We start from the raw sequence: 57,671 nt of genomic DNA, 5'->3' as shown, positions 1-57,671 counted from the left end.
ATCGATGCGTCACGCCACAAGCGACTGCTTCTGGCGGCCAGCACCATCGTGCTCATTCTCGCCACGATGGTGTTGTGGACGGTGCCTTCGTTCGGCATTGCTGTCGGTTCGCAAATCGTCACGGCCGTCGCTGGTGCGTTGATGGGTACCGCCGTCATGGGCATGACCCTGGGCATCGTCGGCCAGAAAGATATGCCCCGGCAGTTGGGCATCAACGAGGCCTGGAACCATGCCGGTAATGTGGCCGCGGCAGCAGTGGCCGGGCTCGCAGGCTACCGCTGGGGGCTCTGGGCCGTGCTCGTGCTGATGGTGCTGATGGCGTGCGCGGCACTCGCCTGCCTGGGGAAGATTCGACCGCAGGATATCGACCACGAACTGGCCCGCGGCGGTGAGTCCGGTCCAATCTCCTCTGCGCGAGACCACGTTCCGCCCCCCTCTTCGCTACGGGCCCTGCTGGATTCGCGCGACTTGCGCCTGCTTGCAGTGACGATGCTGTTGTTCCACTTGGGCAATGCTGCGATGCTGCCTTTGTTCGCGCAAGCGGCCGTCGCTCGCGGACTGGCCGACCCGAGCGTCTTTACGGCAACGACCATCGTCGTGGCCCAACTGGTCATGATTCCCGTGGCGCTATTGGCTGGGCGGTATGCCAACCGCCACGGATATTGGTCGCTGATCATGGCCGCTATGCTGGCTCTGCCGCTGCGCGGCCTGATTGCCGCAGGCTGGGAATCACCCTGGGCACTGATTCCAGTGCAAGTCCTCGATGGGATCGGGGCAGGCCTGCTGGGCGTCGCGTTGCCAGGACTCGTGGCTCGTATCCTGCAATGCACTGGGCACGTCAATGCAGGCCTTGGCGCCGTGATGACGATCCAGGGGGTGGGCGCAGCAATGAGTCCCGCGCTCGCGGGTTGGGTCGCGCATCATTTTGGCTATAGCGCTGCTTTTGTCGCTCTGAGCATCATCGCTGCCATTGGACTCGTCGTTTACCGCTTCAGCATGTCATCGCGGCTGTGCCGAAATGGTCTCGGGATCGTGCACTGAGCACGTGTCCGATTGGACGATGGCTTCCAGCTCCGAAACGATCAAGCTGGACGTGGATCAGGTTGAGGCACGGCAAGCTACAACGACCAAGCACGTGCAAGAGCGCTTCGCGAAGCCTCAACGACAGAATCCTCACGGCGACTGTGCAAGCAAATGAATGTGAGTACACAGTCGAGTTTCGCTTGATCGGCAACGACTAGTCCGTGCGCCTGTTGTTCACGCATGGCAATCGAGTCACGCATGAGTGACAACCCGATACCGGACTTGACCAAGTCAATCATGGACGCCTCCTGATCGACCATGGCGACCCGCGCAGGCTCTACGCCGGTCATGGAGCCCGGGCCGAAGACCGAGGCGAGCAAGCGATGATGGACTGATTGTGGCGGCGTCTTCAGCCACGGAAGGCCAGCTAGTCCGCGCCAGTCCTGGCCATGTATCTTGGCTGCCCAGTTACGCGGTCCTACGACGAGATAGGAAAACTGCAACAAGGGCTGCTGCCAGACATGGCTACAGCTAGCCGTTCCTTGGACCTCACTCGGGCTGGTCAAGTGGAATCCCACATCCAGGTCGCCGCGTTCGACTTGATCAAGTACCGACCCGCTTATTCCATGCCTGAGCTCCACGGCCACATGTGGCGCTGCTTCAGCAAAATGACGGAGAAAGCTACCGAGCCGGATGAACTCCGGATCCAGGATGGTGCCGATGCGCAGGGACCCGCGTAGAGAATTGTTGAGCCGTTGCGTCGCTTGATTCAGCTCAGCCAGGCTCGAGAGAACACGCTCTACCTGGGGCAGCAGCGCCAAACCGTCAAGGGTCAGCTCCAGACCGTGCGCCTTGCGCGCAAATAGACGAAGGCCAGTCTGCTCTGCCATCGCCTTGAGCTGAAGGCTGACAGCAGGCTGAGACAGGTGCATCTGCTCTGCGGCTCGCGACACACTTCCGCTTCGCGCAACCGCCGCGAAAGCCCGAAGCATCTGAAGGTCCGATAGGGGGCGCATATTTGCGGAAATTATATCTCACTTCATTAGAAATCATTGGCCTTTGCTGCATCGGACGGCGACACTTCGAGCACGGACACACCTGGCGGAACAGCGGAAGAGAATACCGCGGCAGCTTTCGGATTGCTTGTTGTTCATGGGTCCGGTTGCTCCATATTGCTCGCCGGGGCGGCAAATATGTGGCCCATTAGCCTCAAAGGCGATATGAGGAGATATAAGAATGAGCGAACTTACATTTGACTACATCGTCATCGGAGGCGGTACTGCCGGGGCCCTGATGGCGAACCGCCTGAGTGCGGATGCTCAAAAACGCGTACTACTCATTGAGGCAGGAACAAAGGATAACTACCCGTGGATCCACATTCCCGTTGGCTATCTCTATTGCATCGGTAATCCCCGCACCGATTGGCAGTTCCAGACCGAACCCGACGCCGGGCTGAACGGACGCACCTTGCGTTATCCGCGTGGCAAAACCCTGGGCGGTTGCTCCAGCATCAATGGGATGATCTACATGCGCGGTCAATCCCGAGACTACGACCAATGGGCTGCGCTCACCTCGGATGACGCATGGAAATGGGAGCACGTCCTCCCTGCATTCAAAAAGCACGAGGATCACTTTGCAGGCCACAGCGAAATGCATGGAGCTGGCGGGGAGTGGCGCGTTGAAAAGCAACGCCTGCGTTGGGATATTCTCGACGCCTTTGCTGATGCAGCCCAACAGGCAGGGATCCCACATAGCAGCGACTTCAATGGCGGCAACAATGAGGGGGTCGGCTACTTCCAGGTGAACCAGAAGAACGGCTGGCGCTGGAACACGGCAAAAGCCTTCTTGAGGCCAGCATGCTCAGCCCGGAAGAATCTTGTCCAATGGACGAGTGCTCAAGCCACCAAGCTAGAGTTCAAACGCGAGGCAGACGGAACACAGCGGTGTATCGGCGTGACTGTCGCCAGAGGCCAAGAGCTGGTGAAGGTGTGGGCGAATAGTGAGGTTGTTCTCTGCGCCGGTAGCATCGGATCACCGCATCTCTTGCAGCTATCAGGTATCGGCGAGCCCGGCCTGCTGCGCGAGCATGGAATCCAAGTCTTGGTCGATCTTCCCGGGGTTGGTGAAAACCTGCAAGACCACCTGCAAATCCGAACCGTTTATAAAATCGAAGGCGCCAAGACGCTGAATCGCCTGACTTCCAGTCTTTGGGGCAAAGCGAAGATCGGGCTGGAATATATGGCGCGGCGTAGTGGCCCCATGAGCATGGCACCTTCACAGCTGGGCGTATTCACCACCAGCTCGCCAGACCAAATCTGGCCCAACATTCAATTCCACGTACAGCCGCTCTCCCTGGAAGCATTCGGTGAACCGCTGCATGCGTTCCCTGCGTTCACAGCAAGTGTTTGCAATCTCAATCCGACAAGCCGGGGAACGGTGAAGCTCAAGAGCCCCGACTTCAAGGTGGCACCGGCGATTTCGCCAAACTATCTCGCGACAGAGACGGACAGGAAGGTTGCAGCTGACTCCATCAGGGTCGCCAGGAACATCGCCTCTCAGGACGCACTGCGGCGGTACTCCCCTATAGAGTGGAAACCTGGAATCCAATTCCAGACGGACGACGACCTCGCCCGCCTGGCCGGCGACATAGCAACGACGATCTTCCATCCCGTCGGAACGACCAAGATGGGCGATGACAAGGACCGGATGGCGGTTCTCGATTCACGGATGCGAGTCCGCGGAGTGGAAGGCCTAAGAGTCGTGGATGCTGGCGCAATGCCAACGATCACCAGCGGCAATACCAATAGCCCAACGTTGATGATGGCAGAAAGAGCTGCTGGATGGATTCGTGATGCAGCCTAGCGCCTAAAACGGTTTCCCCGTTGTCGATTTGCATCCAAACCTGACCGACGCCACCGTACTGCAGATTGGCCACGCGTATGACCAGGCCGGCGGCTTCTCGCGTGTGCGCAGCACGTGGCTGGGAAAGGCGCGGGACGCCGCCCCTGGCGCTCGCCTGAATTGAACCGTATTTCCGAACCGTAGGCAGGGAGTTGATCCAACGATGAAAAAAATTTCTCTGAAGCCCCTTTTTGTAGGCACCGGCCTGACGGTGATGCTGGCCACGGCGCCGGTCGCGGCGCAGGCGCAGTCCTATCCCGACCGTCCGATCAAGCTGGTCGTGCCGTTTGCCGCCGGCGGCGCCACGGACGTGCTGGGCCGACTGCTTGCGGCGGGCCTGTCCCAAAAGCTTGGCCAGGCCGTCGTGGTCGAGAACAAGCCCGGTGCCAGCACGGCGATCGGCGCCACGCAGGTGGCTAAGGCTGCGCCAGACGGCTATACGCTGCTGCTTGGCTCGAGCACCACGCTCACACTGAACCCGACGATCCGTCAAAACCTGGGCTACGACCCGGTCAAGAGCTTCACGCCGCTTGGGATGATCGCCGACTTGAGCCTGGTGCTGGTGGCCAACGCCGAGATTCCGGTGAACTCGCTCAAGGACTTGGTGATCCAGGCCAAGGCTCAGCCTGACAAGTTCTACTATGGCTCGTTCGGTACCGGCTCCTCGGTGCATTTCGGCGGCGAGATGCTCAAGTCAGCCACCGGCGCTCATATGGTTCACGTACCGTTTAACGGAAGCGCGCAAAGCCTGACCGCGCTGGCCGGCGGTCAGGTTCAGGTTGCGGTCGATAGCGTGGTCGCCAGCCTGCCACTGATCAAGGGTCACAAGATCAAGCCGGTAGCGGTGTTGTCAGCGCAGCGGCAACCCGCGCTGCCACAGGTACCCACAGTGGCCGAGAGCGGCTATCCGGGCTTCCAGATGGGATCGTGGTTCGCGCTGCTGGCGCCCGCCGGACTAGCGGCACCGGTGCAGGAGAAGCTAGAGAAGGCCCTGGCGGAAGTTGCGACGGCGCCCGCGATCAAGAGCCGGATGCTTGAACTCGGCCTGACGCCCGCCTACGGCAACGGCGTGGCGGTCAAGGCGCGCGCCGAGAACGAACTTCCCGAGATGCGGGCGCTGGCGGCACGGGCCAATATTCGCGCCGAGTAAGGGGGGAGCCGCAGCGGGATTTTATCGCGCAGCGGATAGGCGAGCCCGCGCCGACGCCTGCGAAGCGTTCGGCAGGGGCACGTCCGACGATCAAGGCGTCAAGGCGCACAGGGGGCGCATCCGGCCACGCGAATGAAAATGAAAATGACAGCAGGGTCTACCGCTATCCCCCCGAAGCACCGAAATGCACGCGAAGAGCCAGGTAGCCAGCGGATATCGCCAGGGTCACGAGTGTGACCGGGACACCCACTGTCGCATGGCGACGCCAATCGATTTGGATGTTGCGCCTGGCCGCGGCATCCACGACGATGATGTTCGCGATGCTACCGACAATGAACAGGTTGCCGGACAGCGAACTGACCAAGGCAAGGAGCGGTCCGGCCATCTCGTGATGCGCCAGCGGCAGTAGCAGCATCACGGCCGGCACATTCGATACGAGGTTCGACAGAACGAAGGTGGCCCCGAATAGCGGCGCAAGCTGGTCGAGGTGAAGACCGGCAGCGGCGAGGTCGGCGATGACGGCGGCGGTGACGCCGGATTGCTGTAGCGCATGATTGACGACGAAAAGCGCCATGAACAGGATCAGGAGTTCCCAGTCGACGAGGCCGAGCGTCCGCGCGGAATGCATTTTGCGGCTCATCAACAACACGCCCGCGCCGATGAGCGCCACGTGCTCGCGCGGCCAGGGCCCGACAAGGAAGGCTACAAGCAGCACTGCCGCAACGGCGAGGCCCTTGGTGGTCTGCCAGCGGTCCAGCGGCACTTCGTCGGTACGCCGTGCCGCCTCATCGACCGTGCCCGCAACGCTTGCGGGAGCCGACCAGCGACCCTTTACCTGCCAGGTAATCAATGCCCATGTTGCCAACAGACCAAAGGTGACTGGCACCATCGCCTCGCCAACGTAGGCGAAAAACGGCATGCGCAACGTCTGGCCGATCAGCATGTTCTGTGGGTTCCCGATCAATGTGGCGGCGGAGCCAATATTGGAGGCACAGGCAAGCGCCAGCAGATAGGGCATTGGATCGAGGCGCCGCCGTTGGCAGGCATCGATCAACACTGGGGCGACGGCCAGGCAGACGATGTCGTTGCTGAAGATGGCCGACAGCGCCGCGACGCCAAAGATAAGCGCCCCGAGCAGGCCGGCCGGGCTGAATGACAATGAGACGAACCGGTGCGTCACCCAGTCGTAGAAGCCACCCAGCCGCATCTGCGCTGACACCACCATGAAGGAGAACAGCAGGATCACGGTCGGCAGATGGATGGAGCCCGCTGCCCCTTCCAGACTCACGGCATCGACGCTGATCAAGGCAATCGCACCAAGCAGTGCCACGCCCGTCCGGTCCAGCTGCAGGAATGGGAGCCCACCGAGAATCATCCCCAGGTAGACGACGAGAAAGATGGTGACGATGGTGGCGGTCATTTGCTTGTGCGGGTCAGCCCCGTTGAAGTGGGTCCAGTGCTCGATGTTGGCTTAGGCGCCGGCGCGCGCGGACTACTTTTTTTGCCGGGGCCTGGCCTTGGCCTTGGCCTTGGCCTTGGCCTTGGCCTTGGCCTTGGCCTTGGCCTTGGCCTCTGGCTTTGGCTTGTCCTTGGGTTGCGTTGACCAGGCCTGGCTGTCGAGCAGCCGGTCGAACAAGCGGTCGCGCTCCTCTGGCGCAAGCGGGCAGAGCCCCAGCATCTTTGCGAGCACCATCCCCTGGGCAGCCTGCCAGCGCAGGAGCGCCAGATCGGGATCCTCCGCCTCCTCCTTGATGCGCACCACCTTCTCGGCCGTCTTCTGCCTGACCGCAGACAGCAGCTCGGGATTCTCGGCAATGGAGCCGAGGATGGCAAAGACCAGCGACTGTGGATGGGAGACGGATTCGCGAAACGCCAGGATCTGCTCCGACAGCTGGGCCTCGGGATTCCCGGCGCCAGCATTGGCCAGGTAGTCCTTCGCGAACTTGTCGAAGTACTCGATCTGCTGGTCCAGCAGCGCCTCCACCACGGCCGCTTTTGTGCGGAACTGGTGCATCACCCGCCCCTTGCTGATCCCGCCCTCTTGCGCGATGGCATCGATTGTGAGCCGGCCAGGGCCCTCGCGCGCGAGGATGGCGATTGCCGCGTCAAGGATGATCTGGCGGGACCGCTCCGACCGTACCGTGTTCTCCATTGTCTATCTCCACGGCGGGGGCAACCCCGCCTAACCAACTGTCCAACATAACCGGAATCCCGGCCAAAAACAATATTTATATACTGTTAGTCAATCACCGCAACTAAGAGCGGGAAGCAGCTGAACGTAGGATGGTCAAGTTGGCTATTGCGACACCCAAGTAGTAATCTTCAGTACTGGCCGCTGCATATGGGACAAGGGCAAATGCCCGACTGCTCGATGGCGGCTTGCATTGCGATGGCGGAATATCCAAATGAAGCCCCCCTTCATCGCGAGGTACGCCCCATGCCGGCAGCGTCTAATCAGTCCGGCCACGCATCTTCGCGGCATCTTCGCGGCATACTCGCGAGTTGGGGGCGATACGATCAGCCGACGATACGACTTGAGGAACCGGGCCAATGGGAAGCACCAACGCAGTTGCGGTGGCGGCAGTCGCCTTCGTGGGCAGCCACTTTCTCTTGTCCCATCCGCTGCGCAGGGGGTTGGTCCGCGCGCTTGGCGAAGCGGGGTTCCAGGGGGTCTATTCGCTGGTTGCGGTCTTGACGCTCGGCTGGCTGATCCTGGCATACCGAAAGGCGCCCCTGACGGCACCACTATGGCCGGTGGGGAACGGCCTCTGGGCGGTGATGACCGCGCTCATGCTGATCGCGTCGGTCCTGCTGATGGGTTCCCTGATCCGCAACCCGGCGCTTCCCACCGGCGGTCGGCTCGGCGCGTTCCCGGAAGCGGCGCGCGGCGTGTTCGCGGTGACGCGCCACCCCATGATGTGGTCGTTCGCCCTTTGGGGGCTGTGCCACATCGCGGTGTTCCCGGTGGCCAAGAACATCATAGTCGCCGCGGCCATGGTCATCCTCGCGCTCGTCGGCGCCGCGCTGCAGGACCGGAAGAAGGAGCAGCTCCAGCCCGATCTCTGGCCCGCATGGGAGTCGAAGACGAGTTATCTGCCGTTCGCGGCGATCGCCGCTGGCCGTGCGCGGCTCGGCGGGTTCGGCTTGCATGCGCTGTTGGGCGGCCTCGTCGTCTGGCTCGCAGCCACCTGGGCTCATCTCCCCCTCGCCGGTTGGGCCGCGGGCATCTGGCGCTGGCTGTAGCCGCAGCGCCAAGCAACCGGGCCATGATCCATCCGAACGGATCCACACCATGGCCGCGGCGCGCTCGATGCATGGCCAATATCGGCTTCATGAAACACAAGCCGCCGCCGGATAGGCTTTCCATTTCGGCACCCTGCGCGTCACCGAGTCCGCCATCGCGGCGGATCCACCAGTTCTGGTAGTTACAGGATTCCCCCGCCCATAGTTCAATCTAGCCCTGCTCTGGCAAAGGGAGAACATGTGGAAATCGTCGTGGGAAATGCGCAGGAATTGACGCCGGCGGTGATGCAACGCATCGCGCGCTACCGGCACAAGGTATTCGTGGAATCGCTCGGCTGGCAACTGCGCTGCGACGATGGCATGGAACTCGATCAGTTCGACCGCCCGGATACGGTCTACGTGGCTGCGCAGATGCGCGGCGAAGTGGTCGGGACCGCCAGGCTGCTGCCTACCACGCGCCCTTACCTTCTCGGGGACGTCTTTCCCCAACTCCTGAATGGCGCGGTCCCGCCGGCTTCGGCCGAGGTATGGGAACTGTCCCGCTTCGCCGCCACGCCCGACGCTGCGGTAACGGGCGGCGCGCTCGGGCACCTGTCCTCGCCCCTGGCCGTCAACGTGCTCAGCGCCTCCCTGGCGTGCGCGCGCGCCCGCGGCGCCAGCCATCTGATCACCGTCTCTCCGCTGGGCGTGGAACGCCTGCTGCGTAATGCCGGCTTTCGCGCGCGGCGCGCAGGTGTGCCGATCGTGGCACAAGGACAGCACATCGTCGCCTGCCTGATCGATACGGCCAGCGGCCCGGGCACCGAAGCGCAAGACATCGAAGAGCTTGCGCTGGCCTAGCCGGCATCCCTGCGGCCCCTCGCTTTTGAGTCCCCCGCGCCGTCGCGCCCGGGTGTCTCCACGCGCGCGCGCCGTCCCCGAACCTCATCCACGACCTCATCCACGACCCTCAACAGCATGCTGACCGAAACCGTGACAGACAGCGCCTTGCCGCAACAATTGACGGAGCGGACCTTCCTGGATGCGATCAGACGCAACGCCGGCGAACAGCCCGAGGGGCTGGCCTACCGTTTCCTGCGCGCCGAGGACGGTGCCGACGAGCTGGTCTCGCACCAGCAACTGGCCGAACTGGTGGGCCGCTATGCGCATGCGCTTGGCGCACTGCGGCGCGCCGATACCGCGCGCCAGGACCCGGTCGTCATCGTACTGCCGCAAGGCAGGGACTTCGTGGCCGCATTCTACGGCTGCATTGCCGCCGGCGCCGTGGCCGTGCCAACCTTTCCGCCCGGCACCGCGCTGCAGGCCGAGCGCATCCGGCACATCCTGATGGACCTGCGCGACTGCATCGTGCTGGCCGAACGGGATTGCCTCGACACCACGCTGTCCCACTTGCGCCACGATCCCGCGCTGGCCGCCATCCGCTGGTGCGCGGTGTCGGACCTGCAGACCGAGCGCCGCACCAGCCTGGCGCCGTTCGCGCCCGACGCCAGCGCGATCGCCATGCTGCAATACACCTCGGGCTCCACCGGCAAGCCCAAGGGCGTCATGGTCAGCAACCGGAACCTGGTGGAGAACTCCCAGCTGATCCAGGACTGCTTCCACCACCGCCGCGAGACCAGCCGCTCGGTGATCTGGCTGCCGCCCTACCATGACATGGGCCTGGTCGGCGGCGTGCTGCAGCCCACGCACGTGGGCTTTCCCGCCCTGCTGATGCCGACCAGCATGCTGGTGCGCAACCCCTACCGCTGGCTGGCCGCGGTCAGCGAGTTCCGGGGCACCAGCAGCGGCGGGCCGAATTTTGCGTTCCAGCTCTGCGTGAACAATATCCGCGAGCGCGATCTCGGCAAGCTCGATCTCGGCAGCTGGAACATTGCCTTCTGCGGCGCCGAGCCGATCAGCCACCGCACCATGACGGAGTTCTCCGCGCGCTTCGCCCCGGCTGGGTTCCGGCCCGAAGCGATCTATCCCTGCTACGGCATGGCGGAAACAACCCTGATGGTCACCGGCAAGCCGCACGCCGAGCGCTACCGCTCGATGAGCGTGGATGCGCGCGCGCTGGCCAGGGGCCTGGTGCGCACGCAGGAGCACGGCACGCCCGGCGCCCAGGCGGTGGTGAGTTGCGGCAGGACGCACCCCAGCCTCGACCTGCGCATCGTCGATCCCGAGCTTGCCCGGGAACGGGTTGAGCGCGAGATCGGCGAGATCTGGATCAGCGGTCCCAGCGTTGCCCAGGGCTACCTCGGTGACCCCGACGGCTCGGAGAAAACCTTCATGCAGGCCATCTCCGGCAACCCCCGCCGCTATTTGCGCACCGGCGACCTGGGCTTCGTCGACAAGGGCGAGGTCTATGTCACCGGCCGCATGAAAGAGCTGCTGATCATCCGCGGCGCCAACTATTACCCCCAGGATATCGAGCAGGCCGCCGCGCAGGCGTGCCCGGAGTTCGTCAACTGCCGCTTCGCCGCGTTCCCCTTGTCGGTCGACGGCGCGGAGGTCATCGCCATCGCCGCGGAATGCCCGCGCACACTGGCGAACTACGATGAGGCCGCCCGTCGTATCAATGCGCGCGTGATCGAGAACTACGGCATCAAGGCGCAGGTCATCCTGTTCGTGCCGCGCAAGACCATCAAGGTCACCTCCTCGGGCAAGCTGCAGCGCATGGCGATTCGCCATGCCTTCCTGGCCGGCGACCTGGCGGTCTACCACCGCTGCGACGACCTGCGCGAACCGGCCCCGCCGGCCGCGCCGGCCGGCGAGCTTGCCGCCTGGACCATCAAGGACATCCGCGGCTGGATCGTCGCCAGGATCGGCATGATCACCCGCGCCGATCCATCGAAGATCCGCCCTGACGACAGCTTCGCCGAACTGGCGCTCGACTCGGTTTCCTCGCTGGAAATCCTCTCCGAGCTGGACCAGGCGCACGGCATCGGCGTGGCGCCCGATTCCCTCTACAAACACAACACGCCAGAGCTGCTCGCTCGCGAGATCCATCGGCTCTGGCACCTCAAGCAATCCTCGGCGGGAGTTTGCCATGGCATCGCGTAACAACATCTCCAGCATTTCCAGTCTTTCCGGCATGTCCACAATGCTGATCGAATTCATCAGCGACAGCTTTCTCGGCGACGGCACCCGGATCGCCGCCGACACCGCGCTGCTGGAACTGAACATCCTGGATTCGGCCGCGCTCTTCGACGTGGTCGATTTCATCCACCGCCAGTTCGCCATCGGCATTCCCGTCAGCGAAGTGCATCCGGACAACTTCGCCAGCGTTTCGTCCCTGACGCAACTGATCGGGCGCCTGCAGTCCGCGCCACAACCCGTCGAGGTATCCCCATGATTCCCAATCAGTGGTACGCCATCCTGCGCAGCGAAGATGTACGGAAAAAGCCGGTCGGCATCACCCGCTTCTCGAAAAAGCTGGTGCTCTACCGTGACACCGCGGGCCGCGCGGTCTGCCTGGACGATCGCTGCCCGCACAAAGGCATCCCGCTCAGCAACGGCAAGCAGCATGGCGACCATATCGCCTGCCCGTATCACGGCTTCCAGTTCAACCAGGCGGGCAAGTGCGTGCACATGCCCGTGCTGGGCCGCAACGGCACCATCCCCAAGGCCATGTGCGTGCGCTCCTACACGCTGCGGGAGGAGCACGGGCTGATCTGGTTCTGGACCGGCGCGGGACAGGCGGACACGCTGCCGCCGGTGCCGATGTTCGAGAATTTCAGCCAGTACAAGGGCTTTACCTCGCGCTACGGCTGGAACGCGCCGGTGCATTACACCCGCTACGTGGAGAGCGTCTGCGAGGTCTATCACGTGCCCTTCGTGCACAAGGGCTCCGCGCTCAATATCTGGGACCCCAAGGGCGGCCGCGTCGACGATTTCAAATGCGAGGTCAATGGCACCCTGATCAGCAGCAATTTCATCCTGCGCGCCGACGACGAGCGCACCGCCGAGGAAACGCTGCACGCCATGCTGCCATGGAAGCGCGGCTGGCGCATCGGCGTGGATGTGCAGATGCCGAACATGGTGCAGATCCGCAACGACGTGTTCGACGTCTACGTGATCGCCACGCCCATCGACGACGACAACTGCTGGGTTTGCGTGTGCTACCAGGAGCCCAAGCGGGACCTGCTGCTGCCGATGATCAAGCCGCTGCCGATCCCGGTCTGGCGCAGGGTGCGGCCCTGGATGATGTGCCGCATGGAACGCTATATCCAGCAGGCCAAGGATATGGAGGCCATCCGGGGACAGGAGCCGCGCATCTCCCACCTGAAGGCCAACAAGCTGATCGCCCTGGACAAGGTCAACGCCTACTACCTCAAGCTGCGCGAGGCCCTGTCCCGCGCAGCGCTGGAAAACCAGCCGGCGGAAGCTGCCATCAAGGCGGCCACACAGCCGGATCCTGTAACGCCGCACGAGATGGCCGCCGACTAAGCCGGCCGGTCCTACCTTATTACCTGCCCCTAGGGAGTTCCATGAACGAAGCCGAATTGATAGACCATGCACGGAAGTTCGCCGCCGTGCGCGACGTGGTGATGACGCACTCCCAGTACGCCGAAGCCGAGCTCGATACCGACGCGCTGCTGCAGGAGGAACTCGGCATCGACTCCATCATGCTGGCCGCCATCGTCGCCGACCTGCAGCAGGTCTTCCAGGGCGCGGAGCGCGTCAGCGCGGATCAGTTCGACACCCTGGGCGCCCTGATACAGGGCTTCGCCAGGTTCGAGCTCAAACCCGCGGCCTGCGCTGGCACGGCGGCAGGCGTGGCGGAAGCTGGCGAACAGCGCGGGCAGCGGGGACAGCAGGAACAGCGGGAAGAGGCCGGGCCGCAAGGCGCGCGCATCACCATGCGTGACTTCGTTGGCAGCGGTGAGTCCGACCTGTTCGCCAAGGCGCGGCGCTTCTCCCGCTTCCTGCAGGAACAGGAGACGCACGGAGAGTTCTGGTACGGCATGGCATCGAACGGCCTGTGCACCAACCGCGCGCGCATCTTCGACAAATACGAAGGCCGCGAGCGCGAGTTCCTGCTGTTCGCCTCCAACAACTATCTCGGCCTGGCCAACGAGCCGCGCGTCATCGAAGCCATGGTCGCCGCCGTGCGCGAATATGGCGCCACCAATACGGGCAGCCGCCTGATCGGCGGCACCACCCGCCTGCATCTCGAGCTCGAGCAACGTCTGGCCAGGTTCAAGGGCCGCGAAGACTGCATCGTGTTCCCGTCGGGCTACTCGGCCAACCTTGGCACTATCTCCGCCCTGCTTGGCGCCAACGACCTGGTCATCACCGACGTCTACAACCACATGAGCATCCAGGACGGCTGCAAGCTGTCCGGCGCGGCGAAGAAGATCTATGCGCACAACGACATGGCCTCGCTGGAAGACGTGCTGCGCCGCGCCGACGGCAAGCCGGGCGGACGGCTGATCGTGGCCGACGGCGTCTTCAGCATGCACGGCGACGTGGTCGACCTGCCCGGACTGACGCGCCTGGCCCGCAAATACGGCGCCAAGGTACTGATCGACGATGCGCATTCCACCGGCGTGCTCGGCGCCACCGGCTCCGGCACCACCGAGCATTTCGGCATGAAGGGCGCCGCCGACCTGGAGGTGGGCACCATGAGCAAGGCGCTCGGCGGTCAGGGCGGCTTCGTGGTGGGCGACCAGGAGGTCATCGATTACCTGCGCTTCTACGCCAACGCCTATGTGTTCGCCGCCACCATTCCGGCGGCGGTGGCTGCCGGCCTGATCGCTTCGCTCGACATCCTCGAAGCCGAACCGCAGCGGCTGCAACGGCTGTGGGACAACATCCGCTATCTCAGGTCCGCGCTGGACGACTGCGGATTCGATACCGGGCAATCGGCGAGCGCCATCATCCCCATCGTCATCGGCGACGAAGGGCGCGCGATGGCCATGGGGCGCTCGGTACGCCGGCGCGGCCTGTTCTGCCAGACCGTGGTCTTTCCGGGTGTGGCGGTGGGCGATGCGCGGCTGCGCATCAGCGTGCTGGAATCCCACACCAGGGAAGACCTCGACCAGGCCGTACGGATCCTGCTCGAGTCGGCGCACGAGAACCATCTCCTGGCGCTATGAGCCGGCCCCCCCAATGCTCTGGAGAACACCGGCCATGAATACACCCGATAAGCACGCGCTGGTTCACCTCGCCCTGCTGCGCCATGCGAGTGAACGGCCGACGGCGCCCTTCCTGCTGGCCGGCGCCGGCGCAACCTACCGCGAAGCGGCCTGCTGGGTGGGGCGGCTTGCGCGCAGCGGCCTGCTGCCCCCGCCGGGCTCGACCACGGCCATCTGGATGGGCAAGGGCAACACCTACGCACTCGGCATCCTGGCCGCGCTGTTCGCGGGCAACCGCTACTTGCCGCTGGATGGCGCGCAACCCGTGGAGCGCGCCAACACCATCGTCAACGACGCGCAGGCCAGGGTACTGATCGTGGACCGGGCGCACGCGGCCCTGTGGCTGCGGCAGGCGCTGCCCAGCGTGCTCGACCGGCTCATCGTCATCGACGAACCGGAACACGACGAAGCGCTTGCGCTGCCTCCTTCCAGGCAGGCCGCCGTGGTCAGGCTGAGCACCGACCTGCGCGAGCTGGCCGGGATGGTCGAGATAGCCGAGACGGCACCCGCTGCGGCGGAGCCGGCCGGCGCGGGGAACGGCCCCCGCGAAGCCTGGCCACCGGTGCTGCCGTGCGCGCCGGACGATGTGGCCGCCGTGCTCTACACCTCTGGCTCCACGGGCCAGCCCAAGGGCGTTCAGCTAAGCCATCGCAACCTGGGCAATTTCGTGCGCTGGAGCGTGGATGAGCTGGCGCTGCGGCCCGAAGACCGGCTGCTGAACCTGGCCAGCTTCAATTTCGACCTGAGCACCTTCGACCTGTTCGCCAGCCTGCGTGCCGGCGCGGCGCTGTACGTCGGCAGCGAGACCGAGACCCGGCAGGTGGCCCAGGTGGCGAACATCATCGAGCAACAGGCCATTACCGTGCTCTACACCGTGCCGTCGATGCTCGCCCTGCTCAACCGGGCCGATGCCTGGGCCCGGATGGCGCCTTGCGCGCTGCGCCGGGTGGCGTTCGCCGGCGAGGTCATGCCCAAACCGCAGCTGCGCGCGATGGCGCAGCTGCTGGCTCCGGATTGCCGCTTCTACAATTTCTACGGGCCCACCGAGACCAATGTCTGCCTCTACCACCGTGTCAGCGAGGCCGACCTGGCCAGCGATGCGCCCCTGCCCATCGGCACGCCGGTCACCGCGACCGAGGTCTGGCTGCAGGACGAGGCGGGACAACCCATCGTGCAGCCCGGGCAACTGGGCGAGATCTGGGTACGCGGCGATTGCGTGACACCCGGCTACTGGCAGCGCGAGGCCGACCCCAATACCCCCAATCACCGCCTCGGCATGCACGCGACCGGCGACTACGGCGAGCTGGTGGACGGCCTGCTGGTCTATCGCGGCCGCAAGGACCGCATGCTCAAGCTCAATGGCTACCGCATCGAGCTTGGCGAGATCGAGGCGGCGCTGGCGCGCCATCCGGCCATTCACGAGGTGGCCGTGCTGGCCCACCCCGGCCACGGCTCGGCCTCGCCGCGCGTCCATGCGTGGTATGTGACGCGCGCCGCCGGCCAGCCGCTGGCGGCGCTGGACCTCAAGCGCTTCTGCGCGGACTTCCTGCCGAGCTACATGATCCCGCACGGCATCACGCAGCATGCCGCTTTGCCGAGAACGCCGAACGGCAAGATCGACTATCGCCAGTTGGGCCAGCAGCTGGAGCAGGGAGCGCGCGCATGAGCGGGCAAGACAGCACCCACGCCGGCATGGCGATCACCGGCATGGCCTGCCGGTATCCGCGGGCGGGCGGACTCGATGCCTTGTGGCAACGCCTGTGCGATCCGGCCGAGGACGCAGCGCAGGCGCGGCATCTCGGCCCACCGCGGGCCGGCTACGCCGAATTCGGCATTCCGCCGATCTACCGGAACTCGATCAACCAGGTGCAGCTGGACCTGCTGGACCTGGCGCGCGAAGCCCTCGGGCAAGCCGGCCTCGACGAGGACGCGATCGACCGCGAGCGCACCGACGTGATCTTCTGCAGCGCGCTCGGCATGAACCGCCAGTACGAGAACCATGCCCGCATTGCCGCCGTCGCGTGGGCCGAAGCGTGCTGGCCGCTGGCCGGCACCGGCATCGCCGCCAGCCGCCAGGCCTGGAAGCGCAAGCTTGATACGGTCTTGCGCGCCACCTCCCATGACAAGGTCGGCGAGATGGCAAGCACCATGCCGGCCCGCGTGGCCGCGCACTTCCGGCTGCGCGGCCGGGCGCTGGCGCTGGAGTCGCAGGAGCTGGGCGGGGTCGAAGCGCTGCTGGCGGCCATGGACGCCATTGAGCTGGGCCAGGCGCATACCGTGCTGCTGCTGGGCGCGCAGTGCCTGGCGTCGCCGCTGGCCGAAGCGGTGCTGCGCGAGCGCCTGCCCGCCGGCCTGATGGCGGCACTGAGCGAAGGCGCCTGCGCGCTGGTGCTGCAGGACAGCCGCGGCGCCAGCGGGCGCGCCATCGCGCGGATAGAGCGCGTCGAGCTGGAACCCATGGCGGACCCGCGCCAGCAGCCGGCAGCAGAGGCGGCGCACGATACGGAGCGGCGCTTCTACGTGCTCGACGGCATCGGTGACAACAACGACAACAACGACAGCGACAACGGCGAGAGTGGGCACATCGGCAGCATCCCGCCCCGCGCCAGCCTGCAGGCGCACAAGGCATGCGGCTACGGCTACGCCATGCAGGCGCTCAGCGCGCTCATCCAGGCCGCGCTGCTCCAGCAGCGCGGCTGCCCGCCGGCCGCCGGCACACCCGGCACCGTGCGAACCACCGTGCTCGGCGCCGGCCTGGATGGCGCGCGCTATCGCATCTGCCTGGCCGAGGCCGGCTCGCACGCCGGCGCTGGCCGCGCCGTCCAGGCCGCCGCGCCGATCGCCGTGCTGGGCCTGGGCGCGTGCTTCGGCAATGGCCGCAACAGCAAGGACTACTGGGAAGCCTTGCGCGCGCCCGGACATCGCTTCCGGGCGCTGCCGCACGAGCGCTTTGGCCGCGCGGCCTACCACGATCCGGACCCGCAGGCGCCGATCAGCTACTACGCCGGACAGGCATCCTTCAGCGAGCTTGCCCAGGGCGACGCCGCCTTGCCACTGCGGGCACCGGCCTTCGACCTCGCGCACTCAGCCGCATGCGAAGCGTTTTCCATGCTGCCCGACGATATCGCGGACCTGGCGGACCTGGCGGACCTGGCTGGCCCGCTGCTGGTGGTAACGGCCTCCAACCTGACGCTGGCGCCGGAAAAGCAGCTTGCCGCGCGCTACCTGCTGCCACGGATAGTCGCCGCGCTGGAGGAACTGGCGCGGGAACTGGGCCTGCCGGACGCTGCCGTCCAGCGCGCGGCGGCGCAGCTGCGGGCGCGGGCCTTGCAGGAGCCGGCACCCTGCATCGACGGGCAAACCTGGCACCAGCTCTGCGCCAGCGGCATCAGCCGGGAGCTGGCGTGCGCGCTGGGCGCCGAGGCTCGCCACGTGGCCGTGGAAGCCGCCTGCGCGGGTTCGCTGGCCGCGCTCGAGCTGGCCATCAACAGCCTGCGCAGCGGCCGCTGCCGGCTGGCCGTGGTGGCGGGCGTCGAAGCCCCGGTCAACATTGCGGACCTCGTGCTGTGCGCCTCGCAGCGCATGCTGGCGCCCGGCCTGATCGCCAGCTTCACGCGGGATGCCACGGGCTTCACGCCGGGAGACGGCGCCGGGGTAGTGGTGCTGTGCGCGAAAGCCGATGCCGAGCGATGGGGCCTGCCCGCCATGGCCGTGATCCGCGCCATCGCCGCGAGCACGCAGAGCAAGTCCATCGTCGCGCCCAATCCGCCCGGGCAGATCGCGTCGATGCAGCGCGCGTTCGCGCAGGTCGAGTTCGCGCCCGGCGCCGTGGATTTTGTCGAGACGCACGGCACCGGCACCGCGATTGGCGACGAGGTGGAAATCGCATCGCTGGCGGCGGTCTATGCCGGCCAGGCGCGCACCCTGCGCCTCGGCGCGCTGAAGTCGCGCTTCGGCCACTGCTTCGCCGCGGCGGGCATGGCCAGCCTGATCAAGACCATCCTGGCGCTGCAAAAGCAGGAGTTGCCCGCCAATCATTTCGCCGCCCCCGTCAAGCCCGAACTGGCACTGGCCGGGCACAACTTCGATCCGCTCGAGCATGCCAGCCCATGGCCTGCCGGCGGGCCGCGCATCCGGCGCGCCGCCGTCAACGCCTTCGGCACCGGCGGCATCAACTACCACCTCCTTCTTGAAGAAAGCGGGGATTGAGCACATGGATTTCTCCACCAGCCCACGTCACCGGGATATCGCCCGGCGCATGGCAGCCCTCGGGCGCGACCTGCAGGACCCCGGCCTTGCCGAACGCGACCGCCAGGGGCACTTTTCCCGGGAGCTTTGGTCGACGCTTGCCCGCCAGCGGGTACACGCGCTGACGGTGACGCCCGAGCATGGCGGCGAGGGTTTCGGCGCGCTGGACCTGGTCTTTGCCCTGGAAGCCTTGGCGGAGCACTGCGAGGACACCGGCCTGCTGTTCGCGCTGGCCGCCCACCTGTGCGCCTGCCTGCACCCGCTTGCCCGCTTCGGCGCCCCGGCGCTACAGCAACGCTGGCTGCCGGCCATCGTGCAGGAAGGCCAGATCGGGGCGCACGCCATCACCGAGGCCGATGCCGGCTCCGACATCAACGCCATGCGCTGCACCGCCACGCGCGACGGCGATGGCTACCGCCTGCATGGCGAGAAGCGCTACATCACCAACGCACCGGTATGCGATTTCATCGTCGTGCACGCCCGTACCGGCGAAGGCAAGGGCTTTTTCGACTACAGCGCCTTTGTCCTCGACAGCCGCACCCCGGGCGTGCAGGTCAGCCACAAGCCGCATGAGAAGGTTGGCCTGCGTACCACGGCCATGGGCGATATCCGCTTCGATGGCGCCTGGGTCCACGGCTCGCAGCGCCTGGGCGCCGAAGGCAATGGCGGCCCGATCTTCCAGGCCAGCATGGCGTGGGAGCGCAGCTGCCTGTTCGCCATCTACCTGGGCGCGATGCGCCGCCAGTTGCGCCGGACCTGCGGGCACGCCGAGACGCGCGTGCAGTTTGGCCAGCCGCTGATCGCGCACCAGGCCATCGCCCATCGCATCGCTGACATGCACGTGCGCCTGGAGAGCGCGCGCCTAGCCTGCCTCAAGGCCGCCTGGGCGCTGGACCACGAGCAGCCCGGCCAGGACGCACCGGCCGTGGCCAAGCTGCTGGTCTCCGAGGCGAGCATCCGCAACGGCCTGGATGCCTTGCATATCCACGGCGCCAGCGGCGTGCTCGAAGGCGATATCGAGCGGCAATTGCGCAACGCCCTCCCCTCCACGCTGTTCTCGGGAGGCAATGAAGTCCTCAAGGACCAGCTGCTGCGGCAACTTCGCCGCGAACTCAGGCACGGAACAGGCCAGGCACGATGAAAATACAGAACAGCGTAGGACAAGCCACCCTCGGCAAGGAAGACCTGCTCGCCGCGGCGGGCGTGTTCGTCGAGTACACCCGCGCCCAGGGGGACCACCTCTTCATGCTCGGCGAGGATGGCCAGGAGGTACCGGTGCTCGATCTCGTCGGCGGCTTCGGCGCCTCCCTGCTCGGGCACTATCACCCGGAAGTCACCCAGGTGATGCAGCATTGCCTGGACCAGCGGCGGCCCTTCCTGGCCCAGGGCTCGTGCCGCCAGCGCGCGGCGGACCTGAAGGACAGCCTGGCCGACTACCTGTTGCGGCACACCGGCACCGCCTTCAGCATCGCCCTGCTCAGCACCGGCACCGAGGCGGTCGAGGCGGCGCTCAAGCATGCCCGCTATGCCTACACCAAGCGCATCGAGCAGCTGGCCAACGCCTGCGCCGCTAATGTGCGCGAGCTGCTTACCCGCCTGGAGCGCGGCGAGGCGCGGATCGAGCCGGCGCTGCTGCAAGCCTGCGAGCGCCTGCTTGGCCAGGAGCCGCTGGCGTCGCTGGACGACCTGCTGGCCGCGCTGAGCACGGCCAACCAGCGTGCCTTCAACCAGCAGGCGGTGATCGCGGCCTTTCCGCGCGCCTTTCACGGCAAGACCATGGGCTCGCTCGCCCATACGTGGAACCGCGACGCCCGGCTGCCGTTCATCCGCAACCACAGCGGCGCGTGCTTTATCGAACAGCCGCAGGACTTCCTGGACGACGTGGCGCGGCGCAGCCTCGCCTACTTTACGTTCGAGTTCAGCCCGCTGCGGCTGGTGCGGCGCACCGCGCCCACGCTGGCAGCGGTGATCTACGAGCCAATCCGCGGCGAGGGCGGCGTGCTCGAACTCGGCCCCGCCGAGAAGACCCTGCTGCGCGAGCTGCGTGCGCAATACCCGGAAGTCGCGCTGATCGCCGACGAGATCCAGTGCGGCCTCGGCCGCACCGGCCACCCCGTCGAGAGCCACGCCAGCGAGCTGCCGGCGGACTACCTCACCTTCGCCAAGTCGCTGGGCGGCGGCCTGGCGAAGGTCTCCGCCCTGGCCGTGCGCAAGGACCTCTATCACCCCGAATTCGGCATGCTGCACAGCTCCACCTTCGCCGAGGACGACCTGTCCTCCTCCATCGCCAGGCGCAGCCTGGAGATCATTGAGCGCGACGACCTCGCCGGGCGCAGCGCCAGGCTTGGCCAGGCACTGCTGCGCGAGCTGCGCGGCCTGCAGAAGCGCTGGCCCGGGGTCATCCGCGATGTGCGTGGACGCGGTTGCATGCTGGGCGTGGAGCTGGAGGACTTCTCCGAGCACCCGTCCGCGGTGCTGGCCAGCCTGTCCCAACAGCAGATGCTCGGCATGCTGTGCGCGGGCTATCTGCTGCACAGCCACCGCGTGCGCGTGCTGCCCTCGCTCGGGCGCCGCCGCGTGCTGCGCATCCAGCCTTCGGCCTATCTCGGCGCCGAGGATATCCGCCAGGCCTGCCATGCGCTGGAGGCGTTGTGCATCCTGCTTGACGCCGGCGACGCTGCCGCCTTGCTGCAACATGTGTCCGGCCCGGCCTGGCCGGCGCAGGCGGACGCTCCCCGCACCACCACGGCGCGCGTGGCACCGGCCGTGCAGGCCGGCCCGGAGGAACCTTGCGAGCGCGTTGGCTTCATTGCCCACCTGATCGATATCGAAAGCGTGCGCGAGTGGGACCCGGCCGTGGCCGCGCTCTCCGACGACCAGCTGGGCGAGCTGCGCGTGCACATGCAGCGCGCGCTGGAGCCGCAGCTGGTGGCGCGCCGCCGCGTGCGTTCCCCGCTGGGACGAGAGGTGGAGCTGGCCTTGTACGCCATCCTGATGGACGCCGAGGCCATCGAGGTGGACATGCGCTTCAACAAGTCCGAGCAGATCCGCGGCCAGGTCCACCATGCCTACCGCCAGGCCAGGGAGGACGGCTGCTGCCTGGTGGGCTTCGGCGGCTATACCTCGATCGTCACCGCCAACTGCACCGACTTCGACCACGACCATCCCGCCGTCACCACCGGCAATGCGCTGACGGTGGCCACCAGCATGGCGGCCGTGCGCGAGGCGGCGCGCGAGCAGCACATCCGCATGGCCGACGCCTGCGTGGCCGTGGTGGGCGCCGCCGGCAACATCGGCCAGGTGCACGCCACCCTGCTGGCGCAGGAGTGCGGCAGCCTGCTGCTGCTGGGGCGGGCCGGATCCCAGGCGCGCCTGCAGGCCGTGGTGGCGGCGATCGCCGCCGAACTCCTCGACACGCTGCGCCACAGCGGGCAGGCCCGCGCCGCGGCCGATGCGCCCGAGGGCCGGCTGATGGCGCAGGTACGTCTGCGCTTCGGCGCGGGCACCCCGCCGGATGCGGACGAACTGGCCAGGTACCTGCTGGGCGAGTCGCTGGTGCGACTGGCCGATACGCCGGCGCATTGCCGCCAGGCGGACATCGTGATCAGCGCGTCCAATAGCGCGCGCACCTTCCTCGATGCCTCCTGCTTCGCGACCGACCGCGCCGTGCTGGTGTGCGACGTGGCCGTGCCGGGTGACGTGGATGCCGCCTCGCTGACGGCGCGCGCCAATGTGCGCCTGATTCGCGGCGGCATCGTCAACCTGCCGCTGGCGCCGGATTTCAACCTGCCGGGCATGCGCTTGCCGCGCGGCAAGGTCTACGCCTGCGCGGGGGAAACCTTGCTGCTTGGCCTGGCCGGCATCCGGCGCGATTTCAGCAAGGCCGCCATCAGCACCGCGCAAGTCAGGGAGATCGGCGCGCTGGCCCGCCTGCATGGCTTCGAACTGGTGCAGAAGACGTGAGCCGGGAGCGCAGCGCGACGTGCCCGCCGGGCGGGCTGGAGGCGATACGGCAACTGCTGGCACTGGCGGCGCTGGCGCCGTCTTCGCACAACTGCCAGCCCTGGCATGTGAGCCTGCTGGACGCGCACGGCCACCCGCATGCGGATCCCGGCGCGGCGCCGCATGCGCTGGTGGTCGGCATCGACCGGCGCAGGGCGCTGAACGCCTTGCCGGCCATGCAGGGCGAGATGCACATCAGCGCCGGCGGCTTCGCGGCCATCCTGCTCAACCTGCTGCGGCTGTCGGGCTGGCAGGCGCGCGCCAGCCTGCTGCCCGGCGCGCACACCAGCCAGGACGATGCCCTTGACCTTGACCTTGAGCCACTGGCGAGGATCGAGCTGGGCGCGTTCGACGCGGGCCGGCGTTCGGCTGGCCTGACGGCGCTGACGGACGCCCTGCGCCGGCGCCGCACCGACCGGGGCCTCTATCGCGGCGGCTTCGCCCTGCACGACGCGATGCGCCAGGACGTGCTGCCGCACAGCCTGGCGGACGCGCCGGCCAGCGAGCCATGGCACTGGCATGCCGTGCAGCCCGGCCTGCGCTACGAGCAGCTCGGTGCCTTCTACCGGCAGCACGCCATGCGCGATTTTGTCCATGGCCCGGCCTGGCGGGAAACGTATCGGCACCTGGTGTTCAGCGGTGCCGCTCAACCGCGGGACGGCGTCGGCATCAATATCCAGAGCCTGTTCGGCCCCATGCCGGCGTGGCGCCGCTGCCTGCACCGCGTAGTGCTGCATCCGCTGCTGCTCGGGGCGCTGGGGCCGTTCGGCGCATCGGCGCGCGCCGGCGCGCAGATCGAACGCCTGATCCACAGCAGCCCGGCCGTGGTCTACCTGAGCAGCGCCGCCTCGCACGCACAGGCGCCCTGCCGCTACGTGCTGGCGGGCGAGGCCATCGCGCGGCTCTGGCTGGGGGCCAGCGTGTCCGGGCTGAGCCTGCACCCGCTCAGCGTCGCCCTGCAGCATCCGGACCTGCGCGCGCGGCTGGGCCATCTGCTGGGCTGCGACGAGGAGCTGCTGTTCATTGCCCGCGCCGGCGTTCCCCGGCGCCCGGCCAACCCGGCGCTGCGCTATCGCTGCGACCCGTCCGCCTTCTGCTCGCCACCGCTCGCCGCCGGCACTGCGGCGGCGCATCACCGTACACAGGAGTAAGCCCATGCCTATGCCCAACCATCTTTTCCGAAGCCTCAAACTGCTGGCCGCCTGCGCGGCCTGCGCCATGCTGACGTCCGGCCCGGCCCGGGCCGCTACAGCGGTCGACAACGGCACGCTTGCCGAATGGATCTACGGCGCCGAGCACATCCTGCGCGGCAAGACCTCGGCCGCGGTCATGAGCATGAAGATCAAGAAGACCAGCTTCGAGCGCGAATACGACCTGCTGGTGATGACCGACGACCGCGCGCCCGCGGCCAAGGTGCTGCTGCGCATGCTAGGCCCGGCGCTGTGGCGGGACAACGCCACCCTCAAGGTCGGCGAAAAGATCAGCTTCTACGATCCGCGCACCAACCGCATCACCGTGATGGGCAACTCCATGCTGGGCGACAACTGGATGGGCAGCCACTTCACCAACGACGACCTGATGCGCGAGACCGACCTCGCCAAGCACTACAGCTATGTGCTGGCCGGCAGCACGCCGGGCAAGGATGGCGGTGGCCAGGCGGTGGAGGACTACACCATCGCGCTGACGCCGCTGCCCACCGCGCCGGTGTCGTGGGGCAAGGTGATCTACCGCCTCTACGTCGGTGCCGACAAGCAGGCGTATCCGGTGCGCGTGGAGTACTTCCGCCGCGCGAACGACGACAAGCCCGTGCGGGCGCTGGTCTACGAGGATGTGCGTGCGATGGACGGCAAGACCGTGCCGACCCGGCTGACCATGAACGTGCTGGACCAGCCCGGTGAATACACGCGCATCGAATACAAGCGCATCCGCTTCGGCCTGGACCTCAAGGCCGACGAATTCACCGAACGCGCCTTCCGCTGAGCCCCGACAATCATGAGCACCACATTGAAGATGGCGTGGCGCAACTTGCGCCGCAACCGCAAGCGCAGCCTGGTCGCCGGCTCGGGCATCGCCCTGGCGATGTCGCTTTGCATGGCCACCCTGGGCATCATGGACGGCCTCAGCCTGGACCTGATCAAGGGCACCGTCGACGGCGAGGTCGGGCATATCCAGGTGCACCACCCGGACTATCTCGCCACCCGGCAAGTGCTGAAGTCCGTGCCGGCCGACGCGCCCGACATGGCGCTCCTGCGGCAACCGGAGCAGATCGGCCAGGTCACCCGGCGCCTCTATGCCTGGGGCTACCTGAGCCGGGGACAACGCTCCAGCGGCGTACAGCTGATGGGCATCGACCCCGGCCCCGAGAGCCAGGTCACCACCATCCACCGCACCCTCGCGCAGGGGCAGTTCGTCTCCAGCCAGCCGACGCCGTGGAAGGCAGCCCGCCCGCTCACCACGGACCAGTCCGCGCTCGACAAGCGGCTTACCGAGGCGGCCATCGACGACGCCTTCGCCAAGCTGGAAGACACGCCACGCGCGCCGGACGCCGTGGCCTCGGCCAGGCGCGCCGAGCAGACCGCGGAGATCGCCGAGCGGCTCGCGCCCGGGCCCGAGCGGCCACCTGGCGTAGTGCTGGGCAGCAAGCTGGCGAGCAACCTGGGCGCGCAGGTGGGCGATCACGTCAGCCTGCTCTACGAGAACACCCTCGGCGCGCAGAGCACCATCGACATGCGGGTGATCGGCATCTCGCGGGCGGGACTCGACACCACCGACCGCAGCCGCATGCTGATCCATGTGGAAGACCTGCAGAAAATGCTGCTGCTGGACGGGCAGGCGCATGAGCTCGCCATCCGCATCCACGATCCGCGCGAGGCCGTGGCCGTGGCCAGCGAGTTGGCGGCGGCCCTGAACGCGACACCGGCCGGGCGCCAGGTGCCGCGCATCGTCCAAGCCTGGTCGCAGCTGCGGCCCGACATCATGGCGCTGATTGCCTCCAACCGGGCGCTGATGGGCACGCTGGTGTTCATCGTGTTCCTGGTCGCCGGCATCGGCGTGCTCAACACCATGCTGGTCAGCGTGCTCGAGCGCCAGCAGGAAATCAGCCTGCTCAAGGCGCTCGGGCAGGCGCCGCGCCGCATCATGGGCCTGATCATGCTGGAGACGTTCTGGCTGACCGCGCTGGCCTGCCTGCTGGGCCTTGCCCTGGGCTACCTCGGCCAGCTTTATCTGCATTTCCACGGCCTGGACGTGTCCGCCTTCGGCGGCTTCTCGATGTCGGGCGTGAGCGTGGCACCGGTGCTGCGCGCCAGCCTGGCGCCCATCAACGCCCTGATCCCTCTGCTGTGCCTGTTCTTCATCAACCTGCTGGCCGCGCTGGTGCCGGCGGCAGTGGCAACGCGCATTCCCGCCGCGCAAGGACTGACGATCAAATGACCCTGGAACACAGACTCGCGATGCGCAACCTGTTGCGCAACCGGCGGCGCAGCGCGCTGACGGCCCTGATCATCGTCGCCACGGTGGCCTTGATGACGGTGTTCCAGGGGCTGTCCGACGGCGGCCACAGGGCCATGATCGATGTCGGGGTACGGATGGGCCTCGGCCACCTGATCGTTTCCCAGCGCGGCTATGCCGACAACCCCGGCCTCGACCGGCTGATCGGCAAGGGCGAGGCCCTCTCTGGCCAGTTGCAGGCCGCCTTGCCGGCGGCAAGCCACGTGGTGCCGCGGCTGCGGCTCAATGCCATGGCACAGGCCGGCGGCAACACCGTGGCGGTCACGGCGTCAGGCGTAGTGCCGCGGCTGGAATCGCAGGTATCCGGCATCGCCGACCGCAAGGCCATCCTGATGGGCGAGCCGCTTGCGCACGGCGACGCCGGCGCGCAAGGCAGCAAACTGCCGCCGATCGTGATCGGCTCGCGGCTGGCGCGGGCACTCGCGGTGGGGCTGGACGACCGCCTGACCCTGACGGTGAAGCCCGCCACCGGCTCCGACTTCGCGCGGGCGGCCTTCCGCGTTGCCGGCATCTTCCATACCGGCATGCTCGAGCTGGATGCATTCTGGGTCGAGCTGCCCCTGGCCGAGGCGCAGCGGCTGGCGCGCACGGGCGACGAGGTCAGCGAAATCGCGATCTACCTGCACGACGAATCCACGCTGGACGCGGCGGCCACCGCCCTGCGCCACGTGCTGCGGGACCAGCCGCTGCAGGTGCGCCGCTGGAGCGAGGCGGCGCCGGAGCTGTACTCGGCGGTGATGCTGGATGCCGCCGGCATGTACCTGCTGATGGTGATTGTCTTCATCATGGTGGCGGCGGGCATCCTCAACACCATCGTGATGTCGGTGATGAAGCGCGCGCGCGAGTTCAGCGTGATGCTTGCGCTCGGCGCCCAGCCCGCGCTCGTGACCCGCGTGGTGCTACGCGAGGCGCTCTACCTGGCGGTGATCAGCGTGGCCCTGGGCCTGGCCATCGGCTACGCCGCCCACCTGCATTTCGCCACCGAGGGGCTGAATTTCCGGGAGATCTTCGGCACCAGCCTGGAAGCAGGCGGGGTGCTGCTGCCGGACCGCTTCTACTCGTCCCTGCAGCTGGAAAAGCTGCTGTTCGGCGCGGGCTTCGTATTCCTGCTGACCGTGGTCGTCACGGTCTACCCGGCCATCAAGGCTGGCCGTCTTTCCCCACTACAAGCGAGTCAACATGGCTGAGCAAGACACCTTCGCGCCCATCCTCCAGCTTCACGGCATCAGCAAGGTGTTTCGGCAGAAGCACCAGTCGGTCAACGCCCTCAACGGCATCGACCTGACCATCCGCCGCGGCGACTTCGCCGTCATCGCGGGCCCTTCGGGCTCGGGCAAGACCACGCTGCTGAACATTGTCGGCCTGCTGGACACCGCCACCTCGGGCCGGTTGTCCTTCTGCAACCGCGCGTTGGCGCATGCCTCGCTCGCGGAGCTGGCCCGCATCCGGCGCGACGAGATCGGATTCGTGTTCCAGGCCTATAACCTGATGCCGGTGCTGAGCGCCGCCGAGAACACCGAGATGGTCATGGAGTTCCAGGGCAGGCCGGCGGCCGAGCGCCGCAAGATCTCGCAAGAAGTGCTCGCGCAGCTGGGCCTGAAGGAACTGATGCACCGCTTTCCCGACCAGCTCAGCGGCGGGCAGCAACAGCGCGTCGCCGTGGCGCGCGCCATCGCCAGCCGGCCCAAGCTGGTGATCGCCGACGAGCCCACCGCGAACCTGGACTCCAAGTCGGCCCGCAACCTGATGGACCTGATGGTGCGGCTCAATGAGGAAGAGGGCATCACCTTTGTCTTCAGCTCGCACGATCCGCAGGTCATCGGCCGCGGCAAGCGCGTCATCTCCCTGCACGACGGCATGATCGTTACCGACAACGCGGCCGAGCAGGTCCATGCCTTTGCGTAGGTTGCGCGGCCGGCGCTTCGGCCAGGGCTGCGCAGTGCTTCTGCTGGCGCTGCTGACCAACCCGCGGGCTGCCTCGCAGGAGCTCGACGTGCTCGACCAGCTGGAGGACCCGGGCCGGGCCGCGCCAGCGGCGGCCCTGGGCGCCGTCTTCCAGTTTCGCGGCATCGCCAGCAAGCCGGAGGGACAGGAGCGTACCGCCTACGCCAGCACGTCGACGCTGCGCCTCACCTACGAGGCGACCTACGGCGCCATCCGCTGGGTGGCCCACCTCAATCTGGAAGACTTGCGCGCATCGCATGCGGCCGCGCTGCAATCCCTGGTGGACGGCCAGGCCCATGCCGACCGGCTGCGCAGCCTGGCGCTGCGCGAGCGCGGCGATCATTCGCAGCAGACCGCCGGCATGGACTGGATGTATGCGCAGGGCAACTTCGCCAGCGGGCGCTATACCGTGGGACGGCAGCCCATCAGCCTGTCGCTGACGCGGCTGTGGGCGCCCGCCGATACCTATGCGCCGTTCCTGCCCGGCGATGTCGAGCGCCTCTACAAACCCGGGGTGGATGCCGCGCGCCTCGACTACTACCTGAGCGACCGGCTCAGCAGCGTGAGCATCGTCAGCCTGGACCAGGACGCGAAGGCCGGCACCCAGGCCAAGTGGCTGCAGCAGGTGCAATTCAACGGGGAGGCCACCAAGTCCTTCGCCTACGTCGGCCAGCGCCGCAACTGCGACCTGCTGGCGGCGGGGCATCTGGTCACCGGCCTGGCGGGGGCCGACTGGTATGGCGAGACGCTGGTGTACCGGCGCAACGGCGATGCGACCAGGGGCTGCACCAACCCGGACGGCGACACCACCAGGAACTGGGGCCACCGCGCCGTGCTGGGCAGCAGCGTGAAGCTGGCGGCCAATACCGTGGGCACCGTCGAGTACCTGCACCAGACGCCCGTCAGCCGCTTTGCCGACCTGCCGTGGATGGGCACGGGCAGGCAATACCTTGGCACATCCGTTTCCTACCAGGCACATCCCCTGGTGCATCTCGACGCGCTGTGGTTTGCCAATCTCAGCGATCACGGCCAGCAGCTGACGCTCGCGGCCAGATACACCCCGCAGCGCAATGTGGTGCTGCGCGCCAACCTGGCCGGTCCGCTCACCGGCACTAGCCGGCGCCATGGCGTGGCCAGCGAGTACTGGCGGATGGGCCGGGTCTTCCAGCTCGGCCTGGACTGGTACTTCTGACGCGCCATGCCGCGCCTCTTTCCGACCAACCTGTTTCATCGCTTCCGGCATGGCCAGCATCTCTCACCTCAGGCGGACCCACACACCATGAACCTCGCGACCTTGCGAAAACTGATCCTGGAAAAAAACCTCCTGGCCCTGCTGCGCCTCGGCAGCCAGGCCAATCACGTCTACCGCTGCGCTTTCGCGGCGGCGGCGGGGTCCAGCGGCTTGCTGAACCTGCTGTCGCGCCAGCCCAGCAAGCTTGACGAGATCGCCAGGCACCTGCAGCTGGGCAACGGCCAGCTGGCTGCGGTGCAAGCGTGGCTGGAGTGCGGCGTCAAGGCCGGCGAGCTGGCGCTCAAGGATGAGCGGTACCGCCTGAAAGGCCGGCTGTCCAGGCTGCTCGCGCCGTCCGGCAATGCCGTGCTCGGCTCGCTGTTCGAGGAAGTCACCCGCTATCACTACGAAGCCATCCTGCAGGCGCCACAACGCCTGCGGGACGCCCGCCGCTACACGCTGGCGGACCAGGACGGCGAGCTGATCGCGCGCTCGTCGCGCATTCTGGAGCCGCTGGTCGAAGAGGCCATCGACTGGGCGATCGCCCGCATGCCCGGCCGCGCGCAGGATGCCTCCGTGCTGGAGATAGGCTGCGGCGCAGGCCATTACCTTTGCTACATGCGCGCCCGCCATCCCGGGCTGCGGCTGCTCGCCATGGACTTCCAGGCGGAGGTGGCCGATGCCGCCCGGCGGAACCTGGCCGCCAGCGGCATCGGCGGCGCAGTACGGATCGAGCATGCCGACATCCTTCAGTTCGACAGCGCCGAGCGCTTCGACCTGATCACTCTGCACAACAACATCTACTACTTCAGCGGCGAGCGCCGCGACGCGCTGTTGCGCAAGGTGCGCGCGCTGCTCAAGCCCGCCGGGCGGCTGCTGCTGACCACCAGCTGCCAGGGCGGCAGCGCCGCCGTGGCGGCACTGCACCTGTGGTGGGCCCTGTCGGACCAGGACAGCGGCCTGCCGCGGCGGGAGGATCTGAAGCGGCAGTTGCAAGACCATGGCTTCGCACGGGTGGACGACAAGCGGATGCTGCCCGGAGAGAGCTACTTCGCCTTCCTGGCCACCACCAGTTGATACCAACAGATACCAACTCATACCAACTCATACCCACTGATACCGGTATCCCTTTGTCCTGCTCCCGATCCGCCCGTACCACGCACCCGACTGCCCCCAGTTCCAGCCCTTGATCACATCCAATTCACTACATCGCATCCCGGGAGTCTCCATGGACACGCTTACTTCCAGTGCCGCCGCGAATGGCTTGGCCACCGCCTATCTGCCCCTTGGCCAACCCTTGCCCGACACCGCGCCCGGGGGCGGCGCGCAAGCCGGCGGCCGGCCACGGAACCACGACGCCGCGCAGCGCTGGGCGCTGAGCTTCGACGCCGCCGCCGCCGCCGGGCTTGGCCCGGACAAGCTCGGTGGCAAGGGATGGAGCCTGGTCAAGATGCACGCGCACCGCTTGCCGGTGCCGGCCGGCTTCTGCCTGCCCGTCGCCAGCTTCCAGCGCTTCCTGCATGGCAACGGCATTCATCTCGATGCCGCCTGGGCCCGGGACAGCGAGGCGGAAATCGCCGGCATCGCCGCGCGCATCCGCTGTGGCGCCTTTCCCGCCGACGCGCGCGACGACATCCTCCAGGCCTATGCGGCGCTCGGCTCGGGCCCGGTCGCGGTGCGCTCGTCGGCAACCGGCGAAGACTCAGGCGAACACTCCTTCGCCGGCCAGCACGACAGCTACCTGTGCGTCGAAGGGCCCGAGCGCCTGCTGGATCATGTCCGGGACTGCTGGGCGTCGCTGCTGAACCGGGAAGCACTGGCCTATCGCCGCAGCCTGCGCATCGATGGCGGCGCGGCCGGCGCATGCGTCCCGGCCATGGCCGTCGTGGTGCAAACCATGGTGCCGGCGGAGCGCGCGGGCGTGGCTTTCGCGCACAATCCGCTCAACAAGCGCAGCGACCAGATCCTGATCGAAGCTTGCTATGGCCTGGGCGAGGGCCTGGTGTCGGGGCGCGTCGCCTCCGACCTGTACATCCTCGAAGCCGCGGCGCTGTCGCCGCTTGGCGCTCAGGTGCAGGCCAAGAGTTCGGCCATGCACTGGAGCGCCGAAGCGCACAAGATCGAGGAACAAGCGCTGGCGCCCCAATGGCGCGAGACGGCGGTGCTGGACGGCCAGAAGACGCACGCCATCGGCCGCCTGCTGCAACAGTGCAACGCCTTGTTCGGGAGCCCCCAGGACATCGAATGGGCCGATCACCGGGACAGCATCTGGCTGCTGCAAAGCCGGCCCATCACCCCAATGGCCGCGAGCCTGCCCGAATCGAAGTCGCCGCATCAGGGCCGGCCTTCGCCGGAGGTGGCGCGGCACGCCCTGTGGTCGCGCATGGATATCGGCGAGATCTTCACCGGCCGCATGACGCCGCTCGGGCTGTCCTTTTCCCGGCACTACCAATACAAGGTACACCGGGCCTGCGGCACCGGCATCGGCTTGCTGGACCTGGGTGAGCCCGATGAGTACATGGGCTACTTCAAGGGCCACGTCTACCTGAACGTGGCCTACACCGCCTACCTCCTCTCGCAGACGCCGGCCGGGTTCGACCAGCGCCCCTTCCTGCAGCGCTTCGCGAGCGAGGACGTGGATCTCTCGGACTATCGCAACCCCTACGGCGAGCAGCACCGCGGTTCGCGCTGGCGCTCCAGCGCGTACTGGCTCTGGAAGACCATGGCCGAACTGGCCGGCGCGAAATCCCGCGCCAGCCGCATGGTGGCATCGCGCTATCGCGAATTCGACCGTGCCACCGGCCTGGACCTGGCGGGCATGGAACTGAACCAGTTGCGCGAGGAACTCACGCATGCGCTGGACTACTTCCGCGCCATGCACATCGGCTACCTGCCGTTCTATATCAACGCCTTCGGCACATACGGCTTGCTGGAGCAGCTTTGCCAGTCCTGGCTGCCCGGCGAGGGCGCGCAATTGCAGAACCGCCTGAAAGGCGATATGTCGAACCTGCGCACCATCCGGTCCGCGCGCGATATCTGGGACCTGGCCCGATCCGTGGCGCGCTACCCCAAGGTCGAAACCCTGTTCCGGGCGCTCCCGGCAAAGCAGTTGCTGGCGCGGCTCAAAGAAGACGCCGAAGGCATTGCCTTCCTGGACGAGCAGGTTGCGCCCTTCATGCGCGAGAACGGCGTGCGCGCCCGGCAGGAAATGGAGCTGAGCTATCCGCGCTGGATCGACGATCCGACCTACGTCTTCCAGATCATGAAGATCTACCTGGCGCGCGGCAATACGGTCGAGCAGCGTCTGGCCAGCGCCGACGACACCCCGCACGACGATACCGAGGCCCTGCTGCGCAAGCTGCCCGTGCTCAAGCGGGCCGCGCTGCGGCGTGTCATCCGCCTCTACTGCGCCTGCAGCCGCCTGCGGGAGGAAACCCGGATGAGCATGATCACCTCGATCTGGCTGGTGCGGCGCGTCTTGTGCGAACTGGCGCGGCGCCTGCGCCAGCAGGGCCTGCTGCTCGACGAGAGCGAACTTGCCTACCTGGACTTCGAGGATCTCATGACCTACGCGAACGGCTACGCCAGCGCGGCCGAGTGCTTTCCCCGTAAAAAGATCGACGCGGCACGCCGCCAGCACCTCGCCCACGAGAACAGCGAAGAGCCGCCGCTGACCTTTTTCGGCCAAGCCGGACACGCGGACGCCAGCAGGCAGGGCGAGCCAGCCGGCAGCCTCAAAGGCCTGGGCACTTCGCGGGGCCGCGTACGCGCGAAGGCGCGCGTCATCCACGAGCTGACCGAGCAGGCCGGCGAACTGCAGAAGGGCGAGATCATCGTCACGCGCTTTACCGATGCCTCATGGACCCCGTTGTTCGCGCTGGCCGGCGGCATCGTGACGGATGTGGGCTCCATGCTGTCCCACAGCTCCATCGTCGCGCGCGAGTTCGGCGTGCCGTGCATCGTCAATACCAGGACCGCAACGGCACGCTTCAAGACCGGAGACTGGCTGACGCTGGACGGCGAGGCCGGTCTCGTCCACCTGGAAACCAAACTGGAAACCAAACTGGAAACCCAACTCGAAACCTGCGAGGCAAACTGAACATGCTCACCATCATCGACCATATCCGTCTCAAACACCCGGACCACCGCGCCGCCTTCGTGAAGTGGGTCAGGGAGGTGGACTACGCCGCCTGCCGCGACCTGCCCAGCGTGGTGCGCTTCGAGATGCACGAAGCCGCCGGCAACGCGGAGTTCGACTTCTTCGAGATCATCCTGGTCAGCTCCCGGGAGGCGTTCGAGCGCGATATGAAGTTGCCGCTGTTCCACAGCCTGCAGGCGCGCTTCTCCGAAATGGCCAGCGTGGTACGCCAGATCGCCGGCGCCCCTGTTCCCCCGGGCTATGTGCGCCGTGCTTGAACCGCCAGCCAGCCTGAAGCCCTGCTTTGCCACGCCGCATGCGGCAGGCATCCGCTGCTGGCGCATCGACCTGGAGGCCCTGGCCGCGCAGTGTCCGGGGCACGCCTGTGCCGGCTGGCCGGCCAGCGCGTGGCTCCATGCCGAGGAACTGTCGCGGCTCCAGGCCTTCCCAATGCGCAAGCGCCGGATCGAATGGCTCGGCGGCCGCCTGGCCGGCAAACAGGCGCTGCGCGTCCTGCAGGCGCACCGGCGCTCCCCGGGCACCGAAGCCGCGCGCGAATGGCACATCCGCAACGGCGAGGACGGACGCCCGGTCTTTGCCGGCAAGGCCGTGCATCTCTCGATCAGCCACGGCAGGCGCATTGCCATGGCCGCTGTCGGCGAGGTGCCGGTGGGCATCGACGTCGAAGGCTTCGACGCCTTGCGGGCGCGCAGCCTGGACACACTGCTGTGGCCATCGGAGGTGCGGGTGATGCGCCGCGCCCTGGGCGCCTTGCCCACGGAAGCGCGCGCCTTTCTCTGGTGCCTGAAAGAGGCGCTTTTCAAGGCGTTTGGACAGAATGGCTTCGCCCGCTTCGCGTGCGCCTTGCGCCTGCGCGACTGGCATGGGCCCGACCGCCCGGTATGGCAAGCCATGGCGCCCTGGCCGGCGCTCGATGACGCCGGCCAGGATACCGGCGCGCTCGCGCGGCAAGCCAATGGTTGGCGCGCGCTTTGCCACCAGGACGCCGGCGCCGCCCATGTATTGGTGACGCCCGCCTTGCCCGGCCTCGCGCCGCCGGCATGTCCGCCACGCTGACGCCGCCACGCCATGCGGCCGGGTGCGGGCCCGGCGGTGCTCCGCCAGGCCTGCGCCCCTTTTCCTTTCCCCAATTCCATGCCAAGGAGACATCATGGACCAACAAGCCATCCAGTTCGGGGAAGCCCTAGAAGCCGCGCTGGGCGACCCCGCGCAGGCGAATTCGGCCATCAGCTTCCATGCTTCGCTAGAACTCGACGAGCAGGAGACCTTCCCGCAAGCCCACCTGGATCGCCTGCGGGAGCTCGGCTGCTTCGAACAGCTGATCCCCCAGACGCTGGGCGGAGGACTGGCCGAACTGGAGCACGCCATGCTGATGTCGCGCCTGATCTCGCGGCGCGATCTCACCACCGCCATCGCCTTCGGCCAGACCATGCTGGGCAGCATACCGGTCTGGCTGGCCGGCAATCCCGAGCAGCAGCAGCAAGCGGCGGACCTGCTGCGCCAGGGCGGCCTGGCCTGCCTGGCGCTCACCGAGAAGGAACACGGCAGCGACATCCTATCCACCGAGTTCCGGGTACGGCGGCAAGACGCCGTCCTGCTGGCCAGCGGCGACAAGTGGCTGATCAACAACGCCCGGCGCGGCGCCAGCCTGACGGTGCTGTGCCGCGTCGAGCGCGCCGACGGCGGATCCGCGCTGGGGTTGCTGTGGCTGCGCCGGCCCCAGGGATCCGACAGCGCCGCCGTCGCGGCCACCTGGCGCTCCCACCCCAAGATCCGGACGCTGGGCATCCGCGGCGCGGACATCAGCGGCTTCCAGCTGCACGATCACCCCTGCGACGCCGACGCCCTTATCTGCGGCCCGGAAGCCGCCCTCTTCACGGTACTCAAGACGCTGCAGATCTCGCGCGTGCTGTGCGCGGGCTTCTCCCTTGGCGCCATCGACACCATGTTCCGCCTGACCTTCAGGTTCGCGCACGGGCGCCGGCTCTATGGAAAGCTGGCCTCCGACATTCCCATGGTCAAGGCCAAGCTTGCGCGCAGCTATGCCGGCATCCTGGTGGCCGACCTGGTGGCCCAGATAGCCTGCCGCGCCATCGTTGCCAACCCCGCCGAGCTCAGCCTGCTCTCCGCGGTGGCGAAATGCCATGTGCCCGGCCAATGCGAGGAAATTGCCCGGGAACTGGCGCTGGCGCTGGGCGCGCGCCATTACGTGCGCAGCGAGTATCCCTGGGGCGTATTCCAGAAGCTGATGCGCGACAGCCAGGTGGTGAGCCTGTTCGACGGCAGCACGCAGGTCAACCTGAGCCTGGTCGCCACGCAGTTGCGCGCGCTCGGCGCGGGCCTGCGCCGCAAGCTGGAGGCCGGGATGGGCACGAACCACCTCGAGAAGGTCAGGCCGCTGCTGTGGCGCGACGAAAGCAGCAAAGGCTGGCCCGCGCAAAGCCAGTTGTGCCTGAGCGCCAATGGGGAAGACAGCCTGCTTGCGGCCTTTTTCGAAATGCGCGCCGTGCAGCGTGGCGTAACGCTGCCGCCGGCGCTGGAACATGCGCTGGCCGCACTGGAGACGCGCCTGCGGCTCTGGCTGGCGGCCTGCCACGCGGCGCTGGACCAGGAATCCCTCGGCCAGGACACGGTACAGGTGATGCAACTGGCCGGGCAATACGTCGGATTGCACGCAGCGGCGTGCGCCGCGCTCGCCTGGCATCTCCACCGCGGCGCGCTGCCGGGATACCGGCTCGACGATGCCGTCCTGCTCGAATACCTGGCCGGCGCACTGCCGCAGGCCTGCATCGCGGTCACGGATGCGCAGCGTCAGGCGCTGGTCGACGCGGCCGCCGGACTGATCGAGCAGCAGCGCCTGATTTCGCTCAGCGATGTGCGCATCAGCGACGGGCCGTGAGTGCTGCCCTGCCCCGCAGCGGCGGGGCGGGCCGCGATCCGCCCCCCCTATTGCTATGGCTGCGGGGACCGGGCCGTGCCCGCCACCGCCACGCCCTCGCCGGGCGCCGAAAGCAGGCGGTTCACCTTCGCCACCAGGCGCCAGTGCGCCACCCAGCACAGCAGCGCGACACCGCCGGCCAGTTCCCCGACGGCATTGGGCAGAAGCGACACGATCTGCGCCGCGCACCAGCCGAAGCCGGAGACGAAGCCGAAGCCCGTCACGCCAGCCAGGCGGGCATTGGTGGCGGCTTCCGCGCGTATCGAACGGCTGACATTGCCGACGATGAAGAAGTCCTCGACGAAGTTGTATGGCAGCAGGAACATCAGCCAGACCGATGCCGGCCTGGCCGCGCGCGCAGCCGGGCCGACCAGCTCCAGGCAGCGCTGCAGCGAACGGCAATACAAGCCGACTGCCGCGAGAAAAGCGAGCACCACGGCGGATACCGACAGCCACCCGGTCTGCCAGACCGAAGCCAGCACGCCGGAACGGGCATCCGGATCCGCGAACGGATAAAGCAGCCCTACCGCAACCAGCAGGGTCACGCACAGTTTGAAGCTCATCAATCCCATGTTTCTGGTCGACACAGCAGGCTCCGAAGCCAGGAGGACCCCGCCTGGCAAAGCGCAATTAGGGTGGCAGGCTAGTGCAGCAGGCCGAGCATGGCCGCCCGTACCACGGCGCCGGTCTTGTTGGTGGCGTTCAACTTGCGCACTGCGTTCTTGATATGGAAGTTGACCGTATCCACCGATACCAGAAGAATGCTGGCAATGTCGCATGCGGTCTTGCCATCTGCCGCCCATTTCAGGATCTCGACTTCGCGACCGGTTAACTTGTGCGTCGGCGCCGCGGGAAACTCCGCGCATATGGCACGTGAGAGCGCGGCGTGCGCCACGCAAACCAGCGATCGCATCTTGAGTTCGCTGCTTTCCAGTTCGATGCGGGAAAGCGGAGACGACGAGCGCGCCATGGAAAGCATTCCGCCCACGCCGTTAGCGCCGAAGCAGGATTGGCACCACCCCACCCTCAAGCCAGCCGCCCGCGCCTCTTCCCACAGTGCCGGGGTGCCAGCAAACACGTCATCGGCCCACACCAGCGGCACCGCCGTACGCCGGCCATGCGCCACCGTGGGATCTATGCTCACGTAATTGGCTTCGTGATAGCGCGCCTGCCATGCCGGCGGGAAGTTGCTGAAGATGATCGTCTTTGGCTTGGACAAGGGAAGTGGCATGCGCATGCCATATCCACACATGTCGAATCCAAGCGCACGCGCCGCTTGCTCTACTCGCTTGAAGACTTCGCGCGCGCCCGACACTTCATCGATTTCCATCAGAAGATCCTTTTGCCACAAACTCGTGTCCATCTCACCACCACCTCGCCTTCCATCAAACACCCCTCAATTTAAAGACTCACGGGGTTCAATACTGCGCCATCACAGCGCGCCGCATTCAATATGCACCCCATAAAATCCGTAAATTATTAATATTCGACAAATATATTATTGATTCATACCAACCATAAACATACTGGAAAAACAGAAAGGAGATATTATTGACAACGCCTCATCCGAAACAGAGTAAAGTGCGTGCCGGATTGCGGGCCGCGCACGTCGCACTCACCTCGATGGTTGAATGGCGCAGCTGGCTGCTGTCCCGGAGCGAAGTCTGTCATGCCGATCGATATTTTTCAACTGAAATTGATTTGCATGCACTCTTGTCTTTACTAACAAACAATCGCAGATTTCATACCAAATGGTATATTCATGGCGACGGAAGTAATATTAATTTAAACCAGAAATAAATTTATCTTCTTCTGGCCATCCAGATTTGGCTTGACGAACCGATAGCCCGGGTCAGAAGGTACAAGAAGTGCGACGCAATCGCGGAGGTCAAGGCACTTGGCGCGGACGTGCCAAGGAGAGGGCCGCGCGGGGAGGACGAGCGATGGGGCATGATCCTCCTGCGCGCTCTATTTACTGCAGCTCGATCTTCGCGATTGCCGCCAGCCGCTTCCAGCGCGCGATTTCGTCCTTCTGGTAGTCGCGAAGTTCTGCCGGCGTGGACAGGATCAGCGAGGTGGACTGGCGCTGGTAATACTCCTTGACGTCGTCGGCGGCGCCGGCCTGGGCAAACAGTTCGCCAAGGCGTTGTGCGATGGGCGCAGGTGTCTTGGCGGAGACCGCCGCCGCTACCCAGTTGTAAGCCAGGAAGTCCGGCACGCCGGCCTCGGCCGCGCTCGGCACGCCCGGCAGCAGCGGCGAGCGCTGAGGCGCGGTGTAGGCCAGCGCGCGCACCTTGCCGCCCTTGACCAGCTCAATCGCGCCGCTGGCATCCACCACGGCGAAGTCCACGTTGGCGGCCATCACGCCGTTGATCGCGTCGCCCGCGCCCTTGTAAGGCACGGCGGTGGTCTTCATGTGGCTTTGCTCGTTCAGCCATTCGCTGTAAAGCGTGTACGACACCGAGCCGGTGCCGTAGTTGAGCGCGCCGGGCCGCTTGCGCGCGTCCTCCACCAGCGCCTTGAGCGTGTGGTACGGCGAACTGGCGGGCACGATGATCAGGCATGGCCCACGCGACAGCAGCGTGATGGGCGTGAAGTCGGTCAGTGGATCGTAAGGCAGCTTGCGGAAGGTGGCGGCATTGGTGGACAGCGTGGAGTTGCTGCCGATAAACACCGTGTATCCGTCGGCCGGCGCGCTGAGCAGCGTCTGCACGCCGATAAAGCCATTGCCGCCCGGCTTGTTCTCCACCACCACGCCCTGCCCTGTCAGCTCGCCGATCTTCTTGGCGAACATGCGGGCAGTCATGTCGGTACCGCTGCCGGATGGGAACGGCACGATAAAGCGGATCGGCCGGGTGGGAAATGCCTGCGGCTGCGCCAGCGCGGCGAACGGCGCGCCTGCCAGGCTAGCTGCGAGGGCGGTGCCGGCCAGGATAGCGAAGCGGCGCCGGGAACAGTTCACGGTTCGGGTCATGTTGTCTCCTTGGTCTTCCGCCTGGCAGTGGGCTCCGCCAGTGCGGGTGCGTCAGTGGTTCAGTGGTTCGCTTTTGCGGCGGGCTAGCGCCTGAGGCCGAGCAGATCCCGCGCGATAACCCATCGGTGCACTTCGGACGGGCCTTCGTAGATGCGCATCAAGCGCGTCTCGTTGGCCATCTGCTGCAACGGCATTTCCTTGGTCATGCCCATCGCGCCAAAGGCCTGCATCGCGTGGTCGATCACGTCCCAGGCCATCTCGGTGGCGAATACCTTGATCATCGAGACCTGGGTACGCGCCTCGTCGCCGGCGTCAATGCGTGCCGCGGCCTCGTAAGTCATCAGACGGCAGGCGTGGATGCGGGTGGCGGCATCGGCCACCCACCACTGGATTGCCTGCCGGTCCGCCAGCGCGGCGCCGAAGGTGCGGCGCTGCGGCGCGTACTCGCACAGCATGTCAAGCGCGCGCTGGGCGCGGCCAATGCACCAGGCCGCCATCTGCACGCGCCGGCTGGACAGCCGAGCCTGCATCGGCGCGAAGCCCTGGCCCTCCACGCCGAGCAACTGCGTGTGCGCAACGCGGCAGTCTTCCAGCACCACCTCGTAGGTGGAGGCGCCGCCGATCATGGGGATGCGCCGTTCTACCTTGAAGCCGGGCGTGCCGCGGTCGACCAGAAAGGCGGAGATGCCGCCGCGGGCGCCGCGCGTCTTGTCGGTCACGGCCATCACGATGGTCCAGTCGGCGCGGGCGGCGCGGCTGATCCAGATCTTGCGGCCGTTGAGCACCCAGTCGTCGTCGTCGCGTTCGGCACGGGTGGTCATCATGGCCGGGTCGCCGCCGGCGCCAGGCTCGGAAATAGCGATAGCGGAAATGGTCTCGCCGCGCGCGTAGGGTTCCAGGTAGCGCGCGCGCTGGGCCGCGTCGGCGGTCTTGAGCAGCATGCGCAGGTTCGGTGAATCGGGCGGCAGGTCGTAGGGTGTGACGGTCTTGCCTAGTTCCTCGTTGACGCCGACCATGGCCACCACTGGCAGGTCGGCGCCGCCCATCTCGGCCGGCGCATCCAAGCCCCACAGGCCTAGCTCGCGCGAGAGCCCGTCCAGCTTGTCCTGCTCCTGCGGCAGCAGCGTGAGCTGGCCGCCCTCTGCCTCGCGGGCCAGCACGCCCGCTTCGAGCGGGATCAACTGCTCGCGCACGAAGCGCGCCACCAGGTCCTTGAGCATCTGGTGTTCTTCTTCCAGTACGAAGTTCATGCAATGTCTCCTTTATTGTTTGCGTGCCGCTTCAGCCCGCGTCCCGGCCGCGCGTCAGCTGGGCGATGTCTTCAGGGGCTAGCCCGGCTTCGCGCAACACTTCATCGGTGTGCTCGCCCAGCGTGGGCGCGTGGCGGCGCAGCGACAGCGGCGTGGCGGAGAAGCGCGTCGTGGGCCGCATCTCGCGCAACGGGCCCTCGGTGGGATGCTCGGTCTGCTGGAACAGCCCGACCGCTTCCAGGTGCGGATGCGTCGGCAATTCGTCCGGCGTATAGATTGGCGTGGCGGGGATATCCAGCGTCTCGAACAGCGCCATCCACTCCTTTGTGGTACGGGTCGGGGTGATCTCCGCGAGGTGCTGGTACAGCGCGCGGATATGGGCGTTGCGCTGCGCGCGGCTGGCGATGTTGTACTTATCACCCAGGTCGTCGCGGCCCACGGCGTGGAAAAAGGCTTTCCAGTGACGGTCCGTGTACGGTAGTGCGCAGATCCAGCCGTCCGCGGTCTGCGCTGGCCGCCGTCCGCCCTGCAGCAGGCGCGCATAGCCGGCCGCGCCGGTGGCGGGCTCGAAGGTCAGCCCCGCCAGGTGCTCGGCCATCACGAAGCTGGCCATGGTTTCCAGCATCGGTACCTCCACCGCTTGCCCGCTGCCGTGGCGCTCGCGGTACAGCAGTGCTGCCATCACCGCGTTGGCCAGCGCCATCCCGGTGGTCTTGTCGGCGATCAGGCTGGGCACATACTCCGGCCGGCTGCCGGCAACCGCGCCCAGCGACACCAGCCCGCAAGCGGCCTGGATGATGTCGTCGAAAGCCGGCTTGTCGCGGTGCGGGCCGTCCTGGCCAAAGCCGGTGGCCACGCAGTAGACGATGCGCGGGTTCAACGCTGCCACCGCGGCGTAGCCAAAGCCCAGCCGCTCCATGGCGGCCACGCGCATATTGTGGATCAGCACATCGGCGCCGGCGATCAGGCGCCGCAGCGCCGCCGCGCCCGCGGGCGTTTTCAGGTCCAGCACCACCGAACGCTTGTTGCGGTTGAGCGCCAGGTAGATTGAACTCATGCCGGCGTTGCGCGATACGCCGTTGGCGCGCATGAGGTCGCCTTCCGGCCCTTCGATCTTGATGACGTCCGCGCCCAAGTCGGCCAGCGATTGCGTGGCCAGGGGGCCCAGCACTACGGAAGTCAGGTCGAGTACGCGAATTCCCTCGAGCGGGCCGGCGCAGACGGGTTTCTGATGTTGCATGCGGCCCCCTCAGCGGCGCTGGAAGACGGGCGCGCGGCGCTCGGCCATCGCCGCCACGCCTTCGCGGAAATCCGCGGTGGCGAACTGCACGCGCTGGATGGCCAGCTCACGCTGGTTGGCCGCCACGATGCGCTCGGCCAGCCCCAGGCGCAGCGTCTCGCGTGTGCTTTCCACGGCCAGCGGCGCCGAGGCCGCGATATCGTGCGCGAGCGCCAGCGCGCGGGCACGCACCTCGGCCTGCGCCACCAGTTCGTCGGCCAAACCGATGCGCACCGCTTCCTCGCCGTCGATCCGCCTGCCCGTGTACAACAGCAGCGCGGCCTGCTGATCGCCGACCAGGCGCGGTAGCGTCACGCTCATGCCAAAGCCGGGATGGAAGCCGAGCCGGTTGAAGCTGGCGCTGAAGCGCGCTTCGCGGCATGTGACGCGGAAATCCGCCACCAGCGCCAGGCCCAGCCCCGCGCCGATCGCGGCACCCGCAACAGCCGCCACGATGGGCTTGCGGTTGCGGTACAGCTTCATGGCCTGTGCGTAGAAGGCCGATGGGTCACGCGAGACGCTGCCCTGGTCGGCGCCGCTGAAATCGGCCCCGGCGCAGAAGGCGCCCACGCCGGATGACAGCACAATGGCGCGGCAGCTGTCGTCCTCGTCAAGTTGCAGCAGCGCTTCAGCCAGCCGGCGCATGACATCGGCGTCGACAAAATTGTGGGGCGGGCGGGAGATCTCGATCTGCGCAACATGCTGGTCGCGTGTCAGGACGATTTCTGGGGTGGATGCCGAGGTCATGGCGAAGGGCTCCGGGTAGTGGAAAGGCACCCAGTATTCGCCGATGCGGATTCCCGCGCTACACTACAATTTCGAATACCGAAATTACTTGCAGCACCCCGACACTGGATTGGCGGGCCTGCGGCCAACGACATGCCTGATCCGCAACCCTATTCCGACTCCGCTTCCGACCCCGCTTCCGACCCGGATTCCCCCGCCAAATCGCCCTCGAGCCGCGAACTCACGCACAGCACCGGCCAGTTCACGCGCCAGACCGGAGGCAGTCAGTCGCTCGAGCGTGGCCTGCTGCTGCTGCGCGCGTTCCGAGTCGGCTCTTCTAGCCTGACCAATGCCGACCTGGCTGCGCGCACCGGCCTGCCGCGCCCCACCGTCAGCCGCCTCACGCGCTCGCTGGTGGACAGCGGCTTCCTGTGCTACGACGCCACCGAGCGCGCCTATCGGCTGGCGGCCGTGGTGGTGAGCCTGGCGGACGCCTTCCACCATGCCACCACGGTGCCCGAAATCGCCCTGCCGCTGATGCGCAAGATCGCCGAGGCGGAAAAGGTCAATGTCGGCCTGGCCGTGCCCGACCAGACCGCCATGGTCTACCTGGCCGCGGTGCGCCACAGCCGCGACAGCGTATCGCGCACCCGGCGCGTAGCGCCCGGCACGCGCGTTCCCATGGAACTGACCTCGATCGGCATGGCGTGGCTGGCCGCGGTGCCGGCCGGCGTGCGCGACCATTTCCTCGCACGGATCGCGGAGAAGGCCGGCGGCGAATGGCCGGCCTTGCACAAGGAATTGTCGCGTGGCATTGCCCAGGCCCGGGCGCAAGGCTATTGCACCGCCAACTACCAGCCAGGTCACCTGACCGCCGTGGGTGCGGCGTTCCGCGGGCCGGACCACCAGTGGTATGGACTCAATATCAGCTTCCCGCACAAGCCCAGCGAAAAGCCGCGTGATGTGGCGCGCTATGCGCCGCTGCTGCTCGGTCTGATCGAGAAGATCAGCGTGTCATGCGGGATGGAGGACAGCGTGGAGTCAGCATGACGGCCCGCGGCTGGCGCGGGGCCGGCATGGCGCAGCGAGGCGGGAATCCGGGGGGCGCCATGCTTTCCGGTTCGGCCTGCCGTATGCCAAGCGGCAGATCAGGCAAGCCCGAACGTAAGCCCGAACGTGAGCGTCCCGCAAGGCACCCTTACAAACCGACGTGATGGACCCAGCCGGCAGGGCCAGCGGCCTGGTTGCGCTGAATCTCCACCAGCCGCTCCCTTAGCACCTTGACGGTGTTGCCGGCGGCGCCGTCGCCGATCGCGAAGCGCGTGCGCGCGGACCGCACTTCGCCAATGGCCACCAGCGTCGCCGCCGTTCCGCAAACAAAGGCCTCGGCCAGGCGTCCGCTTTGGGCGTCCGCCTCCCACTCGGGGTACGAATACCGGCGCTCTTCCACCACCATGCCCATCTCCCTGGCCAGTTCGATCACCGAAGCCCGGGTGATGCCCGGAAGAATCGAGCCGCTAAGGGGCGGCGTGACCAGGGTGCCGTCGTCCATCACGAAGAAGATGTTCATGCCACCGAGTTCCTCCACCCAGCGGTGCTCGGCGGCATCCAGGAAGACCACCTGGTCGCATCCGTTCGCGGTGGCCTCGCTTTGCGCGACCAGGCTGCCGGCATAGTTACCGCCGCACTTCGCCTCGCCGGTGCCGCCGGGTGCGGCGCGCGTGTAGTTCTCGGATACCCAGACCGAGACCGCCTTGTCGCCGCCCTTGAAGTACGGGCCCACCGGGCAGGCGATCACGCAGAAAATGAACTCGGAGGCGGGCTTGATGCCGAGGAACACCTCGTTCGCGAACATGAAGGGACGCAGGTAGAGGCTGCCCGAGCCATGCGGCACCCAGGCCTGGTCGATCCGCACCAGCTGCTCGATCGCCTCCAGAAAGAGCGATTCGGGCAACGCCGGCATGGCCATGCGCTTGGCCGACGCCTGGAAGCGGCGCGCATTCTCGAGCGGGCGGAACAGCGTCACGGCGCCATCCGCGCCGCGATAGGCCTTCATGCCCTCGAAGATCTCCTGGCCATAGTGGAGTACAGAGCACGCCGGATCGATCGAGAACGGCTTGCGGGCGGTGACCTTGGCGTCCTGCCAACCCTGTCCTTCACGCCAGGTGATCGTCACCATATGGTCGGTGAAGACGCGGCCGAACGCGGGGTCGCGCATCAGTGCATCCCGCGTGGCCGCGTCGAGCGCGTTCGGGTTGGGTTCGAGGCTGAAAATGGTTTGTTGCGTCATGAGCGCGATTCTTCCTTCGCTGTCGTTGGGGACTGGCAGCAGAGCGAACACCCCTGTCTGCCGCCGGCATGGCACGTGGCTTTGCGTGAAATCCGGGGTATCGATGATCGCATGCTGGCGCCCAGTTTGTCTCCCATGTCATTGCAGGCCCCATCGCCAGGCACTCTGCACTTTCGCTCGGACTTTCGCTCGAAGCTAGGGATAAAGGCTTCGAAAGATGGCGTTAACAAGGATTGACCTTCGCTACGGATATTGCTTAGCCGCTACAACAAGCCAATTGGCACATAGACGTTATGTTAAATTATTTTGCTATATGACAATAAGTGCGGCGATCCCATTGGTTTGAGTGGGACCCCGACAGCCGCGAGAGCCTGCACGCAGCGACCGCCCACGGCTCGATATCCAGCCGCGGTCCTGAGGGTGGCAGCAACGCGCAAGCCGGCGCAGGTTGCTACCCGGGGGCCACGCGATCGCCAGGCTCCTAACACTTCCCTCACGTAAGAGGGAAAACGTCACGTCATTCGGCCCCAATCGTCGTTACCGGAACCCAGCGGCCACCTTTAACCTGATAGAGCGTCGACGTCGGATTCTTCAGGTCGCCGTTCGGGTCGAAGGCAATTTTCCCGGTGATGCCATCGTATTGCGTTGTCCGCAGCGCCGATACCAATTCGGCCGACCTCGCAGAATTTGCCTGCTTGATCGCGTTTATGGCCACCCACGTGGCGTCGTAAGCAAAGGGGGCATAGATGAGGCTGTCGGCACCGAAGCGCTTCCTGAATTTCTGCAAGAAGGCCTTGCCTTGCGGCAGCGTTTCGACAGGACGTCCGTATTCATCAACCAGCTTCTGGGCGACCTGAACGCCGATGCGAGGGTCACTCTGATCGTCCACCGAATCAATCTCGAAGCGGGCGTCCCGGCCGCCCAGCTTGATGCGCTGCGCGTTGGCTTCCTCAACAGCGAGACGAACACCGTTCTCGATATCCTTGCCGTCGGCGGCATTGATCCCGGTAAGCGGACTGGACACCCCGATTTTGACAATCAGTTGCCCATATGACTGGCCGCAAGCGAAGGACATTAAAAGGGCGCTTAGGCTCGTAACGAGCAGCCGTCGAGCAAATTGGATCATTGGTCAATTCCAGCGACTAAGGGAATCCGCGCGGGCGCTACCACGGGCCGACACCCACCCTACCCTCGATTCCAATGGCGCACCTGATGGGTCCAGCGACGAATGGTCTGACCGGCACGCAGTCAATCTTCTGCGTTATCGGCATGGAGGCGTGTGACGGAAAAACCGCCTGCGGCCGAACTGCCTTCTTGCTACCCTTCTTGCTACTATTCGCGCTCGTGACACGCCTGCAACGCTTGGCAGCGCGTAGCGCACTCGTTCTCACACCGCTTAGTAAAAAGACAAAGAAATATGGCGACACTGCCGCCCAAGCACGTCATGGACCTGCTGCTCGACGCGATCTGTGTCGTCGACCGCGAGGGCCGTTTTCTGTCCGTCACGGGGGCTTGCGAGAGCATCTTTGGCTACCAGCCGGAGGAGATGCTGGGCACGCCGATGATTGACTTCGTTCATCCCGAGGATCGGGCGAGAACGCTGCAGGCCGTCGAGCGGATCGAGGCTGGCTATCTGCAGCGTCATTTCGAGAATCGTTATGTGCGCAAGGACGGCAGTATCGCGCACATCATGTGGTCGGCACGCTTGTCCGAATGCAAGAACCAGCGGGTGGCGGTGGCCCGCGATATTTCTGACCGGGCCCTCGCGCTGGCAGAGGAACGGTTGCTGACGGATGGCTCGTCGGTGGAAGCACCTTGGCGGCTGTCCGCCAAGCCCCCTACGCTGACCCCGCCGGGGTTCCCGCCCATTCCACTGTCTGCGCAGGATTACACGGTCCTGCATGCCCTCGCCAGCGGCGATGAATGCGTGACGCGCAAGGCCATCGTGCGGGCGCTTGGCGAGGATTACCTCCATTACGACCAGCGCCGACTGGATACCCAGATGCGCCGCCTGCGCCGCAAGGTCGAGCAGGCGGGCGGCCTGCGGTTACCCGTGTCGACGGTGCGGGGCGAGGGCTACCGGGTCTACCAGAAGATCGTGATCGACGGCTAGTGCCGGGGTCTGACACCAAGGCCGCATGGCGCGCGGCCGCCAGTTTGCTCAGATTTGCTCAGACAGCAAGGGGAATTGCACTCTTATTCTTTTGGCTTTGAACATAGCCAGACTGGCGATCGTCAGCTTGCCTCGCGCGCGATCCATGAGGATTTGAATCGGATGCAGCAACCTCGACTCTCCGCACTTAGTCGTGCGGAACTGGACCTTGCATTTACGTCGTTTGCGGGGATGGATGGCGGCAACCCGGCCGCCGCCATCTGGGTGTGCGACGTGGCCCCGCTGTCTAGCTGCGTACCGCTATCGGTAGCCTTGCAGGGGCAGCCGATGCCCGGGGCATGGGATAGGGAGTTCCGTTCGCGCCATGCCCACCTATTGCCGCGCTGGCAGTCGCATTACCGCATCGCACGGATATTGGCTGCAGCGCGGTCGGCCGCCTTGCCCCCGGGGCGCATTCCTATCAGTGCACGGGAGTACTTTGACCGATATCTCTATACGCCGAATGGATGGGAATTCAAGCTGAATCTCTTCCCACTGCCTGAGAGGACAGATTACACATTGCCCTGGAGCAAGGTACTCCGCGAGCTGCAGGTGTTGGGTGTCAAGTCGGAGTATTTACACCTGTGTCGCCTCGGTGGGCGCTTTCGTTTCATATCGTCGCTGCGCCGCCAGCACCGACCCCGCGTGGTACTGTGCCTCGGTGAACGCCACGCGCGCGACTATCTGCATGCGTTCGGCTTCGAGGACGTGAAAGGAGCCGACGTGCTCCTGCAGCCGGCCGATTCGGTGCGGCGCTTGCAGGTCTTCGAGCATGATCAGACCGCGCTGGTACTGAGTCCCCGCCTTGGCGGCGCGCAAGGGCTGAGTTCCGACGTGCTGCTCGACGCGCTGGGCACCTTCTTGGCGAAGTGGCTTCTCCCGACGGACTTTCCGCCCTGCTTGGGCGTATCCGATGCGCCTTTCGTTGCGCAGCCCGCTGGTAAGGCCTGGCCGACAACGGAGGCGCTCGCATTGAACGAAGCATGGGTGGCCGCCTGAAATGGCTTGGCATCCTGCACCATGCCCCCAGTAGAAGAACCGGCCCTTCACTGTACCCACGTTACTTGGGCATCCCTTCATACAGGCTGGTGACGCCGTCCATCACCTGGAGAATACGCTCGCTGGTCGTGGCGATGTTTCTCAACTGTTCCGCGCGACTGACCCCAGTCAGATTGAGCGCCTCTTCAAAGAACAGCCACTGCGAGCCGGCAAGCTGCAGTTCACGACGGATTGCCTCTGTGTTTTGCGGTGCTGCGGTAAGAAGTTCCTGCGCGGCTGCGAATTCCCTGGTAGCCGTGTCCAGATCCTGCGCCATCTGGGGGGAGCTAATGCCCCAGGCGCGGAACATGCTGATCTTGGCGATTCTCTGCGAGAGCATCCGCTGGCGGCCGGCAACGTTGATCAGCTTACCCATCACGGTGCCGGAATGTTTCTCGAGCAGGAGGGTTCCCTGTTGCGCAAGTTTCAGCACGTCCTCGCTCATTCTTGCGATCGCTTTCGCGCTATCGAGATTCGGATCGCCGCCGGACAGCAACTGTTTATAGGGAATCCAGGTCTGCTCGAGCCTGGCGTAGATGTCCTTGATCTCCGGCGTGGGCGCGAACGCCTTCAGCTCCATGAGCTGCTTGTCGAAGAGCGCCACGGACTGTTCGAGGACCTTCTTCGAACGTTCGACTTCAACACCGAGGCCAGCCTGGCAGTAAGCCTTGGCCATGCGCTGAGACAGCATGCGCTGGCGGCCCGCCTTGTTGATCGCCGCGTTGATGGTTAGCGATTCGGCCGAAGCAGTCCCGGCCAAGGCCAGCGCCAGGACGCTGCAGGCAATCAAGCAGAAGGAACAGACGTAACGTTTCAAGGGCGTCTCCACGTTAAACTTTGATTGGGCCTTTGGACGCGTCGCTCGAGCCGACGACGTGCCGGATCAGCTGATCCATCTCCTTGATGATGTCCGCAAGCACCAGCGTGATCACCGCGAATTCCCTGCCGTACTCTCCCGCCCGTGCCGCCGAGATGCGCGCATTCATTGCGACGATGTTCGCTTGCATCGAAATACCGCCGAGGCGCTCGACAAGATCGGTGTGGCGGTTGCGCACCGCGACCTCGCAACGGTGCATCTCCTCCTGGTAGGCCTGCGTGACGGTCTGCAGCAGTTCAAGCACTGGCGTGGCCTGCGCCACCAGCACGTCGAGGGATGGCGCTCGCCGGCTGGTGTCGGCCAGCGCTAGCGGTGCGTCTATCGCTGTCCTAACCTGGGCGATGAACTCACGGATACGCGCGTCAGCGCGCGGACTACCAAAATACAGTTGCTGCAAAGCGCCGGAGAATACGCCGGGCAAACGCGCATTGCCCGTTACGAGATCCGAATGCGCCGACTCGAACATTGACAGGCAATTGCGTGCGATATCGAGCGCGGCAGTGTCTCCCCGCGAAGCGAGCAATATCTGGAGGACGATCCGTTGCGACAGCATGCGCTGCCTTCCGGAAAGGTTGATCAGTCCGCCGATGGTTTCGGCGGACACTTCGGCCTCGGGTGACTGAGTAGAGAAAGCGTTCATGCCATGCCTTGCAGGTAGTGTCGACGCGGACGCGCACCGCGCTGACCGGCAAAGAAAAGGCGCCCCGAAGCGAGATGCCCGCAAACCGGTTGTCCGGTTCGTGATCATTTCGCTTCGGGGCGCCGTTGCCCGGGATGCTCCATGTCGGAGCGTGTCATCGCGACTTGCCAAATTGTTTCAAGGCCGCCGTTGGCCTGTGTGTCGCCCACGCAATATCCATGCCATAGTTTGCGGAAGCTGCATCAGGCTGCGGGCGCAGGAAAATGGCACGGCGGGACCGAACCGCGCACCGATCCCGTGCCAGATGCCTCATCACGACGCGTGCGCTGGGGCACGGCCTACTGGTCACGGGTAGTGCCCGGCTTGACGAGAAGTGCTTTGTCTGCCGCATCGCCCCCATGAACGGCAAATACGTCTTTGGCCAGATCGATCGCCTCGATCTGGTTTGGGCAAGGGTTCCTCGACGAAGTCCGCGCTATGTCTTCGGTGCGTCCATCCTCACCTTCGTCGGGCCGATCTCCGAGACATCCGCCCACGCCTTTGCATCGAAGCAGAACTCTGCGATGGCGCATGTGGCCATGTCTACGTTCGTGCTAGATAGCCGCTGCGCAAGGCCGGTGAACTCGGGATTGTGGCCGAAGAGCATCACGCGGCTTAGCCCGTCATCGAGTGCGCAAATTACGGCAAGCAAGTTGTCCGGGCTGCTGGCGTAGAGGCGTTCATCGATGACGATGTCCTTGCGCTTGTAGCCAATCTCGTCGGCGATGAGTTGTGCCGTGGTCAGCGCACGCAACGCCGGGCTCGACACGAGCAGATCGGGCTCCATCCCGCGATCAGCCAGGCGCTTGCCCATCTTGGATGCGTCATGACGACCGCGATCGTCCAAGGGTCGCTGCCGATCGTGCAAGGTTGGATCGTCGCGACTCGATTTGGCATGCCGCACAAGAAACAGAGTTTTCATGATCGAGCCGAGGGGGTAGCCCCTTAATGATAGCGAGGATTATCAGCTCCATGCCCTCAACCTGAGCCAAACCAAATCGGCGTAACGGCTTAGCCTGCCTCAACACGGTTGCGCCCTTCCGCCTTGGCGCGATACAGCGCCGAATCGGCCCGTGCCAGCAATTCGTCAAGGGTCGCTTCCCCGGCCTCGATGCTGGCCAGCCCCAGGCTTGCCGTGCAGGCGGGCTGCCCGGGGATGACCGATTGCTGCTCGACTGCGTGCCGCACGCGCTCGGCCATGGCGAGCGCGGTCTCCATGCCGGTATGCGGCAGCAGCACGACAAACTCTTCGCCGCCAAAACGGCCGAGATGGTCCGTGTGGCGCAGTGCCCGCCCTACGATTTGCGCGAAATGCGCCAGCACGCGGTCACCCACCAGGTGTCCGTGCTGGTCGTTGATACGCTTGAAGTGGTCGATATCCATCAGCAGCACCGACAGTGGCTGGCCGCCGCCGCGCCGGTTCTTCAACTCACTACTACCTGCGTGCAGCACGGCGCGGCGGCTCAATACGCCCGTCAGGTCATCGCGTTGCGCCAGGTACTCGAACTGCGCACGTAACCGCTCGCTCACAGTCAGAAGCAGCCCAAGGCAGACGAAGAGCGACGCGAAGCAATACGCTGCAAGGTACGCGGTCTGAATAGCCGAAGGGGAAAACCGCGAAGTATCGACGGCATCCTGGAACAGCGTCGTCGCTGCCCGCATCAGCAAGGCCAGCCCCTGGAAAGCGAGGACAACCGCCATGAAACGCGGCGCAAAACTCTGGCCGTGCTGCCAGGTCAGCCGCGCATGGGTCAGGCATATTGCCGCCAGCACCGAGGTCAGCAGCAACACGCGGATCCGGTAGTCGGGATGGACCAGCAGGAACCAGGTAATGCCAGCCAGGCAGCCAATGCCCAGGGCGAGCCAGCTTTTCCAGGTGCAGGGCACCCCGTAGAAGCGCTGGCTGCCGAAGTAGAACAGTGCACAGCCCGAAAGCAGCAGCGCGTTGCCGCCAAGTGCGACGAGCACGGCCGGCCACTGCCCGTCCATCGCATAGAACGCGGTGGAAAGCGCGCAAAGCAGCGGTGCCAGCGCCCAGGGTAGCAACCCTTTGATGGAGGCAGGATAGGCGCGGCGAAAGGCCAGCAGGACGACGCCCAGGGCGATATTGATCATCCCCGTCATCGCCGACATGGAGCGCAGGTCCAGGTTTAGCATGGGTCAGCCGTGGAGATACAGATTTGACCGTGGTCGTTGACCGGTCGGGATGCCGTTAGGAAATGCGGTCATGTCAGGGTGCCCGTTCAAGCTGGCGGTTTCTCCACAGACGTTCCAGTTAGCTCTGGTTCAAGTACAACGAATTGTGCACATGGCACTGTGCGCACATTGTACCGGCGGTTAGCCACCGCCCAGCCGCCCAGCCGCCAGGTCGGCCGTCGCCTGGTAAGGCGAGCAGTGTGTACACTACGGCCCTACCTTTTTCGCTTGACCCATGACGATCACTATCAACGAAGACCTCCGTGCCTATATCGATCCACTGACAGAAGACGAATACGCGGCACTAGAACGCAGCTTGCTCACGGAAGGGTGCCGCGACGCACTGGTGTTGTGGGGCGATCTCCTGGTGGACGGACACAACCGCTACAGCATCTGCCGGAAGCACGGAATCCCGTTCAATACGGTACAAAACCAGACGTTCAAGTCCATGGACGATGTGCACCTGTGGATGATCGACAATCACCTCGGGCGGCGCAGCGTATCGGATTTCCAACGCGGCGTACTCGCATTGCGAAAGAAGGAAATCGTATCCGCGCGTCTGGCGCAAGCGCAGGCCCAGCAAGGCTCCGCAGAGCCTGCCGGGGCTGAAGCCGCCACGCAATCCGGGGCCGGTCCAGTGCTGACTCGCGAGGCTGTTGCGCGCACAGCGCGGGTGAGCAGTGCGACGCTGGGTCAGATCGAAAAAATTCAGAAGACGGCTGCGCCCGAATTGGTCAGCGCGGTAAAGGCGGGCGTGATTTCCATTAATGCCGCGGCTGCCGTGGCCTCCTTGCCTGGCGAGAAGCAGGTGGCGGCCGTTGCCGGAGGCAAGAAGGAACTGCGCCAGGTGGCGAGACAGGTGCGCGAGGCCCGCGTGCCGCCCAAGCCTGACCCGACGCCCCCACCCAGCGACGCCACACCCGATCAACTTGCCATTCACCGCCTGACGCTATTGGTTGCGCAGCTCACAGAAGAGCGCGACCAGTTGAAAAAGAAGGTGCAGCACTTGACGATTGCGCTTGCAGAGGCCCGCGATGGGCTATCGGCTGCGTGAGGCACTCTTATCTGGTGGGCGGGTACAGGTGCCTTAGCTCAAGCACGACTTACGCTAGTCGAGAGCGCGCCGTTGTAGTGATGCTCGCCTGAACCAAGGCCCATCATTTTTTTAAGGTTCTTCAGACATTCGCGTGGGTACTGCACGCGGGTGCAAGTGGCGGGAAGCGGAACGCTGGTTTGCTCCCCTCTCCCATGAAATGGGAGAGGGGCCGGGGGAGAGGGCGGGCGCTCGCTCAAGGTGATGCGCCTCGCTCTTGCGCAGGCCCGCCCTCTCCCCCAACCCCTCTCCCGCCATGCGGGAGAGGGGAGCCACGGCAGCGCTGGATCTGGCCCAGCGATAAATCGACCCACACGAAAGTCGGATGGACCTTTTTTAAGTACGCATTCTCCGCACGCGGATCGCCGATCGATGGCGGAGCGGGGCCGGCGGCCCCGCTCCCAACGCTGCCGGCTTACTGGCTCAGCCGCGTTACCTTCAACTGCGGGTCCGCCGCAATTGCCTGCTCGCTGAACGGTAGCCGCACCCACCGCTTGGCGGAGTACTCCGCCATCTGGTCAAAGGCGTGCGGCGATTGCCGATCTACGGATTGGCCATACACCAGCAGCGCCTCGGCGACCGGCCCTTGCTCGTCAAAGCCGACGGTCTGCACGTAGCTGGTCCCGAAGTAGACCTGCAGCCCCTTGTCCGACACCGGGGTGCTTTGCAGCTTGTTGAGCACGCCTTCGTATTCCTCGCCGCCGTGCAGGGCGATGCGGCCAGTTGGCGCCGTGGCGGCCTGCACCTGGCCCAGCGGCGCATCCAGTGCAAAGCCGGCAGTGCGCATGGCTTGCACGGCGTCCTTCAGTGCCTTGAAGACCTCGGTGCGCACAGACGCATCGCGCATGCGCAGTCCGCGTGGCGTGTTGACCGGATCGGTGGGGTTGAACTCGATGGCGTAGACCTTGGGGATCTTGCTGGCGCGCATCCAGAACTCGCGGAACAGCGGTGCGGCACGGCTGTCGAGGTTGCTGTGGCGGTCCCACTTGCGCAGCGCCGCGCAGCCGTCGCTCAGGTCGGCGTCCTTGGTACCGACGCAGGCCTCGAGCAGGTCATCCAGCACGAGTTCGCCGGAGAGGTTGCGGTCGCGGAACAGCACGGCCTGCAGGCCGGGCACGTCAAAGCGGTTCCCGGGCAGGCCGTCCTCCCCCGCGAGGCGGCGGCCGATTTCCATCAGGCCAACGCGCGTGCGCAGGCGTTGCGCAACGTCGGTGGGACCCAGCACCGGTGAGAAGCCGGTCAGCTTCTGGCTGGGATTGGACAGCCACGAACTGTCATTGCTGTTGGCGACATAGTCATCGCGTAACAGCACGGGCATGGCGTTTGGCGCGACCAGCCCCGGTACCGGCGATGCCGCGTCCACCGTCCAGTTGCAGCTAGCCCGCGTGCCGTCCAGCAGGACCATGCCGGTGCCCTGCATCAGCTTGGCGGCCAGCGCGGCGCTGTCGCCGGCCGGCGTGCATTGCTTGAGCATGTCGGCCGATACGTTGGGCGCGACCGATACATCGGCAAACATGGCGCGGCCTTCACGGTCGGTGGCAATGGTGTTGACCCACGGAATGCCCAGGCGGCCAATGGCGGTCCGGATGCCAGCCACGTCGCGCGCGCGGCCGATGTCAAGCCAGGTGTCGACCGAACGCGTGTTGTTGCGGTTGGCGTCGCGCAGCGCGTAGGCCTTTTGCGCGGACCACGGCAGGCCGGCCGCTGGCATGGACAGCACCGGGCCGTATTCGGTCATGTAGAAGGTGTGCGAGCGCTGCTCGGTACGGCCGTCGGGCAGTTTTGCCGCATAACTGACGGTGCGCGGGGTCATCTTGCGCGGCGCGCCGTCCACCAGGTAGGTGGTGGGGTCGCCTTCGGCCAGTTTCAGTTCATACAGCGTGAAGCGGCGGGCGGTGGACACGGTGTGCGTCCAGGCCACGTCCTTGTTGAAGCCGATGCTGATGATGGGGAACGAGGCAATGGACGCACCCATGACGTCCAGCTTGCCCGGTATGGTCAGGTGCGCTTCAAAAAAGCGATTGGTGGTGGTCCACGGAAAATGCGGATTTCCCAGCAGCAGGCCGCGCCCATTGGTGGTGGCTTCCTTGCCAAAGGCCCAGCCGTTGCTGCCGATCGGCGGATCCAGCAGTTGCAGGTCGTTGTTGACGGCTTCGAAGTCGATGCTGGCGACGTCCAGCGCCCCCGCCTGCTGCGCGGTCTTGGCGCCACCCGCAGCCCTGGGCGGCACGGCGGCGACAATGCCCGCTGCCAGCGCACCGGCGCTGGCCTGGATGCTCTTCTCCTCGGCCAGGCGGAACAAGTCGATGGCGGTAACGGGCCGCACCCAGTCAGCGTTGCGGCAGCCAGCCGGGCGTTGGGCGGGCGGGGTATCGCGCAGGTAGCGGTTGTAGCCGGCGATATAGCCGCGCAGCAGTTCGCGCGCCTCTGGCGTCGCCTGCGCGTAGCCGGCGCGCAGGGCGTCGTCATCGATGATGGCGCGGAAGAACGGGTCGGATTCGCTGTTCTTGATGCGCTTGAACGACACCTCGGTACTTTCGTCGGGGCCGAACACGCGCGAGCGATCGCCGCTGACCGTGACGACCTGGTCGGCCATCAGGCAGACGTTGTCCTGCGCGTATGCGTAGCCCATGCCGAAGGCCAGGCTGGCGTAGTCGTTTGCCTTGATATGGGGAATGCCATAGGCGGTGCGGCGGATCTCGGCGTTGAGTCCGCCCTCGCTCCAGTTGGCGCTGTCGCTGCCTGCGGTGGCGCAGCCGCCCAGGGTGGCGGCCGCCAGCACGGCGCCGCCAAGTGCGGTCGCGCCGCGCACGATGCGTTGCTTCATTGTGTTGTCTCCTCGTTCTTGTGTGTTCTTGTGTCTGTGGGCCCATGGAACGTTGCGCGTCAAGAAGCGACGCGCCATGGTGCCGCTGACATGGTCGGGCATCGGGGCCGTGACAGGTAGAGCGGATTCCGCCACAATTGGTGGCGTTCCCGCCATCGGGTCGGCACCTTTCCAACCACAACCCACCGCGCCATGTCGGACGTCTATCTGCTGTGCTACCCCTCGGCCGTTGTCTCCGCCCTCTCCACCGCGGTCGACATGCTGGACATTGCCAACACGCTGGCCTCGATGCAAAGGCGGCGGCGCGGCACGGCGGCGCCTTTTCGCTGGCGGCTGGCGGTAGCCGAGCCGCAACGCTGGCAGGCGCTGGCCAGCGTGCTGCGCTGCACGTGCGTGCCGCTGGACGAGTTGGCCGGCGCAGGCAAGGACGCCATGGTGGTGATCGCGCCACCGTTGTTTGATCACATCGCCGGGCTCGAGCATATGCTGTCGCTATTGGACCGCGAACGCGCCGCCATCGCGGCAGCTGCTACGCGCGGCGCGCTGGTGGTAGCGCCGTTCACGGCGGTGGCACTTCTGGTCGCCATGGATTTGCCGGCGCAGCGCAAGCTGGCGGTGCCGTGGCTGATTGCCAACTGGATGCAGCTGTGTGAGCCCGAGCGACGGTTGCAGGCCGACCAGCCAGTGGTCAAGAGCGGCAACGTGCTCAGTTCCCGCGCGCTGGATCGCCTGCATGCGCTGTTGCTGCAGGCGGTGGCACATACCGCCGGTAACGCCCTGGCCCGCACGCTGGGCAACGCCTTGCTGGACCAGCCCGAGCGCGGCGAGGCCGTCAACATCTGGCTGAAGACCGCCGCCGATGCCCCGCGCCTCAGCGTGGCGCTGCGCGCGCGCCGCTACCTGCAGCAGCACCTGGCCGAGCCCTATGACCTGCCCCGGCTGGCAGCAGTGGCGTCCACCAGCGAACGCACGCTGCTGCGGCATTTCATGAAGACCGTGGGCATGTCGCCGCTGCAGTTCCTGCACCGATTGCGGGCTGAGCGCGCCTGCCATCTGCTGGAAGTCTCCACGCTCAGCCTGACCGCCATTGCCGAACAATGCGGCTACCAGGATATGTCCGCATTCCGCAACCTGGTGCGCCGCCATACCGGCCAGACACCGGGCGCGCATCGGCGGGCGCATTCGGTGCGCGCGGAATTGCGGGCGGGCTGAATGCCATGGACTGGCGCCTCAGGCGGCACCAAGCGCAGCTTGCGCTTTCATTTCCCCAGCCGTTGCGCCTGCCGCCAGCCCTGCAAGGCCGCCCCAAGTTCTTTTGCCGACAGCACGAATTGAGGAGAGTCCAGCAGGCGGGAAATCGCGAGATCCAGAAACAGTCGCATGCGCCTGGGCTGTGCGGAGCGGCTTCCGTAGTAAATATGCAGCCCGATGTGCGCGCTGATGTGCGGGAGTAGGACCGGTACCAGCCTGCCGGCGCGGATGTGGGCCGCCGCGGAGAAATTGGCGAGCTGGCCGATCGCTTGGCCAGACAGTACCGCCTGCAGTTCGAGTTCGGAGTCGTTGGTCGAGAACGCCGGGGACATCGGCCGACGCTCGAACTTGCCATCGACAGTCAAGTACCACGGCGCCACCGTGCCGGTTGCCGGGTGGCGATAAACACTGCATCGGTGGGTCACCAAATCGTCCGGCGTGGCGGGAACGCCATATGTGGCCAGGTAGGCCGGGGCGGCGCACACGATCATCTGGATCGGGAACAACTGCCGGCCGATCACGCCCTCGCTCGGCGAAGTGCCAATCCTGAAACCGACATCCACACGGT

Annotated in this window: 46 protein-coding genes (2 of these 46 cut by a window edge); 29 read left to right on the top strand and 17 right to left on the bottom strand. The window is 66.0% G+C overall.

Annotated features, from left to right (window positions below; translation table 11 throughout):
- Window positions 1-1,041, top strand: partial view of an MFS transporter gene (locus tag ACX12D_RS21020; protein WP_459375458.1) — the 3' portion only. 213 nt of this gene lie to the left of the window's left edge; the window shows 1,041 of its 1,254 coding nt (coding positions 214-1,254); its start codon lies off the left edge, out of view; it ends in the stop codon at window positions 1,039-1,041.
- 77 nt (window positions 1,042-1,118) lie between these two features.
- On the opposite strand, the gene ACX12D_RS21015 is transcribed toward ACX12D_RS21020, so the two are convergent.
- On the bottom strand, window positions 1,119-2,015 hold the full coding sequence (locus ACX12D_RS21015; protein WP_459375457.1) for a LysR family transcriptional regulator: 897 nt from the start codon (window positions 2,013-2,015) through the stop codon (window positions 1,119-1,121).
- Window positions 2,016-2,259: 244 nt separating this feature from the next.
- On the opposite strand from ACX12D_RS21015, the gene ACX12D_RS21010 reads away from it, so the two are divergent.
- Complete coding sequence (locus ACX12D_RS21010; RefSeq protein WP_459375456.1) at window positions 2,260-3,885, top strand: GMC family oxidoreductase; 1,626 nt, start codon at window positions 2,260-2,262, stop codon at window positions 3,883-3,885.
- Window positions 3,886-4,087: 202 nt separating this feature from the next.
- On the top strand, window positions 4,088-5,074 hold the full coding sequence (locus tag ACX12D_RS21005; RefSeq protein WP_459375455.1) for a Bug family tripartite tricarboxylate transporter substrate binding protein: 987 nt from the start codon (window positions 4,088-4,090) through the stop codon (window positions 5,072-5,074).
- Between the two features lie 163 nt (window positions 5,075-5,237).
- Here the strand turns inward: ACX12D_RS21005 and ACX12D_RS21000 are convergent, their stop codons facing one another.
- On the bottom strand, window positions 5,238-6,494 hold the full coding sequence (locus ACX12D_RS21000; RefSeq protein ID WP_459375454.1) for an anion transporter: 1,257 nt from the start codon (window positions 6,492-6,494) through the stop codon (window positions 5,238-5,240).
- A 72-nt stretch (window positions 6,495-6,566) separates the two neighbouring features.
- The gene (locus ACX12D_RS20995) at window positions 6,567-7,226 is read right to left on the bottom strand and encodes a TetR/AcrR family transcriptional regulator (protein ID WP_459375453.1); all 660 of its coding nucleotides are present in this window, start codon (window positions 7,224-7,226) and stop codon (window positions 6,567-6,569) included.
- A gap of 398 nt (window positions 7,227-7,624) precedes the next feature.
- Here ACX12D_RS20995 and ACX12D_RS20990 point away from each other — a divergent pair, with 398 nt between their 5' ends.
- The 21 genes from ACX12D_RS20990 to ACX12D_RS20890 all read left to right on the top strand — a co-directional run bounded on the left by ACX12D_RS20990 (window position 7,625) and on the right by ACX12D_RS20890 (window position 36,432).
- Window positions 7,625-8,317, top strand: coding sequence for an NnrU family protein (locus ACX12D_RS20990; RefSeq protein WP_459375452.1), 693 nt, complete (start codon window positions 7,625-7,627; stop codon window positions 8,315-8,317).
- Between the two features lie 240 nt (window positions 8,318-8,557).
- A complete protein-coding gene (locus ACX12D_RS20985) occupies window positions 8,558-9,157 on the top strand; it encodes an acyl-homoserine-lactone synthase (protein WP_459375451.1) in 600 nt (199 codons plus the stop codon).
- Between the two features lie 117 nt (window positions 9,158-9,274).
- The gene (locus ACX12D_RS20980; RefSeq protein ID WP_459375450.1) at window positions 9,275-11,362 is read left to right on the top strand and encodes an AMP-binding protein; all 2,088 of its coding nucleotides are present in this window, start codon (window positions 9,275-9,277) and stop codon (window positions 11,360-11,362) included.
- On the top strand, window positions 11,349-11,654 hold the full coding sequence (locus ACX12D_RS20975) for a hypothetical protein (protein ID WP_459375449.1): 306 nt from the start codon (window positions 11,349-11,351) through the stop codon (window positions 11,652-11,654). Before ACX12D_RS20980 ends, ACX12D_RS20975 begins: the two co-directional genes overlap by 14 nt.
- On the top strand, window positions 11,651-12,748 hold the full coding sequence (locus ACX12D_RS20970) for a Rieske 2Fe-2S domain-containing protein (protein WP_459375448.1): 1,098 nt from the start codon (window positions 11,651-11,653) through the stop codon (window positions 12,746-12,748). The genes ACX12D_RS20975 and ACX12D_RS20970 overlap by 4 nt, the downstream gene beginning before the upstream one ends.
- A gap of 41 nt (window positions 12,749-12,789) precedes the next feature.
- Window positions 12,790-14,400, top strand: a complete 1,611-nt coding sequence (locus ACX12D_RS20965; RefSeq protein WP_459375447.1) for an aminotransferase class I/II-fold pyridoxal phosphate-dependent enzyme — start codon at window positions 12,790-12,792, stop codon at window positions 14,398-14,400.
- A 34-nt stretch (window positions 14,401-14,434) separates the two neighbouring features.
- Window positions 14,435-16,105, top strand: a complete 1,671-nt coding sequence (locus tag ACX12D_RS20960) for an AMP-binding protein (protein ID WP_459375446.1) — start codon at window positions 14,435-14,437, stop codon at window positions 16,103-16,105.
- Entirely contained in the window at window positions 16,102-18,648 is a 2,547-nt protein-coding gene (locus ACX12D_RS20955) for a polyketide synthase (RefSeq protein WP_459375445.1), read from the top strand. The genes ACX12D_RS20960 and ACX12D_RS20955 overlap by 4 nt, the downstream gene beginning before the upstream one ends.
- 4 nt (window positions 18,649-18,652) lie before the next feature.
- A complete protein-coding gene (locus ACX12D_RS20950) occupies window positions 18,653-19,828 on the top strand; it encodes an acyl-CoA dehydrogenase family protein (protein ID WP_459375444.1) in 1,176 nt (391 codons plus the stop codon).
- A complete protein-coding gene (locus tag ACX12D_RS20945) occupies window positions 19,825-22,650 on the top strand; it encodes an aminotransferase class III-fold pyridoxal phosphate-dependent enzyme (protein ID WP_459375443.1) in 2,826 nt (941 codons plus the stop codon). Before ACX12D_RS20950 ends, ACX12D_RS20945 begins: the two co-directional genes overlap by 4 nt.
- A complete protein-coding gene (locus ACX12D_RS20940) occupies window positions 22,647-23,840 on the top strand; it encodes a hypothetical protein (RefSeq protein WP_459375442.1) in 1,194 nt (397 codons plus the stop codon). Before ACX12D_RS20945 ends, ACX12D_RS20940 begins: the two co-directional genes overlap by 4 nt.
- Window positions 23,841-23,844: 4 nt before the next feature.
- Entirely contained in the window at window positions 23,845-24,669 is an 825-nt protein-coding gene (locus tag ACX12D_RS20935) for an outer membrane lipoprotein-sorting protein (protein WP_459375441.1), read from the top strand.
- Window positions 24,670-24,681: 12 nt separating this feature from the next.
- Window positions 24,682-26,121 carry an ABC transporter permease gene (locus ACX12D_RS20930; protein ID WP_459375440.1) on the top strand — a complete coding sequence of 480 codons (1,440 nt, stop codon included), beginning with the start codon at window positions 24,682-24,684 and terminating at the stop codon, window positions 26,119-26,121.
- Window positions 26,118-27,386, top strand: a complete 1,269-nt coding sequence (locus ACX12D_RS20925) for an ABC transporter permease (RefSeq protein ID WP_459375439.1) — start codon at window positions 26,118-26,120, stop codon at window positions 27,384-27,386. Before ACX12D_RS20930 ends, ACX12D_RS20925 begins: the two co-directional genes overlap by 4 nt.
- On the top strand, window positions 27,379-28,104 hold the full coding sequence (locus tag ACX12D_RS20920) for an ABC transporter ATP-binding protein (protein WP_459375438.1): 726 nt from the start codon (window positions 27,379-27,381) through the stop codon (window positions 28,102-28,104). Before ACX12D_RS20925 ends, ACX12D_RS20920 begins: the two co-directional genes overlap by 8 nt.
- Complete coding sequence (locus ACX12D_RS20915) at window positions 28,091-29,335, top strand: hypothetical protein (RefSeq protein WP_459375437.1); 1,245 nt, start codon at window positions 28,091-28,093, stop codon at window positions 29,333-29,335. Before ACX12D_RS20920 ends, ACX12D_RS20915 begins: the two co-directional genes overlap by 14 nt.
- A gap of 87 nt (window positions 29,336-29,422) precedes the next feature.
- On the top strand, window positions 29,423-30,451 hold the full coding sequence (locus tag ACX12D_RS20910; RefSeq protein ID WP_459375436.1) for an SAM-dependent methyltransferase: 1,029 nt from the start codon (window positions 29,423-29,425) through the stop codon (window positions 30,449-30,451).
- Between the two features lie 151 nt (window positions 30,452-30,602).
- On the top strand, window positions 30,603-33,473 hold the full coding sequence (locus ACX12D_RS20905; RefSeq protein ID WP_459375435.1) for a PEP/pyruvate-binding domain-containing protein: 2,871 nt from the start codon (window positions 30,603-30,605) through the stop codon (window positions 33,471-33,473).
- 2 nt (window positions 33,474-33,475) lie between these two features.
- Window positions 33,476-33,790: a hypothetical protein gene (locus ACX12D_RS20900; protein ID WP_459375434.1), complete on the top strand. Its 315-nt coding sequence runs from the start codon at window positions 33,476-33,478 to the stop codon at window positions 33,788-33,790.
- Window positions 33,783-34,589 carry a 4'-phosphopantetheinyl transferase family protein gene (locus ACX12D_RS20895; protein ID WP_459375433.1) on the top strand — a complete coding sequence of 269 codons (807 nt, stop codon included), beginning with the start codon at window positions 33,783-33,785 and terminating at the stop codon, window positions 34,587-34,589. The genes ACX12D_RS20900 and ACX12D_RS20895 overlap by 8 nt, the downstream gene beginning before the upstream one ends.
- A gap of 94 nt (window positions 34,590-34,683) precedes the next feature.
- Window positions 34,684-36,432 carry an acyl-CoA dehydrogenase family protein gene (locus ACX12D_RS20890; protein ID WP_459375432.1) on the top strand — a complete coding sequence of 583 codons (1,749 nt, stop codon included), beginning with the start codon at window positions 34,684-34,686 and terminating at the stop codon, window positions 36,430-36,432.
- Between the two features lie 53 nt (window positions 36,433-36,485).
- On the opposite strand, the gene ACX12D_RS20885 is transcribed toward ACX12D_RS20890, so the two are convergent.
- The 6 genes from ACX12D_RS20885 to ACX12D_RS20860 all read right to left on the bottom strand — a co-directional run bounded on the left by ACX12D_RS20885 (window position 36,486) and on the right by ACX12D_RS20860 (window position 42,721).
- A complete protein-coding gene (locus ACX12D_RS20885; RefSeq protein ID WP_459375431.1) occupies window positions 36,486-37,058 on the bottom strand; it encodes a hypothetical protein in 573 nt (190 codons plus the stop codon).
- 56 nt (window positions 37,059-37,114) lie between these two features.
- Window positions 37,115-37,801, bottom strand: coding sequence for an autoinducer binding domain-containing protein (locus tag ACX12D_RS20880; protein WP_459375430.1), 687 nt, complete (start codon window positions 37,799-37,801; stop codon window positions 37,115-37,117).
- A gap of 642 nt (window positions 37,802-38,443) precedes the next feature.
- Window positions 38,444-39,445 (bottom strand): Bug family tripartite tricarboxylate transporter substrate binding protein, encoded by a 1,002-nt coding sequence (locus ACX12D_RS20875; protein ID WP_459375429.1) that lies wholly within the window; start codon window positions 39,443-39,445, stop codon window positions 38,444-38,446.
- Window positions 39,446-39,528: 83 nt separating this feature from the next.
- On the bottom strand, window positions 39,529-40,695 hold the full coding sequence (locus ACX12D_RS20870) for an acyl-CoA dehydrogenase family protein (RefSeq protein ID WP_459375428.1): 1,167 nt from the start codon (window positions 40,693-40,695) through the stop codon (window positions 39,529-39,531).
- Between the two features lie 31 nt (window positions 40,696-40,726).
- On the bottom strand, window positions 40,727-41,935 hold the full coding sequence (locus ACX12D_RS20865; protein ID WP_459375427.1) for a CaiB/BaiF CoA transferase family protein: 1,209 nt from the start codon (window positions 41,933-41,935) through the stop codon (window positions 40,727-40,729).
- Between the two features lie 9 nt (window positions 41,936-41,944).
- Window positions 41,945-42,721 carry an enoyl-CoA hydratase/isomerase family protein gene (locus tag ACX12D_RS20860; RefSeq protein WP_459375426.1) on the bottom strand — a complete coding sequence of 259 codons (777 nt, stop codon included), beginning with the start codon at window positions 42,719-42,721 and terminating at the stop codon, window positions 41,945-41,947.
- 132 nt (window positions 42,722-42,853) lie between these two features.
- Between ACX12D_RS20860 and ACX12D_RS20855 the strand changes: the two genes are divergently transcribed.
- The gene (locus ACX12D_RS20855) at window positions 42,854-43,750 is read left to right on the top strand and encodes an IclR family transcriptional regulator (RefSeq protein WP_459375425.1); all 897 of its coding nucleotides are present in this window, start codon (window positions 42,854-42,856) and stop codon (window positions 43,748-43,750) included.
- A 148-nt stretch (window positions 43,751-43,898) separates the two neighbouring features.
- On the opposite strand, the gene ACX12D_RS20850 is transcribed toward ACX12D_RS20855, so the two are convergent.
- Entirely contained in the window at window positions 43,899-44,990 is a 1,092-nt protein-coding gene (locus ACX12D_RS20850; RefSeq protein ID WP_459375424.1) for a branched-chain amino acid aminotransferase, read from the bottom strand.
- Between the two features lie 517 nt (window positions 44,991-45,507).
- Window positions 45,508-46,116: an ABC transporter substrate-binding protein gene (locus ACX12D_RS20845; RefSeq protein WP_459375423.1), complete on the bottom strand. Its 609-nt coding sequence runs from the start codon at window positions 46,114-46,116 to the stop codon at window positions 45,508-45,510.
- 318 nt (window positions 46,117-46,434) lie between these two features.
- Here ACX12D_RS20845 and ACX12D_RS20840 point away from each other — a divergent pair, with 318 nt between their 5' ends.
- Both ACX12D_RS20840 and ACX12D_RS20835 read left to right on the top strand, forming a co-directional pair.
- A complete protein-coding gene (locus ACX12D_RS20840; protein WP_459375422.1) occupies window positions 46,435-47,103 on the top strand; it encodes a PAS domain S-box protein in 669 nt (222 codons plus the stop codon).
- A gap of 162 nt (window positions 47,104-47,265) precedes the next feature.
- The gene (locus tag ACX12D_RS20835) at window positions 47,266-48,141 is read left to right on the top strand and encodes a transcriptional regulator (RefSeq protein ID WP_459375421.1); all 876 of its coding nucleotides are present in this window, start codon (window positions 47,266-47,268) and stop codon (window positions 48,139-48,141) included.
- A 61-nt stretch (window positions 48,142-48,202) separates the two neighbouring features.
- On the opposite strand, the gene ACX12D_RS20830 is transcribed toward ACX12D_RS20835, so the two are convergent.
- The 4 genes from ACX12D_RS20830 to ACX12D_RS20815 form a co-directional block, all read right to left on the bottom strand.
- Window positions 48,203-48,997 carry a type IV pili methyl-accepting chemotaxis transducer N-terminal domain-containing protein gene (locus tag ACX12D_RS20830; RefSeq protein WP_459375420.1) on the bottom strand — a complete coding sequence of 265 codons (795 nt, stop codon included), beginning with the start codon at window positions 48,995-48,997 and terminating at the stop codon, window positions 48,203-48,205.
- A 13-nt stretch (window positions 48,998-49,010) separates the two neighbouring features.
- Complete coding sequence (locus tag ACX12D_RS20825; RefSeq protein ID WP_459375419.1) at window positions 49,011-49,697, bottom strand: methyl-accepting chemotaxis protein; 687 nt, start codon at window positions 49,695-49,697, stop codon at window positions 49,011-49,013.
- 475 nt (window positions 49,698-50,172) lie between these two features.
- Window positions 50,173-50,658, bottom strand: coding sequence for a SixA phosphatase family protein (locus tag ACX12D_RS20820; RefSeq protein WP_459375418.1), 486 nt, complete (start codon window positions 50,656-50,658; stop codon window positions 50,173-50,175).
- An 89-nt stretch (window positions 50,659-50,747) separates the two neighbouring features.
- Entirely contained in the window at window positions 50,748-51,893 is a 1,146-nt protein-coding gene (locus ACX12D_RS20815) for a GGDEF domain-containing protein (RefSeq protein WP_459375417.1), read from the bottom strand.
- 274 nt (window positions 51,894-52,167) lie between these two features.
- On the opposite strand from ACX12D_RS20815, the gene ACX12D_RS20810 reads away from it, so the two are divergent.
- Entirely contained in the window at window positions 52,168-52,986 is an 819-nt protein-coding gene (locus tag ACX12D_RS20810) for a ParB N-terminal domain-containing protein (protein ID WP_459375416.1), read from the top strand.
- A 454-nt stretch (window positions 52,987-53,440) separates the two neighbouring features.
- Here the strand turns inward: ACX12D_RS20810 and ACX12D_RS20805 are convergent, their stop codons facing one another.
- Window positions 53,441-55,852 (bottom strand): acylase, encoded by a 2,412-nt coding sequence (locus ACX12D_RS20805; RefSeq protein ID WP_459375415.1) that lies wholly within the window; start codon window positions 55,850-55,852, stop codon window positions 53,441-53,443.
- A gap of 192 nt (window positions 55,853-56,044) precedes the next feature.
- On the opposite strand from ACX12D_RS20805, the gene ACX12D_RS20800 reads away from it, so the two are divergent.
- Entirely contained in the window at window positions 56,045-57,064 is a 1,020-nt protein-coding gene (locus tag ACX12D_RS20800) for a helix-turn-helix domain-containing protein (RefSeq protein WP_459375414.1), read from the top strand.
- A gap of 47 nt (window positions 57,065-57,111) precedes the next feature.
- Here the strand turns inward: ACX12D_RS20800 and ACX12D_RS20795 are convergent, their stop codons facing one another.
- Window positions 57,112-57,671: the 3' portion of a LysR family transcriptional regulator gene (locus tag ACX12D_RS20795; protein ID WP_459375413.1), read on the bottom strand. It continues 415 nt past the right edge of the window; 560 of the gene's 975 nt are visible here — the last part of the coding sequence; its start codon lies beyond the right edge, outside the window; it ends in the stop codon at window positions 57,112-57,114.

This window comes from Cupriavidus sp. PET2-C1 (genome assembly GCF_054515855.1).
Note: the sequence above shows the minus strand (reverse complement) of the source record. Positions and strands in the feature narration are given on the sequence as shown.

What these genes read in the sequence shown, in the direction of transcription:
- ACX12D_RS20815 (WP_459375417.1), bottom strand. Translation starts at nt 51,893, where the DNA reads ATGCTAAACCTGGACCTGCGCTCCATGTCGGCGATGACGGGGATGATC.
- ACX12D_RS20915 (WP_459375437.1), top strand. Translation starts at nt 28,091, where the DNA reads ATGCCTTTGCGTAGGTTGCGCGGCCGGCGCTTCGGCCAGGGCTGCGCA.
- ACX12D_RS21000 (WP_459375454.1), bottom strand. Translation starts at nt 6,494, where the DNA reads ATGACCGCCACCATCGTCACCATCTTTCTCGTCGTCTACCTGGGGATG.
- ACX12D_RS20840 (WP_459375422.1), top strand. Translation starts at nt 46,435, where the DNA reads ATGGACCTGCTGCTCGACGCGATCTGTGTCGTCGACCGCGAGGGCCGT.
- ACX12D_RS20975 (WP_459375449.1), top strand. Translation starts at nt 11,349, where the DNA reads ATGGCATCGCGTAACAACATCTCCAGCATTTCCAGTCTTTCCGGCATG.
- ACX12D_RS20930 (WP_459375440.1), top strand. Translation starts at nt 24,682, where the DNA reads ATGAGCACCACATTGAAGATGGCGTGGCGCAACTTGCGCCGCAACCGC.
- ACX12D_RS20920 (WP_459375438.1), top strand. Translation starts at nt 27,379, where the DNA reads ATGGCTGAGCAAGACACCTTCGCGCCCATCCTCCAGCTTCACGGCATC.
- ACX12D_RS20820 (WP_459375418.1), bottom strand. Translation starts at nt 50,658, where the DNA reads ATGAAAACTCTGTTTCTTGTGCGGCATGCCAAATCGAGTCGCGACGAT.
- ACX12D_RS20900 (WP_459375434.1), top strand. Translation starts at nt 33,476, where the DNA reads ATGCTCACCATCATCGACCATATCCGTCTCAAACACCCGGACCACCGC.
- ACX12D_RS21010 (WP_459375456.1), top strand. Translation starts at nt 2,260, where the DNA reads ATGAGCGAACTTACATTTGACTACATCGTCATCGGAGGCGGTACTGCC.
- ACX12D_RS20805 (WP_459375415.1), bottom strand. Translation starts at nt 55,852, where the DNA reads ATGAAGCAACGCATCGTGCGCGGCGCGACCGCACTTGGCGGCGCCGTG.
- ACX12D_RS21015 (WP_459375457.1), bottom strand. Translation starts at nt 2,015, where the DNA reads ATGCTTCGGGCTTTCGCGGCGGTTGCGCGAAGCGGAAGTGTGTCGCGA.
- ACX12D_RS20835 (WP_459375421.1), top strand. Translation starts at nt 47,266, where the DNA reads ATGCAGCAACCTCGACTCTCCGCACTTAGTCGTGCGGAACTGGACCTT.
- ACX12D_RS20935 (WP_459375441.1), top strand. Translation starts at nt 23,845, where the DNA reads ATGCCTATGCCCAACCATCTTTTCCGAAGCCTCAAACTGCTGGCCGCC.
- ACX12D_RS20945 (WP_459375443.1), top strand. Translation starts at nt 19,825, where the DNA reads ATGAAAATACAGAACAGCGTAGGACAAGCCACCCTCGGCAAGGAAGAC.
- ACX12D_RS20800 (WP_459375414.1), top strand. Translation starts at nt 56,045, where the DNA reads ATGTCGGACGTCTATCTGCTGTGCTACCCCTCGGCCGTTGTCTCCGCC.
- ACX12D_RS20965 (WP_459375447.1), top strand. Translation starts at nt 12,790, where the DNA reads ATGAACGAAGCCGAATTGATAGACCATGCACGGAAGTTCGCCGCCGTG.
- ACX12D_RS20980 (WP_459375450.1), top strand. Translation starts at nt 9,275, where the DNA reads ATGCTGACCGAAACCGTGACAGACAGCGCCTTGCCGCAACAATTGACG.
- ACX12D_RS20910 (WP_459375436.1), top strand. Translation starts at nt 29,423, where the DNA reads ATGAACCTCGCGACCTTGCGAAAACTGATCCTGGAAAAAAACCTCCTG.
- ACX12D_RS20865 (WP_459375427.1), bottom strand. Translation starts at nt 41,935, where the DNA reads ATGCAACATCAGAAACCCGTCTGCGCCGGCCCGCTCGAGGGAATTCGC.
- ACX12D_RS20905 (WP_459375435.1), top strand. Translation starts at nt 30,603, where the DNA reads ATGGACACGCTTACTTCCAGTGCCGCCGCGAATGGCTTGGCCACCGCC.
- ACX12D_RS20950 (WP_459375444.1), top strand. Translation starts at nt 18,653, where the DNA reads ATGGATTTCTCCACCAGCCCACGTCACCGGGATATCGCCCGGCGCATG.
- ACX12D_RS20880 (WP_459375430.1), bottom strand. Translation starts at nt 37,801, where the DNA reads ATGGAAATCGATGAAGTGTCGGGCGCGCGCGAAGTCTTCAAGCGAGTA.
- ACX12D_RS20890 (WP_459375432.1), top strand. Translation starts at nt 34,684, where the DNA reads ATGGACCAACAAGCCATCCAGTTCGGGGAAGCCCTAGAAGCCGCGCTG.
- ACX12D_RS20855 (WP_459375425.1), top strand. Translation starts at nt 42,854, where the DNA reads ATGCCTGATCCGCAACCCTATTCCGACTCCGCTTCCGACCCCGCTTCC.
- ACX12D_RS20990 (WP_459375452.1), top strand. Translation starts at nt 7,625, where the DNA reads ATGGGAAGCACCAACGCAGTTGCGGTGGCGGCAGTCGCCTTCGTGGGC.
- ACX12D_RS20810 (WP_459375416.1), top strand. Translation starts at nt 52,168, where the DNA reads ATGACGATCACTATCAACGAAGACCTCCGTGCCTATATCGATCCACTG.
- ACX12D_RS20925 (WP_459375439.1), top strand. Translation starts at nt 26,118, where the DNA reads ATGACCCTGGAACACAGACTCGCGATGCGCAACCTGTTGCGCAACCGG.
- ACX12D_RS20850 (WP_459375424.1), bottom strand. Translation starts at nt 44,990, where the DNA reads ATGACGCAACAAACCATTTTCAGCCTCGAACCCAACCCGAACGCGCTC.
- ACX12D_RS20955 (WP_459375445.1), top strand. Translation starts at nt 16,102, where the DNA reads ATGAGCGGGCAAGACAGCACCCACGCCGGCATGGCGATCACCGGCATG.
- ACX12D_RS20825 (WP_459375419.1), bottom strand. Translation starts at nt 49,697, where the DNA reads ATGAACGCTTTCTCTACTCAGTCACCCGAGGCCGAAGTGTCCGCCGAA.
- ACX12D_RS20845 (WP_459375423.1), bottom strand. Translation starts at nt 46,116, where the DNA reads ATGATCCAATTTGCTCGACGGCTGCTCGTTACGAGCCTAAGCGCCCTT.
- ACX12D_RS20875 (WP_459375429.1), bottom strand. Translation starts at nt 39,445, where the DNA reads ATGACCCGAACCGTGAACTGTTCCCGGCGCCGCTTCGCTATCCTGGCC.
- ACX12D_RS20860 (WP_459375426.1), bottom strand. Translation starts at nt 42,721, where the DNA reads ATGACCTCGGCATCCACCCCAGAAATCGTCCTGACACGCGACCAGCAT.
- ACX12D_RS20970 (WP_459375448.1), top strand. Translation starts at nt 11,651, where the DNA reads ATGATTCCCAATCAGTGGTACGCCATCCTGCGCAGCGAAGATGTACGG.
- ACX12D_RS21005 (WP_459375455.1), top strand. Translation starts at nt 4,088, where the DNA reads ATGAAAAAAATTTCTCTGAAGCCCCTTTTTGTAGGCACCGGCCTGACG.
- ACX12D_RS20995 (WP_459375453.1), bottom strand. Translation starts at nt 7,226, where the DNA reads ATGGAGAACACGGTACGGTCGGAGCGGTCCCGCCAGATCATCCTTGAC.
- ACX12D_RS20960 (WP_459375446.1), top strand. Translation starts at nt 14,435, where the DNA reads ATGAATACACCCGATAAGCACGCGCTGGTTCACCTCGCCCTGCTGCGC.
- ACX12D_RS20870 (WP_459375428.1), bottom strand. Translation starts at nt 40,695, where the DNA reads ATGAACTTCGTACTGGAAGAAGAACACCAGATGCTCAAGGACCTGGTG.